A 57,671-nucleotide genomic window follows, 5' to 3' on the forward strand; every position below is an offset into this window, starting at 1 on the left:
CAAAGGGATCAGACTGTAAATCTGACGGCTCTGCCTTCGAAGGTTCGAATCCTTCTCCCTCCACCATCATTCAGAAAACCCGGCCTAGTGCCGGGTTTTCGCATTTTTGGCCCATCGCAATTCATTCTCCCTCTGCACTGCCAACCTTTATCACGGCTTGCCCGCGGCCGATCGAGCAATACAAAACGGGAGGCCTGCGCCTCCCGTTTAGATTCATATCAGCCCTGTTACGGGATGAAGCGTTACAGAGTAAAGCGATAGAAGATATCGACCGCCTGAGCCACCCCGCTCATCGCCTGCAGATAGAGCCGTGGCAATACCTCGTAGCGCAGCTTGAACTCGGCGATGGGGCTGAAGACCCCGACCCCGTACTGGAACTGCAGGCCCGGCAGCAGATATGCAGACAGAGTCACCTGGGTGTTGTCACCACTGCCCGCCGTATCGAGGGAGACATCGCTCATCCCCAGCGACTCGCCGATGCTCGACACCACACCGTTGGCCTGACTCACCGCACCGGCCACCAGCAGACCGTTGAAACCGCCATCCTCACCGCCGGTCTGCAACCCTTTGCCGCGCAGCAGATAGGAGAGCTGTTCCGACTGCGCCATCTGCGGTTCGGAGTAGACAGTGATCTCAGGCTTGCTGGCAGGGCCGGTCACCCGCACCCCGACCGTCACCTGACCCTCGATGGTATCGGGATCCCGGTTAGCCTCGATGTTGAGGAACGGTCGATCCAGCGGACCGGAGAAGAGGATCCGCCCCTCCTTGATGATGAGGTTCTGACCGTAAGCCTTGAAGCGGCCATTGGTCAGCACCAGCTGGCCGTTGCCTGCCAGCGGCTTCTCGGGATCCTGACGGATATTGAGACCGCCGGAGACATCGGTCTTCAGCCCCATGGCATCAAGCTTCACATCGTTGCCAAGGCGGATCGCCACCTTCATCGCCAGCGGCAGGCTGGCCTGCTTGGGAGCCGGGGGCAGATCGTCATATACCACAGTCACATCGTCGGAGACCGCCACCGCCGAATCCGGCAGGCTCTTGACCAGAATGCGCGCCCAGGGAATATCCACCTGACCGGTAATGCGGGTCTCCTCACCAAGCGACACCGCGATATCGGGCGAGACTCTGACCCGGCCCATGCCCGGATATTGCGCCTCCAGACCCTTGCCCTGAATGGTGAGGCTGCCGCTGACCGGCATCTTGGCCCAGCTGAGCCAGCCGCCCAACGCCAGCGGCCCCTTGCCCACCAGCATGGAGCCATCGAGCTCGGCGCGATTGCCCTCGATCTTGAGGCGGGTCACCAGCTTGGTCAGGGTCACCATATCGGAGTGAGTCTGCACCTCACCGTCACGCAGGTTTAGCTGACCAAACAGCAGGGGCGCTGCCAGGGTGCCGTCGAAACGGGCATCGGCGGAGATGATCCCTTGCAGGGAGCGCACCTCAGGGATGAGCGGCGCAAAGGTATTGAGCTTGAGATCGTCAAACTTGAGCTGACCACCGAGCAGACCGCGACCGGCGGGCTCCCTGATCAGCAGATCGGTATCGATATTGCCGATCTGCTTGGAGGCAAAATCGAGGCGAATGGCCGCCTGCTGCCGCTCGAAATCCAGGGCCAAAGCCAGCTGCTGATAATCAGTCTTGAGACCATCAGCCACAAAAGTGCCCGGCGTGGTGCGCACCACCGCATGCAGGGTCGGCTGATTGCCACGCCAGCTGGCACGGCCATCGGCCGAGAGCATCGCCTGCCAGCGGAAGTTGTCCGGCAACCAGGGGCGTAGCCGCTTGAGATCAAACTCGCTCAGGGCAAACTCCAGAGTGCCCTGTGCAGCGGAGACCTGACTCCCCTTGACACAGAGGCTGGCCCCCTGGGAGCCGAGGCAGATATCCCCCATCGCCAGCCGCTGACGCGGCAGATCGAGATCCAGTGCCCACGGGGAACTCAAGTCCCAACGGCGCAGCGGGGTTTTCAACTGCAACTCGGAGAGCGCCCCGCGCCAGTGATCCCCGCGCACGCCGCCACCCAGTTTGAGGTTGGCCGCAACAGGGTCACCCTTCATGGTCAGGGTCAACAGATGCTGACTGATATCGCCGCTGAGGTTCAGGGCCAGCTGGCTGAGCTTGGTTTCGCCCTGTTTCAGCTGCGCCACCAACAACGCGAGCTCACCGGCCGGTTTGGCACCGATCACCGCATTACCCTTGAGGCTAATGCCCTTCAGGTCGGTGCCGGCATAGTAGAGCCGGTCGGAGACGAGATCCGCATCGATTTTTGGCGTCTGCTGATTGCCACTGACCTTCACCTGTCCCTTGATATCCCCTTTCAGGCCGGGATAGATCCCCCCCAGCTGGGGAGCCTGCAGGTTGGCATCGAGCTTCCATTGGGCAGTGCTGATGCTGCCCTTGGCCTGCAACTGGTTGGGGCCACTTTGCAGCGAGAGCACCGGGATCAGCCACTCCATCTTGTCGTTGCCGCTAAGCTCCCCCTTGAGGGCCAGCGGGTACTGGTTGAGCTTGCCATCCACCTTGAGCTTGGGCAGTTTCAGCTCCCAGTGGCCCGCTTCGTTCATCACGAAGCGGCTCTCCAGCTCACCGGCCAGCGTCCCTTTCAGCTCGGGCAGCAGCTCGGCCGGATTGATCCCCTTGAACAGGGTGGTCCCCTGCCACTCGATCCCCTTGTTCCAGGCGAGCTTGCCATCGAGCTTCAGCTCCCCCTTGAGGGCGTTGAGCTGTAAGGCGATCTTGCTGAGCCGCTCAAGATCCCCCTTCCCGTCCAGCGCGAGCTTGAAGGGGGGGACATCGGTTCCCTTGCCGGAGGTATTGAGGGCAAACTGATAGCCGGAGAGCTTGCCCTTGGCAATCAGGCTCCCTTTGTCCAGCCGATAGCTCGGCTCATCTTTGGCAGGCTTGTGCAACGGCCAGCCGAGGCTCTTCCAGTCGAGGGCCAAATCAAAAGGGAGATCCGGGTCGAGCGAGGCCAGAGAGCCCTTGAGATTGGCGGCGATCGGCCCCTTGGCCGACAACGCCAGCCCCAGCTTGCCGACCGAACCGCTCAGCGCCAGCGTGGCCTGCTCACCCTGCAGCTCGCCATCCAGCAGCCCCTTGCGGGCCTTGGCATCCAGCGTCACCGCCAGCGGGTAGTCGTCACTGAGCTGGATGTGTCCCTTGAGCGCCAGATCGGCCATGGCGTGGCGCAGCGAGAGCTCGCGCACCTCGATGCGATCGTCGGCAGCAGTGGCCGACAGCAGCAGCTTGTCGAGCCCTTCAATCAGCTCGCCCTGCTTATATTGCACCCGGGTCGCGCTGACCCCTTCCAGCTGGATGGGGAAAGGAAGATGAATGGCGGGCAGGAGAATGGGGGCTGCCTTTGCCGTGTTCGCAGCTGGCGTCCCTTTGCCCTGTTTGACGGTCTTGGCGTTGGCCTTGTCGTTGCGCGCCACCGCAGCACCGGCTTGCTTCTCGTTAGCGGCCGGCTGCTTGGCGGATTTGGCTGCGCTGGCGGGTGCCGCGTCATCCAGCGTCACCTTCAGGTTATCGAGCACCGGGCCGCGTACGATCAGCCCCTTGCGGTTGAGGGTGGCGCCGATATCGAGGGATCCCAGCGTCACGGCAACACCGGGCACCGCCAGATCGAGATCGGCCACCTTGAGGCTATCGACCTGGATCTTGAGTGGCAGCGGGTGCCAGACAAAGGGTTCGGAAGGCTCTTCCGGCGCAGGCTCGGAGTCGGCTACCTTGACCACCGGATGGGTCACCACCAGGGATTTTATCCAGAGCTTGCCCTGCAGCAACTTGCCGAGATCCCAGTCGAGCACGGCGCGATCCACCGTGACATCCACCAGCTCATCCTGCCAGCCCACCCCTTCCAGAGTCCAGCCATAGCCAAGCTGGCCCGCCACCAGCTCCCCCTTGAGGGAGGGCAGCGCCGCCCTAGCCTGTTGCCACAGCCACTTGTTGCCCTGATGGGTAAAGCCCAGCAGGCTGACACCGATGAGCAGCAGGAACACCAGCCCCATCAGCCAGAGAAAAATACGTTTTAGCCAGATCACAATGCAGACCCCCGCGCAAGATACAGCCGCAGCGGCCAAAGAAAAAAGCGTTTAGACAACATCATAATTCAGGCCCCAATGCGAAATGCAGCCGCAAGGGCTTGTCCTCCTCCGATACCCCGACCGCCAGATCCAGCCTGACCTGACCGATGGGGGTGACCCAACGCACACCGACGCCGGTACCTATTTTCCAGGGCTCGCTGTAATCGGTGGTGGAGGTGCCGCCATCCACAAACATGGCCCCCAGCCACTTCTCGCTGAAGCGGTAGTTGTATTCCAGACTGGCCACGCTGGTGTAGCGGCCACCAGTCAGCTTGCCATCCGGCCCGGTGGGGGAGATGCTCTCGTAACCAAAACCGCGCACCGTCTGATCGCCACCGGTAAAGAAACGCAAGGACGGCGGCACCAGCGAGAAGCTGTCACCTATGATGGCCCCCTGCTCGGCCCGCATCAGGAATCTGTGGTTATCGCCAAGAGTTCGCAACCACTTGCTGCGCCCCCACACCCGCATAAAGCTGATGTCGGAACCCCATCTGGGGTCGGAGAACTCCAGCGTCAGCTGCTGGCGATCCCCCCAATCGGGCACCAAGGTGCCGCGCACCCGCAGTCGGGACCAGGAGACCCCGGGGATCAGCAGCAAGCTGTTCCCCTCGTCGGCACCCTGGGTATAGATCTCGTTCTCCAGCCGGATAAAGACGTCCCGATCCCAGCTCTCCGGCCGTCGCGTCCAGCGGTGCACACCGATGGTAGTGAGATCGGAGCGGGTATCGTTGTTGTCCTTGTACTGGTAGCCGGTCTGGATGGAGTAGTAGTCCCGCAGCGGGTTGCCCACCGGGATCTGGTAGTCGAAGCTGAGCTCGGCCTCCGGCGCCGACACCTTGGCGGTGGCAAACAGGCGGTGGCCGTAGCGGTTGACCCAGGGCTTCTCCCAGGTGGCACTCATCCGCGGCCCCACGTCGGTGGCGTAACCGATACCGGTCTCGATTTCGTGATCGACCCGGTTATCCAGCGTCACCGCGATGGGCACCCGATAGTTGCTCGCCTCGCTTAATACCGGCTTGATATCGACCTGACGGAACAGCTTGGTGGAGGAGACATCCTGCGACATCTCGGCCAGACGGATGGCGAGATAGGGGTCGCCGCTCTTGATGTTGATAAGCGGGCGGATCAGGTGAAGCGCTTCGGGGGTGGCATCGTAGCGGATCTCGCCAAAACGGTAGCGATGGCCCGATTCGAACAGAATAAAGATCTCCGCCGTCCCCTTGTCCGGGAACACCTTGACCTGACTCTTGCTCAGCTTGGCATCAAAGTAACCGCGGGCCAGCCCGAGGCTGCCCAGATCGGCCTTGATGGATTCATATTTGGCGTGGTTGAGGGGCTCGCCCTCTTTGAGGGGCAACTTGTCCAGCAGGGCGCTGTAAAGCTCGTCGCTGCCCGCATCCCCCTCCAGCAGAATATCGAGGCGGGAGACGATGACCGGCTCCCCCTTGTCCACCTCAATCACCACTTTGGACGGGGTTTTCTTGTCGCGACTCAGGGTGATTTTCGGCTGGTAGTAGCCATAAACCTGCAGCGCCTTTTGCACGCTCTCGGTAATTTTTGCGCGGGCCGGGCGGTATTGCCGCTCCTGATAGACCGGCAGGGAATTGAGGTAGGCTTCAACGTTATCCTTGTTCTCCCCTTTCAACCCCTTGACCTGATAGGTGAGCTTGGCGGCAAACGCGGGCGAAGCCAGCAGCGACAGCAACAGGCCCACCCCTAGTACCCGCAGGCCGCGGCGAAACGCAGGGCCGGACAGTAAACGCCCTGCCAGCAGGGATGAAATGCATCCTGTCAAAGGTCAATATTCCTGAATCTGTGGTGAAGGAAACCAGCGCCCTTTCGGGCCAACCCCGAATGCGGCGCAGCACACCATGCAGTGCATGGCCGTGACACAAAAATGCGCGCCAGAAAAATGGCGAACCTTATCCTAACATAGGCATCGGCCAGCGACAGCGCGGTGCCATTGGCAAATTCGCCATATCTTTTAAGAGGTTGACCACAAATCACACATTTTGGTGACAATTACGACGCCAGCTTTCCCGATGGATGCGAATTGACCTGCCCTGAATAAGGCTCACCCCACCATCAGGCACCATTTGTCACCTCTCCTCCTCTCTTTGCAACCAGAAACCCACCACGACAGAGTTTGTCGGCATCGCCCCACCCTCACCGTTTAACAGGCCCGGCACACCCTAAAGCCCGCCGTAGCGGGTGATTAAGAATTGCTCGTTCAGCGCAATCGAATTATCCCGCTGCCTTTACAGACGTCCCTCCCTCACACTTGAACCATCAACTGAAGGAGACACATCATGCATGCACGTAGCGAACAGATGGCTGACTATATTGCCGATCGTCTCGAGTTCATCACCTTTCTCGCCTGTTGCAGCGCCCTGCTGGCCCTGCTGACCGGCATGAGTGGCCAGCAGGCGCTGGCCTTTACCGCCCTGAACCTGCCGTTTGGCCTCGGCATTTTGCTGGCGATGGCGCTGCTGGCCCCCCTGCCCGTCCACTGGCGGCTGCCGGGCATCACCTTGCTGCTGGCAGGTTGCGCCCTGATGACCCTGCAACTGGGGGGCGAATGGCTCAATCCGCTGGCCATCTGGAGCCTCTACGCCCTGCTCGGGCTGGAGATCATCTGGCAAGCGCGTCCCCGCGCCATGCTGGCCACCCGCGCTCGCCAGTAACAGGGCTGACGATCGCCGGTAAATGGCGGGCTGTGATGGCTGACGCCGGTGGCAAATTGGGGTACTCTTGCGCCCCGATTTGCTACCACCCTTGGCGTTAACAACCTTCGCCATCACTCCCAGGAGCGCCCCGATGAAAAAAGCCTGTGCCCAGCACATTCTGGTCAAGACCGAAAAACAGTGTCTGGAGATCAAGGAGAAGATCGAGAAGGGAGCCGACTTCGGCCAGATGGCCAAGCGCTTCTCCACCTGCGCTTCTGCAAAACGCAGCGGCGATCTGGGGGAGTTCAATAAAGGGGATATGGTCAAGCCCTTCGACGATGCCGTCTTCAAGGGTGAACTGCTCAAGGTGCTGGGGCCGGTGCGCACCAAGTTCGGCTTCCATCTGATCAAAGTGCTCTATCGCAACTAAGTCATCGCAACTGACTATTTTCTCGGTGAAGCTCCCCTCAGGCGGGCTTCACCGACCTCTGCATCCCCCTCGCAAAACAAACCAAAACCACGCCAAAATCTCATCAATTTACTAACGTTATCAGGCAATTAAGTTTATCCTTCTCGGCATTGTCCACATTCGACGATGGATCCCGTGCTATGCCCCGCTCTTGCTTGTGGCCCCTGCTGGCCTGGTTACTCCCGCTCGCTGGCGCCCTCGGCAGCCGCTTTCATCTCTGGCCTTGGTGGATCGGTTTTGCGATCTGTCTCATCGGAGCCCTTGTCTCCCTGATCTTGCTGGTACGCCTGCCCTGGAGCCGTAACCGCTATGCCAGCGGCCTTGGCGCCTTGCCGCTACTGCTGCCCCTGACATTTGTGGCGCAGGCGCTGCGGATGCCGCTGATCAACGATGTGAGCACAGATCCCTACAATCCCCCCCAGCTACGCTGGGCGGCAGAGCTCAGAACGGCGCAGGATCTGCCAATAAATAGCGCACCGCTGAAAGCAGTTGAGGCAAAACCCGGTCCTCTCTTTACCAGGGCCTCTCCTGCCGAAGTGCTGATTGAAGCCAACGAACTGATGCAGGAGCTGGGCTGGCAGGTACGACCCAGCCCGGACGGTCTGGATGCGGTGGTTACCACCGGCTGGTTCGGCTTTCAGGATGATGTGGCGCTGCGGGTCTTTGCCGGCCCCAAAGAGACCCGCATCGATATGCGATCAGCCTCCCGTCAGGGACAAAGCGATCTGGGCACCAACCGGGCGCGGATCGAGGATTTCCTGACCCGCCTGAACGAGCGGTTGGGCCAAGCCTACAAACCCAATTTGAAACCGTAAGTGTGAAACAACAAGAAGGTAACTGATGCGCGTTGAGGTCAAACCCGACCGGGAATATGCCTGGTTTATCCGCCCCTTTTTCTGGCTGCAAAAGCGCAACTATGGTCAGGTGCTTATTCCGGGCAAGTGCTGGGGCCGCTCGCCGCGCCTGTTTGCCGCCGTCGCCACCCTCTACGGGGTCATCAACCGCAAGCGCTCCCCCATCGATTCCGTGCTGCGCTCACTGGTGACGGTGCGGGTCTCCCAGCTCAACTGGTGTCGTTTTTGCGTCGACATCAACGCCATGACCCTGGTAAAGAGAGCTGGCTCCAGCGAGAAGGTGGAGGCGCTGGCCAACTGGCGCGAAAGCCCCTTGTTTGACGAGCGGGAAAAAGCGGTGCTCGACTATACCGAAGCGATGACTGGCCTAGATGGGGTGAGCGATGAGCAGGCGGCCCGCCTCAAACCCTGGTTCGATGACGACGCCATGGTGGAACTGACCGGTCTTATCGCCTTTCAGAACATGTCGGCCAAGTTCAACGCCGCCCTCGATATCGCGCCGCAGGGCTTCTGCCAGCTGCCGGTGCAACCGGAACGCCCCGCCCAGCCAGACAGCAAGGACGCCTGATGAACCGGACCCGCCTGCTGCTTGCACTGGTGATGGGGAGCCTTATCGGCGCCTTTTTTGCCCTCGATCTTGGCCGTTACCTCACTCTGGACGCCTTGCAGACCCAGCAGGCGGCAGTGGCGCAATGGGTCGACAGCCATTTTGTCTCGGCCAGCCTGCTGTTCGTGCTTATCTATGTGCTGAGCACCGCCCTCTCCCTGCCCGGCGCCAGCCTGCTCACCCTGGGTGGCAGCGCGGTGTTTGGTGTCGCCTGGGGGCTGCTGCTGGTCTCCTTTGCCAGCACCATTGGCGCGACCCTGGCTTTTCTCAGCGCCCGCTTTCTGCTGCGCGACTGGGTCGAGCGGCGCTTTGGCGACAAGCTGGCCACCTTTCAGTCCGGCATGGCGAAGGAGGGGGCCTTCTATCTGCTCAGCCTTCGCCTCATCCCCATCTTCCCCTTCTTTCTGGTCAATCTGCTGATGGGGCTCACCCCCATCAGAGTCAGCACCTACTACTGGGTCAGCCAGCTTGGCATGCTGCCCGGCACCTTCGTCTATGTGCTGGCGGGCAGCGAGCTTGGCCAGTTAACCAGCACCGGCAATATCCTCTCCCCCGGCCTGATGATCGCGTTGACCCTGCTGGGGCTGATGCCCTGGCTGGTCAAGAAATTGACCGACAAGCTCGCGCTGCGCCGCTTGCTTTCCCCCTACCGCAAACCCGCTCGCTATGACTACAACCTGCTGGTGATCGGTGCCGGTGCCGGTGGGCTGGTCACCAGCTATATCGCGGCAGCGGTGAAGGCCAAGGTGGCGCTCATCGAGAAGCACAAGATGGGGGGCGATTGCCTCAACAGCGGCTGCGTCCCCTCCAAGGCATTGATCCGAAGCGCCCGCTTTGCCGCAGAGCAGCGTAAAGCCGACGAGCTGGGCTTTAGCCCAAGCCACTCCCGCGCCGATTTTGCCGCCGTGATGGAGCGGGTGGCTGAAGTTATCAAGGAGGTCGAGCCCCACGACTCCATCGAGCGCTATCAGGGGCTTGGGGTGGAGTGCATCGAAGGAGAGGCGCGGCTGGTCTCCCCCTGGGAGGTAGAAGTGAACGGCCAGCGCCTTGCCAGCCGCCATATCGTCATCGCCACCGGCGCTCGGCCGCTGGTGCCCAAGCTGCCGGGGCTGGATCAGGTGCCTTACCTCACCTCGGATAGCCTCTGGCAGCTGCGCACCCCACCGCGCCGCCTGCTGGTGCTGGGCGGCGGCCCTATCGGCTGCGAGCTGGCCCAAAGCTTCGCCCTGCTCGGCATTCCCGTGACCTTGGTGGAACTCTCGGAGCAACTGCTGCCCCGCGAAGAGAGAGAGGTCGCCGATGCTCTGGCCGGGCAGATGAGCCGCGATGGTGTGCAGCTACTCACCGGCTGGCGCGCCGAACGAGCCGACTATCTGCCCGCAGCCGATGGGGATCTCCCCATCCGGCTGCAACTGCGCCGTGGCGATGAGACACAGGTGGTGGAAGGGGATCAACTGCTGCTGGCACTGGGTCGGGTCGCCAATGTGAGCGGCTTCGGGCTCGAGGAGTTGGGGGTCGAGCTTGCCCCCCGCGGCACCATAGCGGTCGATGGCTTCCTCGCCACCAACTTCCCCAGCATACTGGCGGTGGGAGACGTAGCTGGCCCTTACCAGTTCACCCACTTCGCCGCCCATCAGGCCTGGTATGCGGCGGTCAATGCCCTGTTTGGCCAGTTCAAGCGCTTTCAGGCCGACTATCGGGTCATTCCGGCGGCCACCTACACCACGCCGGAGATTGCCCGGGTCGGCCTAAATCGCAAGGAGGCCGAGGCGCAAGGCATTCCCTTCGAGGCGACCCGCTTCGAGCTGGCCGAGCTGGATCGCGCCATCGCCGATGGGGAGCGCCACGGTTTTGTCGAGGTGCTGACCGTGCCGGGCAAAGATACTATCCTTGGCGCCACCATAGTGGGCACTCACGCCGGTGAGCGGATTGCCGAGTTCGTGCTCGCCATGCGTCACCGCCTCGGCCTTGGCAAGATCCTCGGCACCATTCACGCCTACCCCACCCTGATGGAGGGGAACAAATACGTGGCGGGTGAATGGAAACGGGCCCACCAGCCCACCCGGGTGCTGGCGTTGCTGGCCCGTTATCACCGCTGGCGCCGTGGCGCCTGACAATCAGGGAAACGTTTATGCTCAAGCCATTCTCACAACTCAACTCACAGCTCAAACAGCGGCTAAACGCCCTGCTGTGCGCCCTGCCACTGCTGGCCAGCGGCCCGCTGTTAGCCACTCCTGATGACAACTGGCAACGGACCCTTGAGGAGGCGAAGGGGCAAACCGTCTACTTCAACGCCTGGGGCGGCAGCCCGGAGATCAACGCCTATCTGTTGTGGGCCGGGCAGGAGCTGGCGCGCGACTATCAGGTCAAGCTGGTACAGGTAAAGGTGGATGACATCGCCCAGAGCGTCAGCCAGCTGCTGGCCAACAAGCAGGCGGGCAAGCAAACTGGCGGCCCCATCGACCTGCTCTGGGTCAACGGCGAGAACTTCAAGGCGCTCAAGGAGCAGGGGCTGCTCGGCGCCCCCTTTACCGCCGAGCTGCCCAACATGGCGCTGGTAGACAGCACCCTGCCGGTGAGTGAGGACTTCACCCTGCCGGTGGAAGGGCTTGAAGCCCCCTGGGGCATCGGCCAGCTCAATCTGATGGTCGACACCGAAGAGGTCACTAGAGCACCCACCTCGGCAACAGCCCTGCTGGCATGGGCCAAGGCCCATCCCGGTCGCTTCACCTATCCCAAGCCGCCCCAGTTCCATGGCTCCAGTTTTCTCAAGCAGATCCTGCTGGAATTGACGCCAGACCCCGCCCCCCTCTATCGGGAGGCGACCGAGCGCGATTTTGCCCAACTCACCGCCCCGCTCTGGGCCTGGCTCGATGAGCTGCATCCGGCACTCTGGCGCAAGGGCAAGCTGTTCCCCACCAGCGCCGCCGAAACCCGCCAGTTACTCGATGATGGCGAACTGGCCATGGCCATCAGCTTCAATCCGCAGGAGGCGCAGAGCGCCGCCCAGATTGGCGCCCTGCCCCCCAGCGTGGAAGCTATAGCCATGGAGAAAGGGGCGCTCACCAACAGCCATTTTCTCGCCATCCCCTTTAACGCCAGTGCCCGTGCGGGTGCCAAGGTGGTGGCCAACTTCCTGCTGAGCCCGGCGGCGCAGGCGCGCAAGGCCAATCCGGCCTTCTGGGGGGATCCCAGCGTGCTGCGGGCCGATGTGCTGCCTGACTCCGCCAAAGGGCAACCGGCGCTGCGCTTCAAAGCGGTGGCCGAACCTCACCCCAGCTGGCAGCTCAAACTGGAAGCGGCCTGGGCCGAGCGTTACGGTCACTGATGAGTGCCGCTGGTCACCCGCTTTCCCGCTCCCGACCGTGGCGCCGGTTGACACGCCACCCCAGTATGAGTGCGGGGATGGCGGTCATTTATCTGGCGATCTTCGTCATCCCCCTGCTGGCGGGGCTGTGGCAACTGCTGGCGGAGGGGATGGCCGCCTCTCATCTCGCCTTGCTGCTGGCCCAACCCGGTCTTTGGCACTCCGCTGCGCTGAGTCTGTGGATTGGCGCCGCCTCAACCCTCGGTAGTCTGCTGTTGACCGCCCTGCTGCTGGCCCACAGCGACAGCCGGGCTTTCGGGCTGCTCCGTCGTCTGCTCTCGCCCATGCTGGCCATGCCTCACGTCGCCTTTGCCATCGGTTTTGCCTTTCTGCTCGCCCCCTCCGGCTGGCTGCTGCGGCTCGTCTCGCCAGCGCTGGCCGGGTTTGAACTGCCTCCCGATTGGCAGACCATTCGCGACCCTTGGGGGCTCGGGCTGATTGCACTGCTCGTTTTCAAGGAGACCCCCTTTCTGCTGCTGATGGCGATGGCTGCGCAACAACCCATCCAGCTAGCACGCCAGCAGTGGCTGGGGGCGAGCCTCGGCTTCAGCCCCCCCCAGATCTGGTGGCGCCTGCTGCTTCCGGCGCTCTGGCCCGCCATGCGCCTGCCCATCTATGCGGTGGCGGCCTACGGAGTGGCGGTGGTGGATCTCGCCCAGTTGCTCGGGCCCGACGCCCCCGCCCCGCTAGCGGTACGGTTGTGGCTCTGGTATCAGGATCCGGACCTGCTCTGGCGCGGAGCCACCGCCAGCGGCGCCCTGCTTTTGCTCGCCATCACGGCGTTGCTCATCGCTCTGCTCAGATTACTGGAGTGGCTTCATAAAGAGATGGGCAAAGGTTGCTGGCTCGATGGCAAACGAGCGGCGCCCCACTTCTTTGACAACCGGCTCGCAGCAGGCTCTGCATTCACTCTGATCACCCTCAATCTGGCGGTGCTGGCGGCGCTGCTGCTCTGGTCGCTGGCGCGCCGCTGGCCCTTTCCCGCCCTCTGGCCCAGTCAGTGGAGTGGTCACTACTGGCTGGATCTGCTGCCAACCCTGCTGCCGCTGCTGGCAACCAGCGCACTGCTGGCATTGGCGAGCGGCTTGCTGGCACTGGGAATGGCGGTGTGCAGTCTGGAGGCGCAAGCCGGGCGCCGCCCCTGGCCGCTCTGGCTTATCTGCCTGCCGCTGTTGCTGCCACAAGCGAGCCTGCTGTTTGGTATCCGGCTCGGGGTGGACTGGCTTGCACATGGTTCGATAAGCAGCGGCATTGGCTGGGGCTGGGTGCTCTGGAGCCAGCTGTTGTTTGTCTTTCCCTATGTCTATTTGTGTCTGCACGGCCCCTATCGCCAGTTCGATCCACGGATCACCCAGAGCGCCCTGCTGCTGGGGGCAACGCCATGGCGAGCCTGGTGGCAAGTGAAAGCGCCGCTGCTGGCGCGCCCGCTGCTGTTTGCCTTCGGCGTCGGGGCGGCGGTGAGTCTGGCCCAGTATCTGCCAACCCTGTTGTTTGGGGCTGGCAGAGTGGTCACCATCACCACCGAAGCGGTGGCCATCGGCAGCGGCCTCAACAGACGGCTGGCGGGACTCTACGGCCTGCTGCAACTGCTGCTGCCGCTCATTATCTATCTGCTGGCGCTCTGGTTACCGGCGCGGATCAATCCGGCGCTCAAGGGGGGCGGCTCACGATGAACTCTGATGATGGAAACAGCCATATGCTGAGCACCACGCCTCTTCGGCTTTACCTTGATGAAAAACTGCTGCTTTCGCTGCCCCCCCTGCAGGTGGCCCCCGGCGAGGTATTGACCCTGATGGGGCCAAGCGGCTGCGGTAAAAGCTCCCTGCTGGCAGGGCTGGCAGGAGTACTGCCCGGCGCGCAGACAGGAAATGGCCCGATCCGGCTGGAGGGAGAGATAAGGCTCGGCGAGCGGCTACTCAACGCCCTACCGCCGCAGGCGCGGCGCATCGGCATGCTATTTCAGGATGACCTGCTGTTCGACCATCTGACGGTGGCGGAGAACCTGATGTTCGGCATGCCAGCGAGCATCAAGGGAAAACGCGCGCGGCGGGAAAAGGCACTGACAGCGTTAACGCAGGTCGCGCTGGCGGATCAGGCTGACAAGCTGCCGCAGTTGCTATCAGGGGGTCAGCGGGCGCGGGTCAGTCTGCTGCGGGCGCTGTTGGCGGAACCCGACGCCCTGCTGCTGGACGAGCCCTTCTCCCGCCTCGACAAGCCGCTGCGGGCCGCCTTTCGCGAGCTGGTGTTCGCGCAGATCAAGGCGCTGGCCATCCCTGCCATCCTGGTGACCCACGATGCGGAAGACGCGCCGGGCACCATACTCAACCTCACCGAATCCTGTTTTTAACCGAGGAGTTCACCTTGTTTGACCGCCACCTGATCCCCGTGATCCGCAGCCCTCTCACCCAGCTTGCCAAACCGCTCTGCCGTGCCGGGGTCAGTGCCAATCAGGTAAGCCTCACCGGTTTTGCCATCGGCATGCTGGCGCTGCCGCTGCTGGCCTTTGGCTGCTATCCGTGGGCGCTGGCGGCCATCCTGCTCAACCGGCTGCTGGACGGGCTCGATGGCGCCGTGGCGCGGGAAACCGGCATCACCGACTGCGGCGGCTTTCTCGACATCACGCTGGATTTTATCTTCTACGCCGCCGTGGTGCTGGGCTTTGCCCTCGCCGCCCCCGCCAATCCACTACCCGCCGCCACCCTGCTGTTTGCCTTTATGGGCACAGGGTCGAGCTTTCTGGCGTTTGCCATCATGGCGGGCAAGCGGGGGATCGACAATCCGGTCTACCACCACAAATCCCTCTACTATCTGGGCGGCCTCACCGAGGGGAGCGAAACCATCGCCCTCTTTGTGCTGATGTGCCTGTGGCCAGCCGCCTTCGCCCCGCTCGCCTACGGCTTTGCCCTGCTCTGCGCCATCACCACCCTGACCCGGCTCTGGAGCGGTTACCACACCCTGCGTCCCCCCCAGCCCTAAACTGCACAACCCTCACAGAAGGGCTAATCCATCGCACGATGAATTGGCGGCAAACAAGGCGCACGGAACACTTGCACGGGGATGGCAATGTTTTACCATGACGACACTTTTATCAGTCTCTTTGAGAACCCTATGCGTCGCCTTGCCTCTCTTCTCACTCTGTCATTATTCCCCCTGCTCGGTGGCTGCAGCAGCGCCCCAGCACCAAAACCCGTGGTCGTCCCCCAGCCCAAGAGCGCCTTTATCAATCAGGCGCCATCGAGCAAACCCGTTTATACACAAGGGGTTAGCAAGGGGGACTTCGCCAATCGCCCCAACGTGGACCGGTTCGTCCAGAAAATGGTCGAGAAGCACGGTTTTGACAACGCCCAGCTGCATCAGGTGCTGGCACAGGCAGAGCGTTACGACTGGATCATCCGCCTGATGGATGCCCAGGCGCCGACTACCGCCAAGCCCACCGGCCCGACCGGCGCCTGGAACCGCTATCGTGCCAAGTTCATCACCCCAGACAACGTACAGAACGGCGTCAACTTCTGGCGTGAATACGCAAGCGAGCTGAACCGGGCGGAGCAGATCTACGGGGTGCCGCCGGAGATCATCGTCGGCATTATCGGGGTGGAGACCCGCTGGGGCCGGGTGATGGGTAAGACCCGCATTCTGGATGCGCTGGCCACCCTGGCATTTGATTATCCGCGCCGCGCCGAATTCTTCACGAGCGAATTGGAAGCCTTCCTGGTGATGACCCGCGACGAGGGGATGGATCCCACCGAACCAAAGGGCTCCTATGCAGGCGCCATGGGCTATGGCCAGTTTATGCCCTCCAGCTTCCAGCGCTATGCGGTGGACTTTGACGGCAACGGCCACACCAACCTGTGGGATCCGGTGGATGCCATCGGCAGCGTCGCCAACTACTTCAAGGCCCATGGCTGGGAGAAAGGGCAACCGGTGGCGGTGCGTGGTCAGGGCCAACTGCCCGGCTATGAGCATGGCTTCCAGACCCGCTACCCGGTCGCCACCCTGCGCCGCGCAGGGCTGACCCCCACCAGCAGCCTGGGCAACCACAGCGAGTCGAGCCTGCTGCGCCTCGATGTCGGCACCGGCTACCAATACTGGTACGGTCTGCCCAACTTCTACACCATCACCCGCTATAACCACAGCACCCACTACGCCATGGCAGTGTGGCAGCTGGGGCTGGCGGTGAAAGAGGCCAAAGGCGGTTACTGAGTCAGGTACTGATTTGCCAACAAAAACGGGCCTGCTGGCCCGTTTTTGTTACTCGTTTTCCAGCAACCAGCGTTTGAGCAGTGCCGCTAACTGAGCCTGCTCCGCCTCAGTCAGTGGCGCCAACAGGCGACGCTCGTTGGCCACGTGCAGCTCAACCGCTCGGTCGATAAGCGCTTTGCCCGATTCGGTGAGGCAGACCAGCAGGCTGCGCCGATCGCTGGGCGCCGCTTGCCGCTCTATCAGTCCCCGCTCGGCCAGCTTGTCGAGCCGGGCCGTCATGGCACCCGAACTCAACATGGCCGATTGGTAGAGCACTGTCGGCGTCAGTGGCTCACCCGACCGACGCAGGGTCGCCAAAATGTCGAAGTCCGTGCCAAGCAGGCCGCACTCCTTGAGCTCTTCACTCACCTCACGACCGGCAATTGCCGCCATTCGGGCTACCCGACCCAGCACCCCCATAGGAGAACAGTCGAGATCCGGTCGCTGCCGGGCCCACTGAGCCAGCAGCAGGTCTACATGATCTGATTCCATCGCCAACTACTTATCTTTATATCGAGATACTTGATGATAAATCAATTTGGCGCTAATTTATCTTCACTTAAAGATACTTTGCGAAGAGATAAATAATGCCAATGCTGATCGCCTTGCTGGCTCCACTGCTGTGGGGCAGCACCTATGCTGTCGTCAGCCTCTACCTGACTGACTACTCACCCTACTGGGTTGCCGTATGGCGAGCACTGCCTGCCGGGCTGCTCTTGTTACTGTTACATCCGCGCATGCCGCCTCTGTCCTGGGGCAAGCAGTTCCTGTTGGCGTTTTGCAACATTGCCGCCTTCTTCGCTTTGCTGTTTGTGGCGGCCTTCCGGCTGCCGGGGGCAGTAGCAGGTACACTTGGTGCCACCCTGCCGCTGGTGCTGATGCTACTGGCCTGGTTGCAAGATGGCACACGACCAAGCCTGAAATGGCTACTGCTGGGATTGATGGGGCTGGCTGGGGTATTACTGTTGCTCAACCCCTCTGCCAATCTGGATCCTGTCGGAGTTGCATGCGCCATGCTGGCCACAGTGCTGATCGGCCAATCCAGCCGCTGGATGCGCCACTGGCCAGTAAACGATCTGCTGGCGCTGACCGCCTGGCAATTGCTGCTTGGGGGCTTGATGCTGATCCCGCTCGCCTGGTGGCTAGCTGGCCCAATGCCGTTACCGGATCCGGCCAGTGTGCCGGGATTGCTCTGGTTGATCCTGCTCAACACCGCGCTGGGCTACTGGGCCTGGTTGTGGGGATTAAAGCACCACGGCCCAGAGGTGATGGGCATGCTGGCCCTCACCAATCCCATGATGGCTGTGTCGCTTGGGGTATTGATGGTGGGTGAAACCCTGGATGTCAGCCAGTGGATCGGCATCGGGGTGATCCTGCTCTCACTGTTCCTGATGAAGCTGCCAGCACGCCCCTTCTTCAAACGTTGGCAAGCCCGCCGAGCGAGTACAGGGATCTGTAACGAGGCGTAAACACCAGACCACCTCAATCCGCGCATAAACAAGAGGAGCCATTGCGGCTCCTCTTTTTAGTCAGCGGTCAGCGACTGGAGGGTGGCTTATACACCTGCCTTGGCCAGCGCAGCAGAGACGATCTGCTGGGCCTCTTGCTGGATGAGGTCGAGGTGCGCGTCGCCCTTGAAGCTCTCCATATAGATCTTGTAGATGGACTCGGTGCCGGAGGGGCGCGCCGCGAACCAGCCGTTCTCGGTCACCACCTTGAGGCCGCCGATGGCGGCATCGTTGCCCGGTGCCTTGGTCAGCTTGGCGATGATGGGCTCACCCGCCAGAGTTGAGGCTTCCACCAGAGCAGGATCCAGCTTGGAGAGCACCGCTTTCTGGGCGCTGTTGGCCGGGGCGTCGATGCGACGATAGCTGGAGCGGCCGAACTTGGCTTCCAGTGCGTCGTAGTGGGCTTGCGGATCCTTGCCGGTCACCGCCAGAATTTCCGCCGCCAGCAGCGCCAGAATGAAACCATCCTTGTCGGTGGTCCAGACGGTGCCATCTTTGCGCAGGAAGGAGGCGCCAGCGCTCTCCTCGCCGCCAAAGCCGAACTCGCCGCTGTAGAGGCCATCCACGAACCACTTGAAGCCGACCGGCACCTCTTTCAGGGTGCGGCCAATCTCGCCGGCAACCCGGTCGATCATCGAGGAGGAGACCAGCGTCTTGCCGACGGCCGCATCCGCAGACCAGCCGGTACGATGGGTAAACAGATACTGGATCGCCACCGCCAGATAGTGGTTCGGGTTCATCAGGCCTGACTTGGTGACGATGCCGTGACGGTCGTAGTCAGGGTCATTGCCAAGGGCGATGTCGAACTTGTCCTTGAGCGCGATCAGGCTCGCCATGGCGAACGGGCTGGAGCAGTCCATCCGGATCTTGCCGTCTTTATCCAGGGTCATGAAGGAGAAGGTCGGGTCGACCTTGTAGTTCACCACCTCGATATTCAGGCCGTAGGTCTTGGCGATGACGTCCCAGTAGGCGACACCGGAGCCGCCCAGCGGATCGACACCGATCTTGATGCCCGCGTTCTTGATGGCATCCATGTCCAGCACGTTCTTCAGATCATCCACATAGGGGGTGACATAGTCGTGCTCGACCACGAACGGGCTCTTGAGCGCTTCGGCGAACGGCATCCGTTTCACGCCAGCCAGACCCGCTTCCAGAATCGCGTTGGCACGGTCCTCCACCCACTTGGTGATCTCCCCTTCGGCGGGGCCACCGTGAGGCGGGTTGTACTTGAAGCCACCATCTTCCGGCGGGTTGTGGGACGGAGTGATCACCACGCCGTCAGCACGGGCAGCCGGTTTGCCTGCATTGTGGCGCAAGATGGCGTGAGAGATGACCGGGGTCGGGGTAAAGCCGAGGCCAGCCTGAATGCGGGTTTCAACGCCGTTGGCGGCCAGCACTTCGACGGCGCTGGCAAAGGCGGATTCAGACAGGGCGTGGGTATCCATGCCGACAAACAGCGGGCCAGTGATGCCGGCCTGCTGGCGATACTCCACCAGGGCCTGGGTCACCGCCAGAATATGGGATTCGGTAAAGGCGCTGTGCAGGGCGCTGCCACGGTGGCCGGAGGTACCAAAGGCCACCCGCTGCTCGGGGCGGCTCATGTCCGGCTTGTTGAGGTAGTAGGCGCTGACCAGACGGGGAATGTTGGTCAGGTCGCTTAAACGGGCCGGCTGACCGGCGTGGGAATGCTGAGCCATGGCGTTTTCCTTGCGTAATGGCGGCCTTGCCGGGCAAGGCCTGAGTCTTGAAAAACCGTTAGATTGCGCCGCACACCTGCGCGATCACCTCGTCGCCGTAACCCATGCTGCTCATCAGCTGGGCCACCATGTTCTGCTTGCGACTGGTGTTGGTGTTGGTGATTACCCAGAACGGGGTTTCCGGTACCGGCTTGGGCTTGGTGGTGCTGCCACTGGCACGCAGAGCCTCGGGATCCTGCGAGAAGTAGACGCGCTTGCGCCCCTTGATTTCGGTGGCTTGGGTAAAGCCTTCCGGGTTATCCCGGTAGAGGGTACTCAGCACCAGCATAAAGCGGTTGATGGACTTCTCTTCTTTTTGCAGCTCACCGGAATCGAGCAGGGCTTGCAGCCCTTGTCGGGTGGCTACCGCACTGGGCTGCGCGACGGCAACGGGCTCGGCAACCGGCACACCTTGGTGAGCAGGCTGTTCCAGCAGACGGCGCAGGATATCGGAGGCACTCTCACCGATGTGCCGGGTCTGGCTGGCGATATAGAAGTAGAGATCGTCATCAAGCTCGATGGTTTTCATAGGGATGCGCTGGACTCGTCGAAATTCGGATGCGGCGATTATACATAGGCAAACCCGACAGCCCAAGCAAGGGGCTGGCAGATGTACATGAATCTCATCGAGAATACGGCATAATAGCAGGCCAAGTGTGTGATCAGACGCACTGATAGCCGATCCGGACGGGATTTTTTAGAAAAAAAACCACATGAAATCCCAATCTATTGGACGAAATCCTTTTCTTTCCAGTGCGTTAAATAAAACAGTGATACGCACCCACGACCGACAAGGTGTCATTTTGCAACAAAACAGCATATTGAACTTCAAGGAGCAGGGTCAGGGCCCGGCGGTCATTCTGATCCACGGCCTGTTTGGCAGCCTCGACAACCTCGGCCTGCTGGCCCGTGCTCTCTGTGAACAGTACCGGGTCATCAGCGTCGATCTGCGCAACCACGGTGCCTCCTTTCATAGCAGCGAGATGAGCTATCCGGCCCAAGCAGCCGATATCCTGACCCTGATGGATCGGCTGAATATTGCCGAAGCGACCCTGATTGGCCACTCGATGGGCGGCAAGGTGGCGATGCAGGTCGCCAAGCTGGCGCCTGAGCGGGTGACCAAGCTGGTAGTGGCCGACATGGCGCCAGTCGCCTATCCCCATTCCCGCCACCAGAATGTGTTCGCCGGACTCAACGCCACACTGCGCACGCCGCCGCAAAGCCGCAGTGAAGCGGAAGCCATGCTGGCGCAGCACATCGAGATCGCCGGGGTACGCCAGTTCCTGCTCAAATCCTTCGCCAGAGGCGAGCATGGCTGGGGGTGGCGCTTCAATGTGCCCGCCCTTGAGCAAAACTACGCCAACATCATGGGCTGGCCAGAGGATGACCGCCGCTTCGAGGGGCCGGTGCTCTTTATCAAGGGGGGGGATTCTGACTATATGCAGCCCCAATACAGCGAGACGGCACTGGCCCAATTCCCGGCGGCAAAGGTGCGTGTCATCGCGGGTACCGGCCACTGGCTGCATGCGGAAAAACCGGCTCTGTTCAACAAATTGGTTGTGGATTTCCTGTCGACAGGCGGTTAACAGTTTCAAATCCTTTGTGATATAGTGCGCCGGTCATAAGGAGTGTGCGCAATCCATGCTAAGTGAACATATCGACCTGATCGAAAGTTTGGGCCTCAAGTTATTCTTTGTGGCCATTTTCATATTGATTGGCCTGGCCATTCAGGACGTGCTCAAGCGCGGCAACGTGCCCCGTTTCGGTCGTTTTATCGTCTGGTTGGTACTGTTTCTGGGTTGTGCGGGTTTTGTCGCCAAGGGGCTGATCGAACTGGGCTGGGAAGGCTCAGGACTCGGCTAACTTATTTTCATCTGTGATGTATGGCCAAACAGCAAACTGATCGAACAACACTGGATCTGTTCGCAAATGAGAAGCGCCCCGGCAGGCCAAAGACCAATCCACTCCCCCGCGAGACCCAGCTCAAGATCAACAAGCGTAACCAGCTTAAGCGCGATCGGGAAAATGGGCTGAAGCGGGTAGAGTTAAAGGTGGAGGCCGAGTTGCTGGAGCGCCTGAACCAACTTGCGTTACAACAGAACATCAGCCGAGCCGAGCTGATCCAATCTATCCTGAAACAACAGATTGAGTCCGCCTTTGCGGTGGACATTGCAGTCTGAGCGTTGAGCATTAACACCAAATACGGGTAACTAAACACTATGGCAAGTGTAGGTCTGTTTTTTGGCAGCGATACCGGTAACACCGAAGCTGTCGCCAAGATGATCCAGAAAGAGCTGGGCAAAAACCTGATTGAAGTCCGTGACATCGCCAAGAGCAGCAAGGCCGACATCGAGAGCTTTGATCTGCTGATGTTCGGCATCCCGACTTGGTACTACGGCGAAGCCCAGGCCGACTGGGACGACTTCTTCCCCGATCTGGGCGAAATCGACTTCACCAACAAGCTGGTCGCCATCTTCGGTTGCGGTGATCAGGAAGACTATTCCGAATACTTCCTCGACGCCATGGGCACCCTGCGTGACATCGTCGAAGCCAAAGGCGCCATCATCATCGGTCACTGGCCGACTGCAGGCTACGAGTTCGAAGCCTCCAAGGCACTGGTCGATGACAAGCACTTTGTCGGTCTGGGTATCGATGAAGATCGCCAGCCGGAGCTGACCGCCGAGCGCGTCAAGGGCTGGTGCAAGCAGTTGCACGAAGAGATGTGCCTGGGCGAACTGGAGTAATCCGCTTCCCCTCATACCTCTGACAACAAGGGCCCTGACGGGCCCTTGTTGTATCTGCAAGTGGCGATGCCTGCCTTCATTCTCCCCTGTTATTCACCTCTGTGCTCCGGTTTGGCTCGCACATAGAGGGTGCGCTTGACCTGCGCCACCAGCTCGCCGCTCTTGTCCTGTACCGTAACCTCGAATTCGGGGAAGTGTTTGTTGCCACCTTCGGTCGCCGCCATGATTTCGGTCAACTTGCCCTCGGTCAGGTTGAACTCGGCCACCAGCTTGCCCTTGCCGGGCTTGATGTAGTTGATGCTGCCCGCCTTATCCCAGACGTAGTAGCGATTCTTGAAGTAGCCCATCAGCATCAGTGGATAGATGGGGTCCGTCATGGCAAACATGCTGCCGCCAAACTGGGTGCGGTTGGCGTTCTTGTTCCACCAGCGGGATTTGAGGGTCACCCGGCAGTAGCGAAAGTCATCGCTCAGGGTCTCTATCTTGATACCGGCACCCCAGAAAGGGGGCCAGGCGTTGAGTGCGCGGCGCACCCAGGCCGCATTGTCAAAAAGCCAATCCATGGATCTCATCCGACCAGAAATATGAAAGTTACATCTTATCAACATCTGCCATGCCAGCAAGTCGGACGACACGATTGATTATTTCAATCCAACCGGCCATTTATGGCTAAACCCCTTGAATTGCTGGGTTTATTTTTAGGGAGGCTACGACCTATAATGACAGGCCAAGCGAGTTCAAGGTTGCCATTCCTGCGGCAGTCCATCAGAATAACCCCACCTTCGAGAATGCGAATAAGTAGAATATGGCAGACAACAACCAAGCGTTAAAAAAGGCCGGGCTCAAGATCACCTTGCCCCGGGTCAAAATCCTGGAAATCCTGCAACAGCCGGATTGCCAGCACACCAGCGCCGAAGATCTCTATAAACGACTGATCGACCTGGGTGAAGAGATTGGTCTCGCTACCGTCTATCGCGTTCTCAACCAGTTTGATGATGCCGGTATCGTTACCCGTCACCACTTCGAAGGTGGCAAGTCGGTATTCGAGCTGGCCACTCAGGAGCACCACGACCACCTGGTTTGCCTTGACTGCGGCAAGGTGATCGAGTTCTCCGACGAAGTGATCGAACAGCGTCAGCGCGAGATCGCCAAGAAATTCAATATCCGTCTCACCAACCACAGCCTCTACCTCTACGGTCACTGTGCTACCGGTGAGTGCAAGCACGACGAATAAGTCGCCCGCGACTTGCAGATAACGGACAATAAAAAAGCCAGCTGATGCTGGCTTTTTTATTGTCCGGCGCAGGCCGTCTGGCATCACACAGGGCAGGGTCTCCCTGCCCCATCGGCTTAGCCTTCGACTTTGCCCCAGGAGTCGCGCAGGGCAACGGTGCGGTTGAACACCAGATGCTCCGGGCTGGAGAGCTTGTTGTCGGCGCAGAAATAACCTTCACGCTCGAACTGGTAAGCTTGCTCCGGCTTGGCGTTCTTCAGGGATGCCTCGACACGGGCCCCCTCGATGATCACCAGGGATTCCGGGTTCAGCGCGGCTTCGAAGTCATCCTCGGCGCCCGGGTTCGGCACCTTGAACAGACGATCGTAGAGACGCACTTCCGCTGGCAGAGAGTGAGTTGCGCTGACCCAGTGGATCACCCCTTTCACCTTACGGCCATCGGCCGGATCCTTGCCCAGAGTCTCGGGATCGTAGGAGCAGTAGATGCAGGTGACTTTGCCATCGGCATCTTTCTCGATGCGCTCGGCCTTGATCACATAGGCATTGCGCAGACGCACTTCCTTGCCCAGCACCAGACGCTTGAACTGCTTGTTCGCCTCTTCTTTGAAGTCCGCTTCGTCGATGAAGATCTCGCGGGTGAAGTTCAGCTCGCGGGTACCCATCTCGGCATTGCTCGGGTGGGCCGGGGCAGTCAACACTTCGTCGGCTGCCAGATTCTCGATGACCACTTTCACCGGATGCAGCACGGCCATGGCGCGCGGAGCATGCTCGTTGAGGTCTTCACGGATGCAGGCTTCCAGCATGCTCATCTCGACGATGTTGTCCTGCTTGGTGACGCCGATGCGCTTGCAGAACTCGCGGATGGAGGCCGGGGTGTAACCACGACGACGCAGACCGGAGACGGTCAGCATGCGCGGGTCGTCCCAACCATCAACATGCTTCTCGGTCACCAGCAGGTTCAGCTTGCGCTTGGACATGACGGTGTATTCGAGGTTCAGACGAGAGAACTCGTACTGACGGGGGTGGCAGTCGATGGTGATGTTGTCCAGCACCCAGTCGTACAGACGACGGTTGTCCTGGAACTCCAGGGTGCAGATGGAGTGGGTGATCCCTTCCAGCGCGTCCGAGATGCAGTGAGTGAAGTCATACATCGGGTAGATGCACCACTTGTCACCGGTCTGGTGGTGGTGGGCAAACTTGATACGGTAGATAACCGGATCACGCATCACCATGAAGGGAGATGCCATGTCGATCTTGGCGCGCAGGCAGGCGGTGCCTTCGGCGAACTCGCCGTTCTTCATCTTGGCAAACAGCGCCAGGTTTTCTTCCACGCTGCGATCGCGGAACGGGCTGTTCTTGCCAGCTTCAGTCAGGGTGCCACGGTACTCACGCATCTGCTCGGGCGTCAGCTCGTCCACATAGGCCAGACCCTTTTCAATCAGCTCGATGGCGTAGCCGTGCAGCTTGTCGAAATAGTCGGAGGAGTAGCAGATCTCGCCGTTCCACTGGAAGCCGAGCCACTGTACGTCCTGCTTGATGGACTCTACGTACTCGATATCTTCCTTCACCGGGTTGGTGTCATCGAAACGCAGGTTGCACTGGCCCTGATAGTCGCGGGCGATGCCGAAGTTCAGGCAGATGGATTTGGCGTGGCCGATATGGAGATAACCGTTCGGCTCGGGCGGAAAACGGGTATGCACGCTGCTGTGCTTACCGCTGGCCAGATCTTCATCAATGATCTGACGAATAAAGTTAGTTGGGCTGTTCGCCTGACTCATGGCTCACCTCAAAAAAGCGTCACTGGCGGAAGTTGTGCCGGCTGGCACCCTCATCCCCCCGCCGTCAAGCCGGGTATGATCCCTTATTACGGGCGCTGTCTCAACCTGAATTTGGCACTTCCGGGCCATTTCCCGACCATTGCGCCACTAAAAACGGCGTGGCTTGGCACATTGCACCCCAAATGAATAAAAAAGCCCCGCACGAGGCGGGGCTGAAAGTGATGAAAAACACAAAACAGACAATTACACACAACAAAGGCTCACACGCACAGTCAACCTTTCCCAAACCCGATGCGCCATCGCCCTTGGGAAAGGCGGGTCTTGCGACCCACCTCATGTTAACGGTTGACTGCTATCAGTTCAGTTCGGTGACGCGGCTGGTGCGCTTGCCATCGAAGCTGGTGGTACGCAGGTAGACCTTGCCATTCACGCTCGGCTTGGCCGCGGCGTCATAGGCACTCCAGTTGGTACCGTCCAGGCTGTACTGGATGGGCAGACCCGGCAGATCCACGTTCGCTTCCAGCACACCGTTCACTACCTTGGCACCCGGTACGGAGAGGCGGTATTCAACACCGGCCTGATCCAGTTTCGGCAGCACGCGCTGACCCAGTACGTTGGCAAACTGGTTCCACTCTTTGTTGAGGGTGGCCTTGTTGACGAACTTGGTCTCGCCGGAGAACTCGCGGTTCTTCACGTAATCCAGCTCGAAGCCACCTTTGTGCCAGGCACGCTCGGCCACGGAGAAGATACGCGGGTAGACCATGTACTCGTACTGAGCATCGGTACGCACGGTTTCACTCCACTGCTGACCGGAGATCCCCTTGAACTTGACCGGATCCTGGTCACCCTTGGCCACGAAGGCGTTGCCGTCGCGGTCAACCGAGGTCTCGGCGTTCTGCGGCAGGTTTTCCGGGGCGAAGGCAAACACCTTGCGAGTGTCGTTGAAACGGGTAGCCCAGTAGTAGCCACGCTCGGCCGGGTGTACTTCGTTCGGGAAGTCGAAGTAGAGGTAATCCGGGTTGGACAGCACCACTTGGTAACCCTTGTGGGCCCACTTCATCGCTTCATTGAAGCCACCCCAGTAGAGGGTTTCCCAGAAGTTGACACGGGTGTTGTCGGTGGCGAAGTCCTTGGCACCGCTGGCGTACTTCAGACCATCTTCCCACGCCTGCAGGGTAGAGAAGCCGCGGTCTTTGACCATCTGGCCCACTTCCTTGGCGAAGTAAACCGGCAGCTCGCCCACTTCCTTGATCTTGCCTTCGTCGATCATCTTCTGGCACATCGGGGACTTGCCAAACGGCTTGTCCTGCTTGCTGGAGTCGACGTTGCCTTTCCAGGCGACCAGCTCTTCTTTCTTGGTGACGGCCGGATCCTGATAGCCACCGCCCTGCATGATGTTCTTCGCCTCATCACCACCATAGTGCCATGCGGTCAGCGGCTGACCGGCGGCCTGGTGCATCTGGGCAACTTCATCCATTACCTTGGCCACGAAGGTGGCAGCACCCGGCTGGCAAGGGTTGATGAAGGACATCTTGTCGTAGAACTGGACCGAGGTGACGTTGGAGGTGTCAGCCGGATCAGTCAGACGGAACTGGTTGGCTTCCGCTTCTTTGCCTTCCGCCATCAGACGCTTGTAGCGCGCTTCCATGGAGACCACGGCAGCACGGGCGTGAGCCGGCATGTTGATCTCGGGGATCACGGTCACACCGCGGGCCTTGGCATAACGCACCAGATCCACGTAGTCAGACTTGCTGTAGAAACCGGAACCCTGGTTGTCGCTGGTCGGGCCGGAACCCAGTTGCGGCATCAGGCACTTGGTTTCGGACTCGTCGTGGCAACGCTGGCTACCGACCTGGGTCAGCTCCGGCAGACCCGGGATCTCCAGACGCCAGCCTTCATCGTTGGTCAGGCCAAGGTGCAGCACGTTGAGCTTCATGGCAGACATCTGGTCAACCAGCTTCTTCATGGTATCCAGACTGCGGAAGTGGCGGGCCACGTCGGTCTGCATGCCACGGTATTCAAAGCGCGGCGCATCCTCGACGGTCATCGGGCTCACCAGCTTGTCATCAACACCCAGCAGGGAGATCAGGGATTGTGCACCCCAGAATGCCCCGTCGATGTCGCGACCCTGGATCACTGTGCCCTTCTGACCGATGGTCATGTCATAGCCTTCAGCCTGCTTGAGCTTGCTGCCGAGCTTGATGGTCACCGGGTAGCCGGTGTCGGAGAGGGTAACACCCAGCTTGGTCAGTTGAGCCTTCAGGGCCTCGGCGCGATCGCTCGGCAAATCCAGGGCATTGAGCTTGATGGTAGAGAAGTCGATTTGCGGACCAGCCTTGACCACCTGCTTCATCGGGGTCGGCAGGATCTGGTTGTCAATCTTGCCAGCCGGCAGCAGGGTGCTGGTCTGGTTGGCCGCGAAACGGGTTTCGCTGTTCATCAGGATGTTCTTGTCATCCTTGGTGCGCTTCCAGCCATCAGCCGGCATCGGCTTCTCGTAGGTGCTGGCATCATTGATATTGCTCATGCTGGCCAGTACTTTCGGCTCGGCACCTTCGCTGGCGACATACCAGTTCGGCATGATGTCAGACTCGAACAGCACCCAGTATTCCACCACCAGCGGCACTTCGACCGTGGCATCCTTGGCAAAGCCCTGGAACTTCTCGGTTGGCGTCAAACGATAGAGATCGCCGGTCAGGTGAGTGATGGTGAACTGGTCGTTATCCACACGCTGGATACGACGGATGGAGGAGACGTAGATGCTCCAGTCTTTGGAGGTGACGTCAGCACCGGTATTGGTCAGGTGCAGCTTGGCAACGCCACAGCTCGCCCACTCGGAACCGAGCGCCTGGCAATCGAGGCCGGCACCGGCACCGTCGTTGGTGACCACTTCATACTTGACCACCAGGTTGTTGGCGAGGGAGTCGACCACAGCCTGCTTGGCGGCATCGGCTGCCTGGACCTGGCTGACAAAAACGGTAGACATGGCAATGGCTAACAGAGAATGTTTCAAGTTCATAACTGCTGCTCTCATTTGAAGTAAAGGTTGGATTTTCTTGGCTTTTTTATATGGGGCCCCTGAGCGGGGCCCTTAGTTATGTCAACAATGGACTTAGACTTGAGGTGAGCGAGTCGCTCGATTAACGCAGGGCTTTCATCTCACCGGCGATGATTTCGGCCAATGGGCCCAGAATCACCTGCAGGTTCTGCTCACCGAGTTTGACCACACCGGCTGCACCCAGAGCTTTCAGCTTGCGCTCATCGACGATGCTGCGGTCTTTCAGAGTCAGACGCAGACGGGTGATGCAGGCATCGATGGAGACCAGGTTCTCTTGACCACCCAGCACTTCCAGGTATTGCTTGGCCAGCTCGGTACGGTTGGTAGATTGAGCGGCAGCCGGAGCAGTCTCTTCGTCATCTTCACGACCCGGGGTTTTCAGGTTCAGCTTGGCAATCACTACGCGGAACACTGTGTAGTAGAGGCCGAAGAAGACCAGACCCTGAGGGATCAGCATGTACCAGTTGGTCGCCAGCGGGTTACGGCTGGAGAGCACCATATCCACCAGACCGGCACTGAAACCGAAACCGGCCATCCACTGCATGGAGGCAGCGATGAACACGGAGATACCGGTCAGTACGGCGTGGATGACATACAGTACCGGCGCCACGAACATGAAGGAGAACTCGAGCGGCTCGGTAACACCGGTGAAGAAGGAGGCAAAGGCAGCTGCGATCATGATGGAAGCAACTTTCTCTTTGTTCTCTTTCTTGGCGGAGTGGTAGATGGCCAGAGCGGCACCCGGCAGACCGAACATCATGATGGGGAAGAAGCCAGCCTGGTACATACCGACCACGCCTTTCACCTGATCCAGGCTCTTGCCAGCGGCCAGAGCGGCATCGATGGTAGCCTGACCACCCAGGAAGTTCGGGATGTCGTTGATTCCGGCCACGTTGAACCAGAACACGGAGTTCAGGGCGTGGTGCAGACCGATCGGGATCAGCAGACGGTTGAAGAAGGCGTAGATACCGGCACCGGTAGAGCCCAGGCTCACGATGGACTCACCGAAGGAGACCAGACCACCGTAGATTGCCGGCCATACGGCCATCAGGATGAATGATACGACGATCATCACCACGGAGGTTACGATCGGTACCAGACGACGACCGGAGAAGAAGGAGAGTGCCTTGTGCAGCTCGACGTTGCTGAAGCGGTTGTACAGCTCAGCGGCGATAACACCACACAGGATACCCACGAACTGGTTGCTGATCTTGGCAAACGCGGCAGGAACCTGCTCCACCGGGATGCTCTTGATCTGGGCCACGGCACCCGGGCTCAGCAGGGTGGTAACGACCAGGAAGCCGACCAGACCTGCCAGAGCAGCAGAACCGTCTTTATCCTTGGACATACCGTAGGCGACACCGACTGCGAACAGTACGGACATGTTGTCGATAATGGCTGCGCCCGCCTTGATCAGGAAGGCAGCCAGCGCACTGTCACCACCCCAACCATTCGGGTCAATCCAGTAGCCAACCCCCATCAGGATCGCGGCGGCAGGCAATACCGCTACCGGCACCATCAGGGCACGGCCGATCTTTTGCAAATAACCGAGAATGTTCACGGTTCCTCTCCTTAGTTAATGTTTTTCTAGAAATTAAGTGCTTATCACGTTTGACGCATAAGCCATCAAGGCTTGATTGGCAGTCTAGGGCTTTTATTTCGCTGCGCAAATTAATAAACCGATAATCGTGATCGTTATCACCCAAACAAGATAAAGGTGGTGGATAGATGTGGCTTAGTTCGCAATCTTTATTTACGCTATAAAACAACTTGAATCCGTCTTAGCCAATTGCCACCGCCAAACCGGTCGCAACCCGACACAGAGGTATCCCATATGCGCCTGATCCCGTTGAAATCTGCCAGCCAAGTAGGCCTGTGGTCTGCTCGTTACATCGTTGACCGCATCAACGCGTTCAAGCCGACCAGCGATCGCCCTTTCGTACTGGGCCTGCCCACCGGTGGCACCCCGCTCAACACCTACAAGCGCCTGATCGAGTTGCACAAAGCCGGTGAAGTGAGCTTCCAGAACGTGGTCACCTTCAACATGGACGAGTACGTCGGCCTGCCGGAAGATCACCCGGAGAGCTACCACAGCTTCATGCACAACAACTTCTTCAGCCACATCGACATTCGTCCCGAGAACATCAACATCCTCAACGGCAATGCAGAGGATCTGGTGGCCGAGTGCAAGCGCTACGAAGACAAGATCAAGTCCTACGGCAAGATCCACCTGTTCATGGGTGGCGTGGGTAACGACGGCCACATCGCATTCAACGAGCCGGCCTCTTCCCTCTCCTCCCGCACCCGGGTCAAGACCCTGACCGAAGATACCCGTATCGCCAACTCCCGCTTCTTCGGTGGCGACATGGAGCAGGTGCCCAAGCTGGCCCTGACCGTGGGTGTAGGCACCCTGATGGATGCGGAAGAGATCATGATCCTGGTTACCGGTCACGGCAAGGCACTGGCCCTGCAGGCCGCCGTGGAAGGCAGCGTCAACCACATGTGGACCATCTCCACCCTGCAACTGCATCCGAAGGGAATGATGGTGTGTGACGAGCCCTCCACCATGGAGCTCAAGGTCAAGACCGTTCGCTACTTCCAGCAGCTGGAAGCCGCCAACATCGGCCGTCTGTAAGGAGTCGTCATGTACGCATTGACCAACTGCACCCTCTACACCGGCAGCTGCGTGCTGACCGGCTACGGGGTGCTTATCGAGGGCGACAAGATTGTCGCCATCTCTCACCTGGCTGAACTGCCTGCGGGCATCGAGCAGATTGACCTCAAAGGCGCCAACCTGACCGCCGGTTTTATCGATGTGCAGCTCAACGGCTGTGGCGGGGTGATGTTCAACACAGACATCACGGTCGAGACCCTGGCAACCATGCAGGCGGCCAACCTCAAATCCGGTACCACCAGCTTCCTGCCGACCCTGATCACCAGTCCGGATGCGGATATGAAGCAGGCCGTTGCGGTGACCCGTGACTACATGGCTGCACACCCCAACGAGGTGCTGGGCGTCCATCTGGAAGGGCCTTACACCAACCTCAAGCGCAAGGGGATCCACCCTGCCGCGCAAATTCGCCAGCCAGCGGACGAGATGATCGACTTCTTCTGCGCCAACGCGGATGCCATCACCAAAATCACCCTGGCTCCGGAGCGCAACGAACCGACCCATATCCGCCGTCTGGTGGAAGCGGGCATTCTGGTCTCGGCCGGTCACACTGCCGCCAGTTACGATCAGGCCATGGCCGGGTTCGATAACGGTATTCGCTTTGCGACCCACCTCTACAACGCCATGACCCCGACCCTCAACGGTCGCGAACCGGGCGTCGTGGGCGCCATCTATGATCGCAAGGATGTCTACGCGGGCATCATCGTCGATGGCCACCATGTGCACTGGGCCAACGTGCGTCTTGCTCACAAGGCGCTGGGGGAGCGACTGGTGCTGGTCACCGATGCCACCGCAGCAGCCGGAGCGCCGGAAGGCTTTGAGAAATTTGATTTTTGTGGCACCACCGTCTTTTTACGCGATGGTCAGTGTGTCGACGAGAATGGTACACTCGGCGGTTCCTCCCTCACCATGATTGAGGGGGTGGAAAATCTGGTCAAGCAGGTCGGATTACCGCTCGATGAAGCACTGAGAATGGCCAGCCTCTACCCCGCTCGCGCCATTGGATGGGACTCATGTCTCGGTAGTATCCAGGTCGGTAAAGTAGCCAACCTCACTGTCTTCGATCAGGACTTCACGGTCCGTGGGACCGTGGTTAACGGACACTACACACAACAGTGACATCATGACTGGCGGACAAATAGCAAACGTAGATCTTATCAAGCAGGTCAACAGTGCAGCCGTGTATCGGCTCATCGACCTGCAAGGCCCCATCTCCCGGGTCAAGATTGCCGAGTTGAGTCAGCTGGCACCGGCCAGCGTGACCAAAATAACCCGGCAACTGATCGAGCATGGCCTGATCAAGGAGACCTCTCCGCAAGCCTCAACCGGCGGGCGGCGTGCCATCTCCCTGACCACCATCAAACATCGCTTTCAGTTTGTCTCTGCCAAGCTGGGCCGCGGCTACCTGCAACTGAGTCTCTATGACCTCGATGGCAAAGAGCTCGACCAGCACGTCATTCAGGTGACCGAGATCGACCAGCAACCCGTGGTCGACATGCTGCTGCGAGAGATTGGCGCCTTTATCGATGCCAACCGCGAACGCTGTCGCAACCTCATCAGCATCGCGCTGACCATGCCGGGTCTGGTCAACCCGGAATCCGGTATGGTCATCTACACCCCCAAGTACCAGATCCGCAATCTGGGGCTGGCGAAGCTGCTTGAGAACCACTTCAACCTTCCCTGCTACGTGGGTAACGACACCCGTTCCCTCGCGCTGGCCGAACACTTCTTCGGTGAGTCCCGCGACTGCATGGACTCCATTCTGGTGAGTGTTCACCAGGGGACGGGCTCGGGGATCATCACCAAGGGTCAGGTGTTCCTCGGTCAGAACCGCAACGTCGGCGAGATCGGCCATATCCAGGTCGAACCGCTCGGCAAGCGCTGCCACTGCGGCAACTTCGGCTGCCTCGAGACCATCGCCTCCAACGAGGCCATTGTCGACAAGGTGAAGGAGCTCATCAGCCGCGGTCACCAGAGCGTGCTGCAAGAGAAGCACATCACCATTCAGGAGGTGTGCAAGGCGGCGCTGGCGGGCGATGAACTGGCCCGCAGCGTCATCGAGAACGTGGGTGAGCATCTGGGACGGGCGGTGGCGATTACGGTCAACCTGTTCAACCCGCAGAAGGTGCTGATCGCCGGAGAAATCACCGCCGCCGAAGAGCTCCTCTTCCCGGCCATTCGTCGCTGTGTCGAGCATCAATCCCTGCCGAGCTTCCACCGTGGCCTGCCCATCGTGAAGGCCCGCTTCCAGAACCAGCCTACCTATGGCGGCTTTGCGCTGGTCAAGCGCGCCCTGCTGGAGGGAGATCTGCTGCAGATCATCATGGAGCAGAAGTAAGACACTGATCTTGCGAGATAACAAAACGGCAGCCAGTGGCTGCCGTTTTCTATTGTGTGCTTGCTAGCGGTTTAGCCCGCCCGACATGGCTTGAACAGATCCAGCTTGTTGTCGTAAACACTCGTCTGCACATCCATGATCCCCAGCATGGAGTGAAAGAGGTTGTCATGGGAGAAGCGCTGACTGCTCGCCTCCGCCGCCAGGCAACCCATATCAAGCTGGCGATCGGCCTGTAACTGGGGCGAGAACCAGGTCAGCAGCGGCACCCGGGTCTGATCATCCGGCGCAAACTTGTAGGGCGTGCCGTGCAGATAGAGCCCCATAGCCCCAAGGGATTCGCCGTGATCGGAGAGATAGACCAGTCCCACATCGTACTGGCTCTCCAGCGACTTGAGCTTGTCTATCAGCAGCCCCACCACCTTGTCTGTGTAGCGGATGGTGTTGTCATAGGTGTTGACCAGCTCTTCGTTGCTGCAGTTTTCGATGTCGCTGCGCGGGCAGTCGGGCACGAATACCCGATCAGTGGCAGGATAGCGGCGATAGTAGGTCGGGCCATGGCTACCCATCAGGTGAAAAGCCACCAGCTTGTTGCCCTTCATGCCGGCAATCTGCTGATCCAGCCCCTCCAGCAGCACCTCGTCATAGCAGGACTCCCCCTGACAGAGCGCAGGATAGGATTTGGGGAGGATCTCGATGGTCGGTACATTGCGGCACACCCCTTTGCAGCCGCCATCGTTCTCTTTCCACAGCACAGATACACCGGCATGTTGCAGCACATCGAGCAGGCCGTCACGGGAGCTGGCAAGCTGTTCATCGTAACCGCGGCGAGTGAGGTTGGAGAACATGCAGGGCACCGAGACCGCAGTGGCCGTACCGCAGGAACGCACATCTCTGAACGACACCACCCCCTGCTCTTTTGCCGTAAAGCTGTTGGTCGCCTTGCCATACCCGTTAAGGGAGTAGTTCTGGCTGCGCGCCGTCTCACCCACCACCAGGAACATCAAAGTCGGCTTGCTTCCCCGTGCCACCACCCTGGCATCTGTCCCCAAATACTGGTAAGGGATCGGCGTGGCAAACAGCACATCCCGCCCATACTTGTAGAGGCCGTGCACATAGTTGGCTGGCACAATCTCTTTGGCCAGCGACTTGTTGTTGCGCCCGACCGAGGCGTAATCCTGATAGTAAAGTGACGCGACGCCCCCGATAAACAGCAGAGAGATAGCCAGTGCACCCGTCCGCAACGCCAACCCCTGATACCAGCGAGCCGGATAGCGGATCCGCAGTGACCAGAGCACCAGAACAGGCAGCAGCCCGGTCAGCAGAAACCAGAGCGCAACCGAACCATTCAAATAGGCCCCCGCCTCACCGCTGTTAGTCTCTACTATGTTCTGGATCATGCCGGCATCAAAGATGACGCCGTATTTGAGCATGGCGTAACTGACGATGGAGCCACTCAGGATCAGCACGGTAAAAAACGGCTTGAGCACAAACCGGAACGTGAAGGGAATAAACACTGTATTTAGCGCCGCAATCAGCACCAGCGGGATCGAAATGACAAATCCGGCTTTGACGTGACTCAGCTCACTGAGCGCCGTGTAAAAGTGCAACAGGATTGGCCAGTTGAGAACCAGCGCGAAAAAGAGAACAAGCAGCAGATTGGTCTGCAGCACACCGAGGGTTACACGCATAAACAACTCCTACATACCGGCCTGCAGTGCAGGGGGCCGGTCAAGCCAACAAAAACGACGGGGCCAGCGTAGGAAGTAAAACTTAAGAGCAAATTAAGAACCCTCTGATGCTAGTGCGCTTTATCACAGCGCGGGGGGATCCCACTCCCCTTAATGGTTTTTTAGTTGTCTATCCATCGGATTTTGCTAGCTTGTTGAGTAGGCATTCCAGAAATGCAGGTTAACCGATGGCACTGATCCAAGCCTCGATAGAGCAATTGAGAGTAGGCCACTATATCCATCTCCCCACGGGATGGACCAACCACCCGTTTATGTTCAATGCCTTCAAAATCAAAGATCAGCAGCAGCTGGATATCATCCGCCACCTTGATCTGAGCCTGATGATGGTGGATCCGGACAAGAGCGATCTGCCTATCGAGCCACTGTTGCGTGGCGATATCCCCGATGCCGGGCCCGATCTCGAAGAGCTGGAGTCCCTGATTGATGCCGGCCCGCCCCCTTTTGACGAAAAAGCCTTTCGCCGCTCCATGCGCGCCGCCGACAAGGCCTTTGGCCAGTCCATGAGCGAGCTGCGCGATGCGCTCGGGGCACTCAACCTCAAACCGGATGAAGGGCTGGCCAACACCGCCCAGATCGTCCGCAATGCCGCCTTCACCCTTAGTCAGCACGAGGGCCCCCTCGGGCTCCACCTGATCCGTAGTCCCCACACCGATGTCCTGCTGCAGCACAGTCTCAACGTGGCTTTCATTGCCATGCTGATGGCCCGCGAATTGGGGATGAATCCCATCGAGCTGGAAGAGACCGGCCTTGCGGGACTTATCCACGACATAGGTGAACTGAAAATTCCCAGCCAGATCACCCAAAAGCGTGGTGAGCTAAACAAGGCCGAGCAGAACTTCCTCAAGATGCATCCCCAGTACGGATTTGACATGCTGAACCAACTCAATGCCTTTGAGCCCAAAATTCGTCAGGTAGCCCATCTGCACCACGAACGGCTCGACGGCAGCGGTTATCCGCTGGGGATCAAGGGGGGGGAGATCCCGCCGCTGGCGCGGCTGATCGGACTGGTCGACTTCTACGACGAGCTGCTTCATCCCCGCAACAGTGGCACGCCGGCGGCACCGAGTCAGGCCATCAGCCAGCTCTACAAGTTATCCCAGAAGAAGTTCGACCAGAATCTGGTCAAGTTGCTGGTCAAGGTGCTGGGGGTCTACCCACCGGGCTCCCTGGTGAAACTCTCCGACGAGAGCATTGCGCTGGTACTCTCTACCGAACCCACCATGCCCCTCAAGCCGAAGATCCTGCCCTATATCAAGGCCCAGCGGCCGGAAGCGGTCGCCATGATCGATCTGCGGGAAGATGAACGCACCATCAGTGCCTTTATCAAACAGGAGGAGCTGGATGAGGGACAGCGGCAGTTCTTCAATCTGACCCGCCGCTTCTGTTACTACTTTGCATTCTGAGTTATCCCCAGAAGCTGGGGATAACTCATTGGACAAACCGGAATAATTGCTCAAACCCCCATCAGAAGGTTGCCAACTGACCATGTATAAAAAACGCCCAGCCAAGGGGCCGGGCGGAGCATGCCACCTCCGTGTGGCGTATCCGGCGGATACATTCATGCTCCATTCATCAATAGCAATCCATCACCTCTTACACAAATATCAATTTAACATGCTGATTTAATGTAGTTTTATCCAGTTTTTCTGGCAAACTGACGGCCCGTTGCGCCCAGTTGGGCCAACAGAACAAGATCCTGATCACACTTATTCACGGGCTGGTTGTTTTTTAGGCTGGCTGATGAGGCGCGTTTTTTATGCAGTTGGTTCTCTCTTTGTTACAGCAGATGAGCGTCAGCCTGGTGATCGCCTATCTCTTCTCGAAAAGCCCGCTGCTTCGCCCGCTTGCCAACTATTCAGTGAGGCTTCCTCACAAGATACTGATATACATAATATTTTCATGTTTTTGCATCCTCGGAACCTATGTAGGCCTCGATATCGACGATGCCATCGCCAACACCCGGGCGGTCGGCGCCGTCTTGGGGGGATTATTGGGGGGGCCGCTGGTGGGCTTTCTGGTGGGGCTGACCGGTGGTCTGCACCGCTATACGCTGGGGGGATTTACCGATCTCGCCTGCGCTATCTCCACCACCTGCGAGGGGTTGCTTGGGGGCATAGTGCACTGGCGACTGATGCGCTCGGGGCGAACGGATGCCCTGTTTGAACCGCGTATCGCCTTCTTTACCACCCTCTACGCCGAGATCATGCAGATGGTCATCATCCTGCTGGTGGCGACCCCGTTCGACAAATCCCTGCTGCTGGTGCGCACCATCGCCACCCCGATGATTCTCGCCAACTCCTGCGGCGCGGCGCTCTTTATCAGCATGATCCGCGACCAGCAGCGGATGTATGAGAAGTTCTCCCGGGTCTTCTCCGCCAAGGCGCTCAATATCGCCAACCGTACAGTGGGGATCATGAGTCAGGGCTTTACCCCACAGGCGAGCAACAAGATTGCCCGCATCATTCAGGAGGAGACCGGCGTTGGGGCGGTCGCCATCACGGACACCGAGCAGATCCTCGCCTTTATCGGCACCGGCGAAGATCACCATCTGCCGGGCACCCCCATCGCGTCAGCCATCACCATGCAGGCCATCGCCCAGAACAAGGTGCTGTTTGCCGATGGCAACAGCCAGCCCTATCGCTGCAGCCTCTCCTCCGCATGCCAGCTGGGCTCGGTGCTGGTGATCCCGCTGCAGGGGGACAAGGGGGTGATCGGCACCATCAAGCTCTACGAGCCGAAGAAGCGGCTGTTTCTCAAGATCAACCACACCCTGGGGGAAGGGATTGCCAACCTGCTGTCACAGCAGTTGCTGGCCGGTCGGCTGGAGCAGCATCAGCGGCTGCTGGTGCAGTCCGAACTCAAGCTGATCCAGGCCCAGATCAACCCCCACTTTCTGTTCAACACCCTCAACACCATCAGTGCCATCACCCGGCGCGATCCGGACAAGGCGCGGGATCTGCTGCTGCATCTGTCGCTGTTCTTTCGCAAGAACCTCAAGCGCCAGAGCGGCCTTGCGACCCTGCAGGAGGAGCAGGAGCACTGCCAATCCTATCTGGAGATCGAGCTGGCCCGTTTTGGCGATCGGCTGACGGTGATAAACGAGATCCCGCCCCATCTGGCCACACTGCGACTGCCCAGCTTCACCCTGCAACCGTTGATCGAGAATGCCATCAAGCACGGCATCTCGACTCTGCTGGAGCAGGGGCGCATTCGCCTCTGGACCGATGAGCATCCCACCAGCGTCACCATCCATGTGGAAGATAATGCAGGCACCTGGCAAGCACATCCCGCTGGCGACGGTCTGGGCATGACCATCGTAGACCGGCGACTGAAAAGCGCCTTTGGCGAGCGCTATGGCGTGACTATTGCGTGCGAGCCGGAACAGTGGACCCGGGTGTCGTTCACCATCCCCAAGGAGCAACCATGATCCGCACTCTGATAGTCGATGACGAACACTACGCCCGCGAAGAGCTGAGGCAGCAGCTGGCCTGCGATCCTGCCATCGAGATCGTGGGGGAAGCGGCCAACGCCATCGAGGCGCTGCCGCTTATTCAGCGCCTCAAGCCCGACGTGGTGTTCCTCGATATCCAGATGCCCAAGCTGAGCGGCATGGAGCTGGTCGCCATGCTCGACCCCCTGCCCCGCATCGTCTTTGTCACCGCCTTTGACGAATATGCCATTCAGGCCTTTGAAGAGAACGCCTTCGACTACCTGCTCAAGCCGGTGGAGCCTGCCCGGCTCGCCAAGACGCTGGCTCGCCTCAAGCAGGATATCTCCCCGCAGCCCATCGAGCGGCTGGCCCCCACCATCGCACACATTCCGGGCTATCTGCACAATCGGGTCAGGCTGCTGCCCATCGAGCAGGTGGAGTATGCCTTCTCCGATCTTGGCGGGGTCCATGTAGCTTGTCAGGGTGAGCTGTTCCACACCCAGCTCACCCTCAAATCGCTGGAAGAAAAGAGTCCGCTGCTGCGCTGCCACCGCCAGTATCTGGTCTCCCCCAACGCCATCTTCGAGATCCGGCTGCTGGATAACCAGCTGGCAGAGATTGTCACCCCGAGCGGCGCCCGGGTTCCGGTCAGTCGTCGCTATCTCAAGGAGCTCAAAGATCAACTGGGGCTGGACTGAGCCGCGGAGTGTGCGCCTGATCACAGCCGCCGACCGCTCGGCGCGCCAAAGCGCCGCTCGGGGAGTTTCACCTGCCAGTCAGGTGCAACCGTTTTAGACTCGCGCTGCACACTAAAAAATAACAATGCAGGAGCGTAGCAATGATCTGGTTCTTCCTCTGTGTCGGCTTACTTGTGGCCGGCTACTTCATATACGGCAAATTCATCGAACGGATATTCAGCCCGAAACCCGAGCTGAAAACCCCCGCCATCACCATGGCTGACGGGGTGGACTATGTCCCGATGTCGGACAAGAAAGTCTATCTGGTTCAACTGCTCAACATCGCAGGCGTTGGTCCCATCTTCGGCCCCATCCTGGGTGCCCTCTACGGCCCGGTCGCCATGCTCTGGATCGTCTTTGGCTGCATCTTCGCCGGTGCGGTTCACGACTACTTCTCCGGCATGCTGTCGGTACGCGCCAAGGGGGCCTCGGTGCCAACCGTGGTCGGTGAGCATCTGGGCACCGCCGCCAAGCACTTCATGAACCTGTTTGCCGTGGTGCTGCTGATGCTGGTCGGCGTGGTATTCGTGCTGAGCCCGGCAGGGCTGCTCGCCAACCTCACCTCCACCGATCTGGTCTACTGGATCGTGGCAATCTTTGCCTACTACATCCTCGCGACCATAGTCCCCATCGACAAGATCATCGGCCGCTTCTACCCCATCTTCGGCGCCCTGCTGGTCTTCATGTCGGTCGGCCTCATCGTTGGCCTGATCGCCTCCGGCAAAGGCTTCTACAACACCGGGATGGACTTCTCCAACCTGCACCCGACCGAACTGCCGCTCTGGCCGCTGCTGTTCATCACCATCGCCTGTGGCGCGGTATCAGGCTTCCACGCCACCCAGTCACCGCTGATGGCGCGCTGCATGCAGAACGAAAAATCCGGCCGCTTCATCTTCTACGGCGCAATGATCGGTGAAGGGATCATCGCCCTTATCTGGTGCACCCTGGGTCTCTCCTTCTACGACAGCACCGAAGCGCTCAACGCTACCATGGCCAACGGCGGCCCGGCAGCCGTGGTACACGAAGTCTCCACCAGCCTGCTCGGCACCGTGGGCGGCATTCTGGCCATCCTCGGCGTGGTGATCCTGCCCATCACCTCCGGTGACACCGCGTTTCGCAGTGCTCGCCTGATCGTGGCGGACTTCCTGAAGATGACCCAGAAGCCGCTGGCCAAGCGTCTGCTGATCGCAATCCCCATGTTTATCCTTGGCTTCATCATCTCCAAGGCTGAATTCGGGGTGATCTGGCGCTACTTTGGCTGGGCCAACCAGACCACCGCTGTCATCATGCTGTGGGCTGCGGCTGCCTACCTCATCAAAGAGGGCAAGCTGCACTGGGTCTGCACCATTCCCGCCATGTTCATGACTGCTGTCGTGATCACCTATCTGGCCAACGCCCCCATCGGGTTCGGGCTGGAGATGGGAACCTCCACCATCATCGGCCTGACGGCAACGGCGGCCATTACCGTGGCCTTCCTGATGAAGTTCCGCCAGCCCTTGGTCAGCAGTACCAGCGAAGGGTAAAACAGCAAAAAATTGCTGCGAAAGCAGCACAAAAAAGGCGCCTGATGGCGCCTTTTTTAATGACAAAAAGACTAATAAGACAACTGTCGAACGGCTTCAGCTTTAATACAGCGAATAGCTTTAAGATTCCGGGCAAACTGACGATAAATGTGTGATTCTTAATTGCTTTAGTGCTTGTTGGAACCAATGATTAAGCTGTGCGTCATGCCAGTGGAGGTTATAAATGGCCCTTGATTATTTTGCCCTTGGTCTGCTCGTCTTTGTCGGGCTGGTCATTTTTTATGGAGTCATCGTTATCCACGATATTCCTTACGAGATTGCCAAACATCGGAATCACCCTCATCAGGATGCCATTCACGTGGCAGGTTGGGTCAGCCTGTTTACCCTGCATGTGCTGTGGCCCTTCCTCTGGATCTGGGCAACCATCTATCGCCCCGATCGCGGCTGGGGCTTTAGCCAGCGGCTGCAAAAAGATGAAGAGGAGCTGGCGGCCCTCAAGCAGGAGTTGGCGGATCTGAAGAGCCGTATCAACACTATCGAACAGAGTGAGCAACAGGGATAAACCATGGACCTGCTACTGATCCTGACCTACACGGCGCTGTGTGTCGCCATATTCAAAATCTTCCGCATCCCGCTCAACAAGTGGACCGTCCCCACCGCAGCATTGGGTGGCGTGCTGCTCATCGGCACCCTGATCATGCTGATGAACTACAACCACCCCTACTCCGAGATGGCGCGCAACTACTACGTCTCCACCCCCATAGTGCCGCTGGTCAAGGGCCGGGTGGTTGAGGTTCCGGTACAGGCCAACCAGCCGGTGAAAAAAGGGGATGTGCTGTTTCGCATCGATGACGAGCCGTTCCGCCTGAAAGTGGAGAGCCTCACCGCACGGGTCGAATCCAACCGCGAACACCTCAAGTCCATCGAGGCGAGACTGCGCTCCGCCAGGCTGGATCGGGATCGCGCCAGCGACCTGATGCGCCGTGGCGTGGGCAAGCAGCGCGACCTCGACGTCACCCAGGCCAACGTGGACGACATCGTGGCCCAGATTGACCAGCAGAAAGCCACCCTGAACGATCTGCAAGCCCAGCTGATGGAAGCCAAGTACCAGCAGTCCCAAACCGTGGTCTATGCCCCGAGCGATGGTCATGTAGTGCAGCTGGCCCTGCGCCCCGGCATGATCGCCACCCCCTTCATGTATCGTCCGGTGATGACCTTCATCCACAAGGATGACACCGCCTACGTCGGCTGGTTCTGGCAGAACAGCATGCAGAGACTGGCGGTGGGCGATGAGGCCGAAGTGGTGATCGATGGCGTACCCGGCAAGATCTTCAAAGGCAAGGTGACAGCCGTGGTTCCGGCCATTGCCGCCGGTAACGTGCAGGCCAACGCCGGTCTGCTGGATCAAACCACTGCGGTGCGCCCGGGTCGTCTGCCGGTGGTTATCTCCATCACCGACCCCGAGTGGGCCAAGTATCAGGTAATTGCAGGCTCCAGCGGGCAGGCTGCCATCTATACCCACTACTTCCACCATGTATCTGTGATGCGCAAAGTGCTGCTGCGCATGGCAAGCTGGATGAACTACATCTTCCCGTTCCATTGATCAGCACCCAAGCACCCTGCGGGCCGGCATCATGCCGGCCCGCTGTTTTTGTGACGGCAAGCACCCTATAATGGCGCCATCTTGCACCACCCCACATCGACATACCCAAGCCTGCATGTTCGTTCTCAGACCCTATCAGACCGACGCCGTCAACGCCGTGATCAGCCACTTTCGCAAACACCCGGATCCCGCCGTAGTGGTGCTGCCCACCGGGGCCGGCAAGAGTCTGGTGATCGCCGAGCTGGCCCGCAAAGCGCGCGGTCGGGTGCTGGTGCTGGCCCACGTCAAGGAGCTGGTGGAGCAGAACCACGCTAAATACGAGGCGTGGGGGCTCAAGGCCGATATTTTCGCTGCCGGCCTGGATCGCAAGGAGGCGAGCGCCCAGGTGGTGTTCGGCTCGGTGCAGTCGGTCGCCCGCAATCTGGCGGCCTTCGACGGGGCGTTTTCGCTGCTGATCATCGATGAGTGCCATCGGGTCTCGCTCGATGACGACAGCCAGTACCATCAGGTGTTAGGCCACCTCAAGGCCGCCAATCCCGCCCTCAAGATCCTCGGCCTCACCGCCACCCCCTATCGGCTCGGGCTGGGCTGGATCTACCGGCGCCACTACCACGGCATGGTCAAGAGCCACGGCGAGCGGCTGTTTGGCGACTGCGTGTTCGAGCTGCCCTTGCGTTTTATGGTGAAAAACGGCTACCTCACTCCGCCGCGCATGGTGGATGCCCCCATCGTCCACTACGACTTCAGCAAGCTGGTGGCACGGGAGAACGGCCTCTTTAGCGAGGCAGATCTCAACGGAGAGCTCAAGCGCCAGCAGCGGGTCACCCCCCATATCCTGAGTCAGGTGCTGGAGTATGCCGCCGACCGGCAGGGGGTGATGATCTTCGCCGCCACCGTCGAGCATGCCCGCGAAATTCACGGTCTGCTGGGCGCCCGAGGCCAGCAGACAGCCCTTATCACCGGCGAGACGCCGGGGCCGGAGCGCGATGCCCTTATCAGCGCCTTCAAGGCGCGGGAGCTCAAGTTTCTGGTCAACGTGGCGGTACTCACCACCGGCTTCGACGCCCCCCATGTCGATCTTATCGTGATGCTCAGGCCCACTGAGTCGGTCTCCCTCTACCAGCAGATCGTGGGGCGGGGCCTGCGCCTCTCGCCGGGCAAGAGCGATTGTCTGGTGCTCGACTATGCGGGCAACAACTTCAACCTGTTCGCCCCCGAAGTGGGGGAGCCTCGCCCCCACGCCAGTACCGAGCCGGTACAAGTACCCTGCCCCGCCTGCGGTTTTGCCAACACCTTCTGGGGCAAGACCGACGAGGATGGCAAGGTGATCGAGCACTACGGACGCCGCTGTCAGGGGCTGTTTGAAGATGACGAGGGCAACCGTGAAGAGTGCGACTACCGCTTTCGCGCCAAGATCTGCCCCGGCTGTGGCGCGGAGAACGACATCGCCGCCCGCCGCTGCCAGAGCTGCGATCAGCTGCTGGTGGACCCTGACGACAAGCTCAAAGAGGCGCTCAATCTCAAGGATTGTATGGTGATCCGCTGTGCGGGGCTAACCCTCACAGCAGGGCGCGGCAAACAGGGGGAGCGGCTGGAGGTGACCTACCACGATGAGGATGGATTGACCCTCAGTGAATACTTCGGATTTCACTCCCCGGGCGCACGGCGCTTGTTTCAACAGCACTTTGTGCGTCATCATTGGCCCGCCCCGGGGCTGGAGCCCGAATTTGCCACCCTGGCGAGCGTGCTGGCCGCGCAAAGCCAGTTCCGTCATCCGGATTTTGTCATCGCCCGCAAATCGGGTCGCTTCTGGCAGATAAAAGAGAAAATTTTTGATTATGAGGGTCGCTATCGTACCGCCAACTCGATGACATGATGGCGACCGGCATACATGGCATGAATTGCGTTATCCCGTCGATCCCGCATCGGCGGGTGAAACAAGGTTGAATTATCAGGGTCAGTGCTATCGGTCTGGCCCCTTCGTCACGTTAGAGGATGTTATGCAGCGGCTGTTGATTGGTTTTTGTGCTCTCTTTTCTTCTCTGGCGGCTCATGCCGCCCCGCTGACGCCCCCTCAGGGTGGCCAGTACGCCATCATGGTGCAGGGCAATAACGGCGTCGAGTTCGCCCGCCACGCGGATCAGATGATCGCCCCCGCCTCCACCATGAAGGTGCTCACCGCGCTGGCGGCCCGCCTCGAGCTGGGTGCCGACTTCCGCTTCGCCACTGACATTCAGGCCCAACCCGGTGCCAAACAGGGTGACACCATCAACGGCGATATCTGGATCAACTTCGTCGGCGACCCCACCCTCTCCCGCATGGATCTGCTGGCCCTGTTCAAACAGCTCGGCGTCAGCAGCATCAAGGGCAATGTCTACGTCAACACCGGCGCCTACAACGGCTACGAGCGCGGCAACGGCTGGTCGTGGGGGGATCAGACCCTCTGCTTCGCTGCGCCCGTCTCCTCGGTCATCATCGACAAGAACTGCGCCTACGGCACCATCACTGCCACCCAGATTGGCAAACCGGCGGTGGGCAATGTAGCTACCGGCGTGCCCATCGGCATCGGTGCCGACAACGTGGAAGTGATGAGCTATGGCGACATGGCGCGCCAGTTCTGCGCACTGGAAGTGGACATGGCCAAGGGCAACTTCTACGAGCTCAAGGGCTGCATCACCCCGAACAAGGAGCCGCAGGGACTGCGTTTCGCCATTCACGATGTGGAAGCCTGGGGTTGGGACAACATCCGCTGGGCGATGAACCGTGCCGGTATCAAGCATGATGGCCTGCTGCGGGTCACCCACAAAGCCCCTGAAGGGGCAGAGACCCTCGGCACCCACTACTCGGTCTCCCTGCCGGTGATGCTCGCCAAGATGCTGAAGAAATCGGACAACCTCTACGCCGATACCTTCCTCAAAACCGTGGGCCGTCACTACTACAACAAGCCGGGCAGCTATCGCAGCGGCACCATGGCGGTGCGCGCCATCCTGACCAAGAACGGCATCGATCTGGGCAACGCCACTTTGGCAGACGGCTCCGGTCTATCCGCTCACAATCTCATCAGCGCCCGTCAGATGATGTCGGTGCTGAACTTCATCCAGAAAAATGATGCCGAACTTGGCCTGATCAAGCTGCTGCCAAGCTCTCAGGTGGATGGCACCCTGGCGTGGCGCCGCAGCGTCACCGCCCCCATGATGAAGAACAAGGTCCACGCCAAGACCGGCACCATCACCGGCACCTCCAATCTGGTGGGCTTTATCGACACGGCAGGCGGCCAGCGCAAGGCGTTCGTGATGTTCCAGCGCGGCCTGTCCCAAGATCCGGCCACCCATGAGCGCTACCGTGCCAGCAAGGCGCCGTGGCCCTGGACTGTATTCGAGAAGGGGGTGCTGGAGAGCATCTATCAGCAGCAGCCGATCCAGATCGCCGATGAGAGCTGAGCCAATAGGCCCACTCGAATCACGGTATCGATAATTTCGGCTTCAAGTCGCCACGAGGCAGGGCTATGCTGTTGCCTGCCTCATATCAACGGCCATACATAAACGGCTTAAAAAACGGAGAGAAAATATGTTTGCAGTGATTTTTGGTCGCCCGGGTTGCCCCTACTGTGTCCGTGCCGTACAGATCGCCGAGCAGCTGACCGAACAGCGCGATGACTTCAAATTCCGCTACGTGGATATCCATGCCGAAGGCATCACCAAAGAAGATCTGGCCAAGAGCGCCGGCAAGCCGGTCAATACCGTGCCGCAGATCTTCCTGGACGAGCAGCACATCGGTGGCTGCACCGATTTCGAAGCCTACGCCAAAGCGAATCTGGGTCTCTACCAGTAATGCCAGCGGGTCATCCCGAGCGGGTTGACCGCCAGATCGTATAAAAAAATCCGGCGCTATCAGGCGCCGGATTTTTTTATGGGCAACACGCGCACATCATCCCCGATCAGGGGGTCACCGACTGGGCGGCAAAGCGCGCAATGATGGGGTTGTGATCCGAGCTGTCGGTGGCCGGTGAACTCACCTCGACCAGATCCAGATTGCGGTAGTAGAGATGATCCAGTGGGCGACCGAAGGCGGTACGGCGCAGGTCAGGCACCGGCACGGCCTCTTGCAGACCCAGCTCGTCCACCAATTTATTCAGCCAGAACTGGCGCTTGTCGCTCCAGGTATTGAAATCACCGGCCAGGATCACCGGCCCCTGATGGCGGCGCACCAAGGCAGTCAAATCGTTGAGCTGCTCGCGGAAGGTAGCCATCCCCAGCTCGAAATTGACCGCATGGATATTGATGACCATAACGCCGTCAGGATCGCCCTGCAGCGGATAGAGGCTCACCAGCCCGGATTTGGGGATGCGCAGCAAAGGCTCGGGGGAGCGCACGCCACAGACGAACGCCTGCGGGGTCTTGGCCACCGTCATTACCCCGAACGACACGCCGCCCTGGGTGAAGGCTTGCAGCTGTTGCCACTGGAAATCACCGGCGCGCAGCCAGTCGAGCATATCGGGACGGGTGGCCGACTCTTGCAGCAGCACCAGATCCTGCCCCTTGGCATAACTGTCCATCCCTTCGCGCCAGTTTTTGCGCTGGCCCTTGTAGAGATTCCACACCGTCACCCCGAATTCACGAGGCAGCGCCGTGGTCGCCAACGCTACCAGCGGCGGACGCTGGCAGTCGAGTCCCGGCACAATCCCTTGAGCAGTGACCAGATGGTTCTGATCCGGCACCTCAAAACAGCCTACCAACCCCAGGGTCAGCAGGGAGGTGCCAAGAATGCGATAACTATTTTTCATTGGCTAACAACCGCCCGCCTTTGCTTTTTGTTGCGACCATCACAAACGTCATCCACGCCGACTAAGCTGATAGTCCCTGTTCCACCCAACCAGAAGGACCTTGTCTCATGGCGAAAGAACTTCGGTACAACGTGACGTTTTATGATCAACAAGGAAATTGTCATCAAGTGGAGCTGTCCACCGTCTATCAGATAAGACGAGACCCTCAATGCGATCTCTGCCTGTTCGACACCCTGCAATATGTGGGCTCGGAAGAGATGCTGGAACGCATGATACGGCAAAAAACCGGGCTTGAGCAGGAAATATCCATCATCAATGCCCGGCTGATTTAATCAGGCACTCACCGGAACCGGGCGGGATTTGCCCTGTTCGTCGATGGCGACATAGGTGAAGATCCCCTCGGTCACACAGTAACGCTGGGCATCGTTCTCCCGCAGTACCGGCTTGACCCACACCTCCAGCTTGAGCTTCATGGAGCTGCGGCCGATCTTCATGCAGCGGCCGTAGCAGCAGACCACATCGCCCACCTTGACCGGACTGTGAAAGGTCATGCCTTCGACGGATACGGTACAAATACGTCCTTTTGCCAGCTCCTTGGCCATAATGCCCCCACCTATATCCATCTGGGACATGATCCAGCCACCAAAGATGTCGCCATTGGGGTTGGTATCGGCTGGCATTGCCAGGGTTCTCAGCAACAACTCCCCATCGGGGTGACGTTTTGTATCTACCATCATTACCGCCTCTCTCTCATGGATGGCGGCATGATAGGGGGCGATCACCCCCTTGGCAAACCTCAATTGCCCGAGGCGGCCAGCTCGGCAAACCAGTGGGCCGGATCGGGCCAGCGATAGTTGAATCCCATCTGCTGGCAAATCAGCTGACCGTCGATGGGCTGAAATTCACCGGCAGGCTCGATAAAGACCGGAACTGGCAGCCCCTGCTGACGCGCCGCAAAGGGGTAGAACTGCTCGCGGCGCGGATGCACCGGCGCGCTCAGGTTGAAAACATCCCCATCCTTGCCCCGCTCCAGCAGCAAGATGCAGGCCGCCACCACATCATCCAGATGAACCAGATTGACCGACTGGGCGCCGCCATCCAAGGTCTTACCTGCGAGGAAACGGCCGGGATGGCGATCCGGGCCATAAAGGCCGGAGGGGCGCACTATCATCACCGCCTCGAAACCGGCCGCCAGCACCGCCTGCTCCGCCGCCAGCATCCGCTCGCCACGGGCATGGCGGGGTTTGGGCTGTTCCCCCTCCTGCTGCCCTGCGCCCCACACCGAAGTGGCGCTGACAAACAGTACCCGCCGGGTGCCACTCGCCTTGGCCAATGCGCAGGCCTTGGCCACCGCCTGCGGGTAGTCATCGGTCTTGCTCGGCGGTACGCAGATAACCAGCGATTCGCAGGGGATGGGCCACGGCGCTTTTTGATCAGCGATGGGCATCTCGGCAGAGCCCATGTTGGCAGAGATGGTCAGCGGATAGGCGTTGATCCCCTCCCCCTGCAAACGGGCCGCCTTCTCGGGGCTGCTGACCGTCACCGCCACCTGCTTGCCTGCCGCCAGCAGGGCCCGCGCCAGCGGCAGCCCGAGCCACCCCGCTCCCAGAATGCCGATCGTCCCGGCGATATGTTGCTCTGTCATCGTCCCTTCTCCTGCTTGACGCTATGTGCCCCGCAGCTTACCTGCCGTTACATAAAAAGAAAAACACAATAGGTACGAAATACTGACGGAATATATGGCACCTCTGAGAATGAAACTGCAATGTAAAAACACATAACGTAAAATAAAATAGAACCGACAAAACATACATTTACAGGCCAATCATTCCATCAAAGCCGCTTAACAATAAAAACTGCTAAGTTATCTAAGTGCAACCGTGATATTTTTATAATGACTTAAGCTTTTTCCTAACCACCTTTAATTCATTATTTGCAATTTCCAACCAAGACGGTGAAGATATTGCCGAATTTTGATAGATATAGTTTAAGTATTTTAAAACCTGCTCCGGCCCATTTAAAGCACTAATCTTGTATAGTTTTACGGCATAACTAACCCTATCTAACTCCATATTATTTATGGACAAGCTAGATTGCATATGCATTACAATATTTCTCTCATCTACAATATCGGCAACAGCATTTCTTAAAGTGCTATGAGTTTTAAGAGGCTGGACATTGAAGATCTGTGGAGCGAGTTGGAAAATTTTCGGCCTAATAGGTATTGATGGATCAGATGCAATTTTGTCAGCTGCAATAATTCTATCCGGCTTGCCAGGTCGCTCTAGTTTCAGTTGTGAAACCTTGCCATTTTCTGTTCCGTATAAAATAAATGACTTGTTAACCCATGATTCTATAGCTCCGATTGAAAATGTGATAGCTGCCATTGCTTGCTGACACATTGCGAAAAATAATTTCATATTTTCTCCCGAAGAGTCCACTTCAGGCAATTTGTCAAAATTTGACTTTTGTACTTTAATACCTTTCTTTAATATTTCTGCTTTTACAGCCGCATCAAGAGAATTGAAAAACATAAGAGCTTCGAACTCTGGAGGTGGAACTCGCATATTGTAGCCATTAAAGCAACCTTGAGAGGATAGAACCGTAATCTTACTTCCCCCTTCAGCCAACTGCCCATTGGGTAATATCACGTCATGTGCCAATGATATATTCTTATCTTCTAATAAATGTTCCATTTTTACCTTGCGTGATAATGTTAAGCTTTCCGGTTTTAAGTTAAAGAATTAATGTAATGGTCTGTTTTTTCCGCATATATCCTGCCCAGCTTCCTCTAACATATCAACACATCATTTTTGATTTCACCAACACAACGCCTGTAGTTGCTATCAGATAGTGAGGAGTGACATCCAATAGTCTCCCGAGACAATAAGCGGGCCAGTGGCCCGCTTCGTTTTATGCAGATTTAACCCAATCCTCACACCGGCGGATGGAAATGGCTAGCCTCGCGGGTGGCCATTTCCTCGTAGGTGGCCCACTTCTGCCACGCCACTTGTTGCGCCACCTGCATCAGCCGCTCGGCCTCCTCCGGATGGCTCTGGGCCAGCACCCGATAACGGGTCTCCTCCTGCCGATATTCAGCGAGGGGGATGGAGGGGCGCAGGCTGTCGAGGCTGAAAGGGTTCTGCCCCGATCTGCGCAATACCGGGTTGTAGCGCATCAACGGCCAGTGACCGGAGGCCACGGCCCGTTTTTGCTGGGTCAGGCCAAACTCCATATCGATGCCGTGGGCGATACAGTGGCTGTAGGCGATGATAAGCGACGGCCCCGGATAGGCCTCCGCCTCACGCAAGGCTTGCAGCGCCTGCTGCGGATTGGCACCAAAGGCGATACGGGCAACATAGACGTTGCCATAGGAGATGGCTTGCAGCGCCACATCCTTCTTGGCCAGCGTCTTGCCTCCCGCCGCGAACTTGGCGACGGCGCCGAGCGGGGTCGATTTCGACATCTGGCCGCCGGTGTTGGAGTAGACCTCGGTATCCATCACCAGCACGTTCACATCGCGCCCGGAGGCGAGCACATGATCGAGCCCCGCCGAGCCGATGTCATAGGCCCAGCCATCACCGCCGATGATCCAGACCGAACGGCGCACCAGCTGATCGATGAGTGACAGCAGCTCGCGAGCCTTGCCGGATTTTACCTCCTCCAGCCGCTCGCGCACTTGCGCAACCCGGGTGCGCTGGGCGCGGATCTCCGACTCCAGCCGTTGCGGGGCGCTAATCAGGGTATCGACCAGCTCTGCGCCCAGCTCTCCCTTCATCGCCTGCAAGGCCGCCACCGCCTGCCCGTGATGCTGATCGGCGGTGAGACGAAAACCAAAGCCAAACTCGGCGTTGTCCTCAAACAGGGAGTTGGACCAGGCCGGCCCCTTCCCTTCGCCGTTCTTGGCCCACGGGGTGGTCGGCAGGTTGCCGCCATAGATGGAGGAGCAACCGGTGGCGTTGGCCACCAGCATGCGATCGCCAAACAGCTGGGTCAGCAGCTTGAGATAGGGGGTCTCGCCACAACCAGCGCAGGCGCCGGAGAACTCGAACAGGGGTTCGAGGAACTGAGCACCGCGCACGGTGGAGAAGTCCACCCGCTCTCGAGCAGGCCACGGCAGGCTCTCGAACCAGCGCAGCGCCTGTTTCTGGCCAGCCAGATGGGGCGCCTTGTCCATCATGGTGATGGCCCGCTCGCCCTCGTGTTCCTCATCGGCCCCGGCCCGTACCGGACAGGCCTGCACGCACTGACCGCAGCCGGTGCAATCCTCCGGATAGAGTTGCAAGGTGTAGCGGCTGTCGGGGAAGCCCTTGGCGGTGACGGGCACCGACTGCGCTGCCTCGGGGGCGGTCGCCAGCCAGTCCTGATGGTAGAACTTGGCCCGCAGCGCCGCGTGGGGGCAGACAAAGACGCAGTTGCCGCACTGGATGCAGATATCGGAGTGCCAGATCGGGATCTCGCGGGCGATATCCCGCTTCTCGAAGCGGCTGGTGGCGGTGGGGTAAGTGCCATCCACCGGCAGCATGGAGACAGGGATCAGGTCACCGCGCCCAGCCAGCATCTCGCCGGTGACCCGCTGGACAAACTCGCTGCCCCCCGGTGCCAGTGGCAGCGGATAGTCGCTGATCTGCTCGTCACCGGCCGGGATCGCCACCTTGCTCAAGTGAGCCAGGGTGTCATCCACCGCGGCGAAGTTGCGCGCCACCACCTCGGGCCCCTTGCGGGCATAACTCTTCTCGATGCTCTCCTTGATCAGCGCAATGGCCTCATCCCGCGGCAAGATACCAGCCAGCGCGAAGAAGCAGGTCTGCATAATGGTGTTGATGCGATTGCCCATGCCGTTTTGCTCGGCCACCCGATCGCCGTCGATGCAGTAGAGGCGAATATCGAGAGCGCGAATACGGGCACGCAGCCGCTCGGGCAGCTGGTCCCACACCTTGTCCGCCTCATGGGGGGCATTAAGCAGCAGGGTCGCCCCTTCCGCGGCATGTTCCAGCAGATCCACCGACTCGACAAAGCCCCACTGGTGGCAACCGATAAAGCTCGCCTGCTCGATAAGCCAGGGGGCGTCGATGGGCTCGGGGCCAAAGCGCAGGTGGGAGACGGTGCGCGAGCCCGACTTCTTGGAGTCGTAGACGAAGTAGCCCTGGGCGTGGAACCCCTCCAGCTCACCGATGATCTTGATGCTGTTCTTGTTGGCGCCCACGGTGCCGTCGGCACCGAGGCCGAAAAAGAGCGCCCGCACCCGACTGGCGGGCTCAAGATCACCGATGGGGTGCCAGGCCAGACTGAGGCCCGACACGTCGTCCACTATCCCCACGGTAAAGCGCGGACGCGGCGCATCGGATGCCAGCTCCTCGAACACCGCCGCGCACATGGCGGGGGTGAACTCTTTGGAAGAGAGGCCGTAGCGACCGCCACTGAGCCACGGCAGCCGCTTGATAAGGCCGCGCTGCAAGCCATCGATCAGCGCGCTCTGCACATCCAGCAGCAGCGGCTCGCCACCGGCGCCCGGCTCCTTGGTGCGATCCAGCACCGCCATGCGCCGCACGCTCTGCGGCAGCGCATCGAGCAGCGCCTGTACCGGGAAGGGGCGATAGAGGCGAATGACCAGTACCCCGGTCTTGCGATCCTGTTGGTTGAGCCAATCCACTGTGGTGCGGGCGGTAGCCGCCCCCGAGCCCATCAGCACGATCACATCGGTGGCATCAGGCGCGCCGTGGTACTCCACCAGGCGGTAGTGGCGGCCGGTCAGCTCGCCGAGATTGTCCATGCATTGCTGCACCCGTGCCGGCACCGCTTCGTAGAAGGGGTTGACGCTCTCGCGGGACTGGAAATAGGTATCCGGGTTCTGGGCGGTGCCACGCATCACCGGATGATCCGGGTTGAGGGCCCGCGCGCGGTGGGCGCGCACCCAGTCGTTGTCGATAAGGGCGCGAATTTCATCCCGATGCAGGGCGGTGATCTTGTTCACCTCGTGGGAGGTGCGAAAGCCGTCGAAGAAGTGGATGAAAGGCACCCGGCACTGCAGGGTGACGCTGTGGGCAACCAAGGCCAAGTCCTGCGCCTCCTGCACCGAGCCGGAGGCAAGCATGGCAAAGCCGGTGCTGCGCGCCGCCATCACGTCCTGATGGTCGCCAAAAATCGACAGCCCCTGCGCCGCGAGCGATCTGGCCGCCACATGGAACACCGCCGAGGTCAATTCACCGGCGATCTTGTACATGTTGGGCAGCATCAGCATCAGTCCCTGACTGGCGGTGAAGGTGGTGGCGAGCGCCCCCGCCTGCAGGGCGCCGTGTACCGTACCGGCCGCCCCCCCTTCACTCTGCATCTCCACCACAGTGGGAATGTTGCCCCACAGGTTGGTCTGCCCCTCCGCCGCCCAGGCGTCGGCCAGTTCGGCCATGGTCGAGCTCGGGGTAATGGGATAGATGGCACACACTTCACTCAGCTGGTACGCCACCCGGGCCGCGGCTTCGTTGCCGTCGACCATGATCAGTTCATGTTTCATTGGGACTCCTGTGGTTGGCGCAACTCGATGGCGTGACAAGGACACTGGTCGTGGCAGGCGCCGCAGCCGGTGCAGCGCTCGGCATCCACCTGATAGCCCTTGCCCGGCCCCAGCTTCTCGATGGCCTGCTCGGGGCAGCTGCCGTAGCAGCCGTCGCACTCGAAGCAGTTGCCGCAGGAGTAGCAACGCGCCGCCTCGTAACGGGCGGCCACCTCATCCAGCCCACCGATGATCTCGCCAAAGTCGTCCCGCGCCCACGCCGGTTTGACCGGCTGATTGCTGGCGGGCGCGTGGGTCTGGAACCAGAGCTGCAACTGCTCCGGCCCCACCAGCGGGTAGGAGAGCATCTTCTGATAGTGGCGACCACGCAGCCAGGCATCCATGTGGCGCGCCGCCTTCTTGCCATGACCGGTGGCGATGGTAACAGTGCGCTCGGAGGGCACCATATCGCCGCCGGCAAACAGCCCGGCGACATCTGTCATCAGATTGCCCGCCACCTGCACCACCCCCTCCTTGTTGACCCGCACGCCGGGGATGCTCTCCAGCACCGAGAGGTCGACCTCCTGACCGAGCGCCAGAATAAGGGAATCCGCTTCGAGGGTTTCAAACTTGCCGGTGGGTACCGGCTTGCCCTCTGCATCCAGCGCCATCACCTCCACCTCGATATTGGTGTTGTCGAGCTGGCGGATGCTGCGCAGCCAGTTGATCTTGATCCCCTCCTCCTCGGCCTCATCGGCTTCAAAGGCGTGGGCCGGCATATGGTCCCGGTCGCGGCGGTAGATGATCATCGCCTCTTCCACCCCGAGGCGACGAGCGGTACGGGCCGCATCCATGGCGGTGTTGCCGCCGCCGTAGATGGCAACCCGCCGTCCCAGTTTTGGCGGTGGCAGTCCTTTCTCTTCGGCAAGACTGGCCTGCTCGAGGAAACTCACCGCATCGAGGATTTTTCCCGCTTCCCGGGCCGGAATATCGACCCGCTTGGCCAGATGGGCGCCGATGGCCATAAAAATGGCGTCAAAGCCCCCCTCGTCGCGCTCGCGCAGCACATCCTCCACCTTGTGGTTGAGGGTCAGGGTGACACCAGCCGCCACGATGCGGGCCACCTCCCGATCCAGCACGTCGCGGGGCAAGCGGTAAGCGGGAATGCCAAAACGCAGCATGCCGCCGGCAAGCGGCCCCGCTTCGCGGATCTCCACCTGATGGCCAAGCCGGTTGAGGTGCCAGGCGCAGGAGAGGCCGGAGGGACCGGCACCGATCACCAGCACCTTCTTGCCGCTGGCTGGGGCCGGTGGCGCAGGCAGCCAACCACGGGCCAGCGCCTCGTCGCCGAGGAAGCGCTCGATGGCATGGATGGAGACGGATTCATCCACCTGCCCGCGGTTGCAGGCACTCTCGCAGGGGTGATAGCAGACCCGGCCATGAATGGCGGGCAAGGGGTTCTCTTCGATCAGGGTCTGCCAGGCCGCCTCAAAACGGCCGGCCTGCGCTAAAGAGAGCCAGGCTTGGATATTTTCTCCGGCCGGGCAGGCGTGATTGCAGGGTGGCAGGGCCGGCCGCCAAACGGGTAGCCGGGTACGCACCGGGCCTGTTCCCGTTTTCAGGGAGAGATCCGGCAATGGGGTCATGTCCAGTTGTTTGCTCATACATTGCTTTCTTCTTTTTGTGTGACAGGCCCCACCCGATGGCGCTTGATACCGTGTAGCCGAGGCGGACGGTGGCCGGATGGGGAAGAAGCGAAAGCGTTAGAAACTGGGAACTGAGTCGATAATGGCCGCTTTTTTGTACTGATTAGCGAATCAGGATCAAAAAATGTTGCACTTTATGGTTCATAGAGACCAGAACGTGACTCAAGTAACATCTTCTCCAGCTGACCGCTGGCTTTCAGTTTGGCGAGGCCCCGATTGAAGGTTTTGATCAGCTCGTCAGCGTTGGCACGCTTGCGGCTGATCAACAGGTGACCTTCAACTTTCATCACGGGTTTTGAATGGGTTGCAAAGAGATCGACCGTGCTGGCCGGGTAGAACTGACGCAGGGAGTAGTAGCCGACATCTATGTTCTCCAGGGTCAGGTCGGCGCGGCCGGAGAGCAGCAGATCAAAGCTCTGGCGCAGCCGGGTGACGAACTGCACCTGCAGCGGAACCTGTGCGATGGCTGCAAAAAAATCTGCATTGTAGGTATAGCCACTGACCGCAGCCAGCTTGCGATCCGCCAGATCCTGATAGCCACGCCATTCCAGCGGATCTGACTTGAGATAGAACCAGACGTAGGTTTCGCTCAGGATGGGATCGCTGTAGAGATGGGTTTTGCGCCGCTCGCTCGACTCATACCAGTGGACTGTGCCATCCACCACTCCCTCCTCCGACAAGCGAAAGGCCCGTTTCCAGGGAAGAAACTGGAACTTGACGCTCACCCCTTCACTCTTGAATGCCTCGCTCACCACATGAGGGATCAGCCCCTGATATTTGAGCGTCTCGGAACAGTAAGGAGGATACTCTCCCGTGGTCAGGGTCAGCTCCTGCGCCCAGAGCCCGTGGCAAAAAAGGCTCCCCGCCAGCAACCAGCTTATTTTCATCCCGATGCCCTCTTGTTCTGTTTTCCCAACTATAGACCGCCCCCTTGAAAGGATTGCCGGATCGTCGGGGAACCGTTATGTTCCCCTTTTTCCAGGCGATCGCGCCGCGTCACAAGGATATGAAGATGCCCAGGCTAGACAGCATTCACCTCTACCCCATCAAATCGACTGCAGGTATGCCGCTGGCTCGCGCCCGGGTGACCGAAGAGGGACTGGCAGGGGATCGCCGCTACATGGTGGTCAAACCGGACGGCACCTTTATCACCGCCCGTACCCATCCCCAGCTGCAACAGGTCGTGGCCACCCCCATCGAAGGAGGCTTGCAACTGCGCTATCCGGGCTTTGAACCCCTCACCCTGCAAGAGGTCGACTTCAGCCGCACCCCGCAAGCTACCGGAGTCTGGAGCGACCGCTTTACCGCCCTGCACACCGACACCAAAGCCGATGGGTGGCTGAGCCGGGTGGCAGGGGAACCAGTGCAGCTGCTCTGGCTGGGTGAAACCTCTGATCGCTTTCGCGAGAAGACCGGCACCCGGGTCAGCTTTGCCGACGGTTATCCGCTGCTGCTGATAAGCCAGGCCTCCCTTGAGGATCTCAATCTGCGCTCCGATGCGCTGCACCAGATGAGCCAGTTCCGCACCAATCTGGTGGCAAGCAATACCCAGCCCTTCGAGGAGGACAGCTGGGTGCGTATCCGCATCGGCGAGGTGGAATTCAAGGTGGTCAAGCCCTGCAGCCGCTGCATCATGACCACGGTGGAAGCGGGCACCGATCGTTTCAACGCCCTGAAAGAGCCGCTGGCCACCCTTACCCGCTACCGCCGTGGCGAGGATGGCGAGGTCTACTTCGGCCAGAACCTGATCGCCCTGAACGAGGGATGGATTGAGGCAGGCAGCGAGATAGAAGTGCTGGAGCGCACCCGTCCGGTGGTCTATCCCGCCGCCGCTCCGAAGAAGCGGGAGCTGGTCTGCGTGGCCCGCGAACCGCTGGCGCGGGATCTGGAGACCTTCTGGTTCGAAGCCGCCGATGGCGAGCCTCTGCCCGACTACCTGCCGGGCCAGCATCTGCCCATCAGCCTCGATATCAAAAATGAACGGATCCAGCGCCGCTATACCCTGAGCTCTACGCCGGATCACCCGGAGCGTTACAGCATCAGCGTCAAAAAGGTGGAGGGGGGTCGCATCTCCCACTGGCTGCACCAGCAGTTGCAGGTGGGTGATCGGCTGCTGGCCGCCAACCCCGCTGGCGAGTTTCACTTAGGGGCCGAGCGCAACCTCCTGTTGCTCTCCGCAGGCTCCGGCGTCACCCCCATGCTGGCGATAGCCCGCACCCTGGCCCTTCGCGGGGAGCTGGAAGAGGTTCACTTTATGCACCTGTGCCGCAGCGAAGCGGACATTCCCGCCGCCAGCG

47 protein-coding genes (1 of these 47 running past the window's edge) are annotated in these 57,671 nt (G+C 59.8%); 30 read left to right on the top strand and 17 right to left on the bottom strand.

The window, feature by feature from the left end; all coding sequences use genetic code 11:
• Positions 1–242 precede the first annotated feature (242 nt).
• Both G5179_RS16430 and G5179_RS16435 read right to left on the bottom strand, forming a co-directional pair.
• Entirely contained in the window at positions 243–4,043 is a 3,801-nt protein-coding gene (locus G5179_RS16430; protein WP_421258738.1) for a translocation/assembly module TamB domain-containing protein, read from the bottom strand.
• Between the two features lie 61 nt (positions 4,044–4,104).
• Complete coding sequence (locus tag G5179_RS16435; protein WP_421258739.1) at positions 4,105–5,880, bottom strand: autotransporter assembly complex protein TamA; 1,776 nt, start codon at positions 5,878–5,880, stop codon at positions 4,105–4,107.
• A gap of 514 nt (positions 5,881–6,394) precedes the next feature.
• Here G5179_RS16435 and G5179_RS16440 point away from each other — a divergent pair.
• From G5179_RS16440 to mltB, 10 genes are all read left to right on the top strand, one after another.
• Positions 6,395–6,769, top strand: coding sequence for a hypothetical protein (locus G5179_RS16440; RefSeq protein ID WP_005334267.1), 375 nt, complete (start codon positions 6,395–6,397; stop codon positions 6,767–6,769).
• Positions 6,770–6,902: 133 nt separating this feature from the next.
• The gene (locus tag G5179_RS16445; RefSeq protein ID WP_005334269.1) at positions 6,903–7,181 is read left to right on the top strand and encodes a peptidylprolyl isomerase; all 279 of its coding nucleotides are present in this window, start codon (positions 6,903–6,905) and stop codon (positions 7,179–7,181) included.
• A 179-nt stretch (positions 7,182–7,360) separates the two neighbouring features.
• Positions 7,361–8,035 carry a DUF1499 domain-containing protein gene (locus tag G5179_RS16450; RefSeq protein ID WP_201951589.1) on the top strand — a complete coding sequence of 225 codons (675 nt, stop codon included), beginning with the start codon at positions 7,361–7,363 and terminating at the stop codon, positions 8,033–8,035.
• A 25-nt stretch (positions 8,036–8,060) separates the two neighbouring features.
• A complete protein-coding gene (locus G5179_RS16455) occupies positions 8,061–8,642 on the top strand; it encodes a carboxymuconolactone decarboxylase family protein (RefSeq protein WP_421258740.1) in 582 nt (193 codons plus the stop codon).
• Complete coding sequence (locus G5179_RS16460; protein ID WP_421258741.1) at positions 8,642–10,795, top strand: FAD-dependent oxidoreductase; 2,154 nt, start codon at positions 8,642–8,644, stop codon at positions 10,793–10,795. Before G5179_RS16455 ends, G5179_RS16460 begins: the two co-directional genes overlap by 1 nt.
• Positions 10,796–10,812: 17 nt before the next feature.
• The gene (locus G5179_RS16465) at positions 10,813–12,009 is read left to right on the top strand and encodes an ABC transporter substrate-binding protein (protein ID WP_421258742.1); all 1,197 of its coding nucleotides are present in this window, start codon (positions 10,813–10,815) and stop codon (positions 12,007–12,009) included.
• A 77-nt stretch (positions 12,010–12,086) separates the two neighbouring features.
• A complete protein-coding gene (locus G5179_RS16470; protein WP_421258743.1) occupies positions 12,087–13,721 on the top strand; it encodes an ABC transporter permease in 1,635 nt (544 codons plus the stop codon).
• A 23-nt stretch (positions 13,722–13,744) separates the two neighbouring features.
• A complete protein-coding gene (locus G5179_RS16475) occupies positions 13,745–14,395 on the top strand; it encodes an ATP-binding cassette domain-containing protein (RefSeq protein ID WP_421258744.1) in 651 nt (216 codons plus the stop codon).
• 14 nt (positions 14,396–14,409) lie between these two features.
• Positions 14,410–15,024 (top strand): CDP-alcohol phosphatidyltransferase family protein, encoded by a 615-nt coding sequence (locus G5179_RS16480; RefSeq protein ID WP_421258745.1) that lies wholly within the window; start codon positions 14,410–14,412, stop codon positions 15,022–15,024.
• A 132-nt stretch (positions 15,025–15,156) separates the two neighbouring features.
• The gene (gene mltB, locus G5179_RS16485; RefSeq protein WP_100654094.1) at positions 15,157–16,248 is read left to right on the top strand and encodes a lytic murein transglycosylase B; all 1,092 of its coding nucleotides are present in this window, start codon (positions 15,157–15,159) and stop codon (positions 16,246–16,248) included.
• Between the two features lie 48 nt (positions 16,249–16,296).
• Here mltB and G5179_RS16490 read toward each other — a convergent pair whose 3' ends face one another.
• Complete coding sequence (locus tag G5179_RS16490; RefSeq protein WP_005334289.1) at positions 16,297–16,779, bottom strand: MarR family winged helix-turn-helix transcriptional regulator; 483 nt, start codon at positions 16,777–16,779, stop codon at positions 16,297–16,299.
• Positions 16,780–16,874: 95 nt separating this feature from the next.
• Between G5179_RS16490 and G5179_RS16495 the strand changes: the two genes are divergently transcribed.
• Complete coding sequence (locus tag G5179_RS16495) at positions 16,875–17,756, top strand: DMT family transporter (protein WP_107685124.1); 882 nt, start codon at positions 16,875–16,877, stop codon at positions 17,754–17,756.
• A gap of 86 nt (positions 17,757–17,842) precedes the next feature.
• Here G5179_RS16495 and pgm read toward each other — a convergent pair whose 3' ends face one another.
• Both pgm and seqA read right to left on the bottom strand, forming a co-directional pair.
• Positions 17,843–19,492: a phosphoglucomutase (alpha-D-glucose-1,6-bisphosphate-dependent) gene (pgm, locus tag G5179_RS16500; protein WP_021231101.1), complete on the bottom strand. Its 1,650-nt coding sequence runs from the start codon at positions 19,490–19,492 to the stop codon at positions 17,843–17,845.
• A 58-nt stretch (positions 19,493–19,550) separates the two neighbouring features.
• Complete coding sequence (gene seqA / locus G5179_RS16505) at positions 19,551–20,060, bottom strand: replication initiation negative regulator SeqA (protein WP_421258746.1); 510 nt, start codon at positions 20,058–20,060, stop codon at positions 19,551–19,553.
• Between the two features lie 274 nt (positions 20,061–20,334).
• On the opposite strand from seqA, the gene G5179_RS16510 reads away from it, so the two are divergent.
• From G5179_RS16510 to fldA, 4 genes are read left to right on the top strand one after another with little or no spacing between them, the layout of a single operon-like run.
• Positions 20,335–21,117, top strand: a complete 783-nt coding sequence (locus G5179_RS16510) for an alpha/beta fold hydrolase (protein WP_421258747.1) — start codon at positions 20,335–20,337, stop codon at positions 21,115–21,117.
• 55 nt (positions 21,118–21,172) lie between these two features.
• Positions 21,173–21,394, top strand: coding sequence for a DUF2788 domain-containing protein (locus G5179_RS16515; RefSeq protein WP_005334296.1), 222 nt, complete (start codon positions 21,173–21,175; stop codon positions 21,392–21,394).
• A 20-nt stretch (positions 21,395–21,414) separates the two neighbouring features.
• Positions 21,415–21,711, top strand: a complete 297-nt coding sequence (gene ybfE, locus G5179_RS16520) for a LexA regulated protein (RefSeq protein ID WP_005334297.1) — start codon at positions 21,415–21,417, stop codon at positions 21,709–21,711.
• Between the two features lie 39 nt (positions 21,712–21,750).
• Positions 21,751–22,275: a flavodoxin FldA gene (fldA, locus tag G5179_RS16525; RefSeq protein ID WP_005334298.1), complete on the top strand. Its 525-nt coding sequence runs from the start codon at positions 21,751–21,753 to the stop codon at positions 22,273–22,275.
• Between the two features lie 89 nt (positions 22,276–22,364).
• Here fldA and G5179_RS16530 read toward each other — a convergent pair whose 3' ends face one another.
• Positions 22,365–22,838 (bottom strand): DUF4442 domain-containing protein, encoded by a 474-nt coding sequence (locus tag G5179_RS16530; protein ID WP_180993667.1) that lies wholly within the window; start codon positions 22,836–22,838, stop codon positions 22,365–22,367.
• Positions 22,839–23,080: 242 nt separating this feature from the next.
• Here G5179_RS16530 and fur point away from each other — a divergent pair, with 242 nt between their 5' ends.
• The gene (fur, locus tag G5179_RS16535) at positions 23,081–23,509 is read left to right on the top strand and encodes a ferric iron uptake transcriptional regulator (RefSeq protein WP_005334301.1); all 429 of its coding nucleotides are present in this window, start codon (positions 23,081–23,083) and stop codon (positions 23,507–23,509) included.
• A 116-nt stretch (positions 23,510–23,625) separates the two neighbouring features.
• Here the strand turns inward: fur and glnS are convergent, their stop codons facing one another.
• The 3 genes from glnS to nagE form a co-directional block, all read right to left on the bottom strand.
• Entirely contained in the window at positions 23,626–25,287 is a 1,662-nt protein-coding gene (gene glnS / locus G5179_RS16540) for a glutamine--tRNA ligase (protein ID WP_005334302.1), read from the bottom strand.
• Between the two features lie 355 nt (positions 25,288–25,642).
• Positions 25,643–28,306 carry a beta-N-acetylhexosaminidase gene (locus G5179_RS16545; RefSeq protein ID WP_021231105.1) on the bottom strand — a complete coding sequence of 888 codons (2,664 nt, stop codon included), beginning with the start codon at positions 28,304–28,306 and terminating at the stop codon, positions 25,643–25,645.
• Between the two features lie 121 nt (positions 28,307–28,427).
• On the bottom strand, positions 28,428–29,906 hold the full coding sequence (gene nagE, locus G5179_RS16550) for an N-acetylglucosamine-specific PTS transporter subunit IIBC (protein ID WP_421252183.1): 1,479 nt from the start codon (positions 29,904–29,906) through the stop codon (positions 28,428–28,430).
• 273 nt (positions 29,907–30,179) lie between these two features.
• Between nagE and nagB the strand changes: the two genes are divergently transcribed.
• Genes nagB through nagC form a run of 3 tightly spaced genes read left to right on the top strand, consistent with a single transcriptional unit; the run spans position 30,180 to position 33,354 of the window.
• Positions 30,180–30,980: a glucosamine-6-phosphate deaminase gene (gene nagB, locus G5179_RS16555; protein ID WP_005334308.1), complete on the top strand. Its 801-nt coding sequence runs from the start codon at positions 30,180–30,182 to the stop codon at positions 30,978–30,980.
• A gap of 9 nt (positions 30,981–30,989) precedes the next feature.
• Positions 30,990–32,135: an N-acetylglucosamine-6-phosphate deacetylase gene (nagA, locus tag G5179_RS16560; protein WP_421258748.1), complete on the top strand. Its 1,146-nt coding sequence runs from the start codon at positions 30,990–30,992 to the stop codon at positions 32,133–32,135.
• Between the two features lie 4 nt (positions 32,136–32,139).
• The gene (gene nagC, locus G5179_RS16565; protein WP_421258749.1) at positions 32,140–33,354 is read left to right on the top strand and encodes a DNA-binding transcriptional regulator NagC; all 1,215 of its coding nucleotides are present in this window, start codon (positions 32,140–32,142) and stop codon (positions 33,352–33,354) included.
• Positions 33,355–33,425: 71 nt separating this feature from the next.
• Here nagC and G5179_RS16570 read toward each other — a convergent pair whose 3' ends face one another.
• On the bottom strand, positions 33,426–35,042 hold the full coding sequence (locus G5179_RS16570; protein WP_216954166.1) for a phosphoethanolamine transferase: 1,617 nt from the start codon (positions 35,040–35,042) through the stop codon (positions 33,426–33,428).
• Between the two features lie 227 nt (positions 35,043–35,269).
• Between G5179_RS16570 and G5179_RS16575 the strand changes: the two genes are divergently transcribed.
• The 9 genes from G5179_RS16575 (at position 35,270) to G5179_RS16615 (ending at position 46,226) form a co-directional block, all read left to right on the top strand.
• On the top strand, positions 35,270–36,505 hold the full coding sequence (locus tag G5179_RS16575) for an HD-GYP domain-containing protein (protein ID WP_216954168.1): 1,236 nt from the start codon (positions 35,270–35,272) through the stop codon (positions 36,503–36,505).
• Positions 36,506–36,858: 353 nt separating this feature from the next.
• Positions 36,859–38,529 (top strand): LytS/YhcK type 5TM receptor domain-containing protein, encoded by a 1,671-nt coding sequence (locus G5179_RS16580; protein WP_421221455.1) that lies wholly within the window; start codon positions 36,859–36,861, stop codon positions 38,527–38,529.
• Complete coding sequence (btsR, locus tag G5179_RS16585) at positions 38,526–39,230, top strand: two-component system response regulator BtsR (RefSeq protein ID WP_216954173.1); 705 nt, start codon at positions 38,526–38,528, stop codon at positions 39,228–39,230. The genes G5179_RS16580 and btsR overlap by 4 nt, the downstream gene beginning before the upstream one ends.
• 140 nt (positions 39,231–39,370) lie before the next feature.
• The gene (locus G5179_RS16590) at positions 39,371–40,792 is read left to right on the top strand and encodes a carbon starvation protein A (protein WP_216954174.1); all 1,422 of its coding nucleotides are present in this window, start codon (positions 39,371–39,373) and stop codon (positions 40,790–40,792) included.
• Positions 40,793–41,015: 223 nt separating this feature from the next.
• Positions 41,016–41,354, top strand: coding sequence for a DUF3302 domain-containing protein (locus G5179_RS16595; RefSeq protein WP_005337862.1), 339 nt, complete (start codon positions 41,016–41,018; stop codon positions 41,352–41,354).
• Positions 41,355–41,357: 3 nt separating this feature from the next.
• Positions 41,358–42,395 (top strand): HlyD family secretion protein, encoded by a 1,038-nt coding sequence (locus tag G5179_RS16600; protein WP_075115488.1) that lies wholly within the window; start codon positions 41,358–41,360, stop codon positions 42,393–42,395.
• 115 nt (positions 42,396–42,510) lie between these two features.
• Positions 42,511–44,271 carry a DEAD/DEAH box helicase gene (locus G5179_RS16605; RefSeq protein ID WP_421258750.1) on the top strand — a complete coding sequence of 587 codons (1,761 nt, stop codon included), beginning with the start codon at positions 42,511–42,513 and terminating at the stop codon, positions 44,269–44,271.
• 124 nt (positions 44,272–44,395) lie between these two features.
• Positions 44,396–45,835: a D-alanyl-D-alanine carboxypeptidase/D-alanyl-D-alanine endopeptidase gene (gene dacB / locus G5179_RS16610; protein ID WP_058056004.1), complete on the top strand. Its 1,440-nt coding sequence runs from the start codon at positions 44,396–44,398 to the stop codon at positions 45,833–45,835.
• A gap of 94 nt (positions 45,836–45,929) precedes the next feature.
• Positions 45,930–46,226, top strand: a complete 297-nt coding sequence (locus tag G5179_RS16615; RefSeq protein WP_223849348.1) for a GrxA family glutaredoxin — start codon at positions 45,930–45,932, stop codon at positions 46,224–46,226.
• A 106-nt stretch (positions 46,227–46,332) separates the two neighbouring features.
• On the opposite strand, the gene G5179_RS16620 is transcribed toward G5179_RS16615, so the two are convergent.
• Positions 46,333–47,178: an endonuclease/exonuclease/phosphatase family protein gene (locus G5179_RS16620; protein WP_005337873.1), complete on the bottom strand. Its 846-nt coding sequence runs from the start codon at positions 47,176–47,178 to the stop codon at positions 46,333–46,335.
• 107 nt (positions 47,179–47,285) lie between these two features.
• On the opposite strand from G5179_RS16620, the gene G5179_RS16625 reads away from it, so the two are divergent.
• Positions 47,286–47,510 carry a hypothetical protein gene (locus G5179_RS16625; RefSeq protein WP_005344394.1) on the top strand — a complete coding sequence of 75 codons (225 nt, stop codon included), beginning with the start codon at positions 47,286–47,288 and terminating at the stop codon, positions 47,508–47,510.
• Here G5179_RS16625 and yciA read toward each other — a convergent pair whose 3' ends face one another.
• The 6 genes from yciA to G5179_RS16655 all read right to left on the bottom strand — a co-directional run bounded on the left by yciA (position 47,511) and on the right by G5179_RS16655 (position 56,261).
• The gene (gene yciA / locus G5179_RS16630) at positions 47,511–47,915 is read right to left on the bottom strand and encodes an acyl-CoA thioester hydrolase YciA (RefSeq protein ID WP_005337875.1); all 405 of its coding nucleotides are present in this window, start codon (positions 47,913–47,915) and stop codon (positions 47,511–47,513) included.
• A gap of 59 nt (positions 47,916–47,974) precedes the next feature.
• Positions 47,975–48,823 (bottom strand): NAD-dependent epimerase/dehydratase family protein, encoded by an 849-nt coding sequence (locus tag G5179_RS16635; protein ID WP_421258751.1) that lies wholly within the window; start codon positions 48,821–48,823, stop codon positions 47,975–47,977.
• A 244-nt stretch (positions 48,824–49,067) separates the two neighbouring features.
• Positions 49,068–49,874, bottom strand: coding sequence for a hypothetical protein (locus G5179_RS16640; RefSeq protein WP_421244623.1), 807 nt, complete (start codon positions 49,872–49,874; stop codon positions 49,068–49,070).
• 239 nt (positions 49,875–50,113) lie between these two features.
• Positions 50,114–53,689: a pyruvate:ferredoxin (flavodoxin) oxidoreductase gene (gene nifJ, locus G5179_RS16645; protein WP_421258752.1), complete on the bottom strand. Its 3,576-nt coding sequence runs from the start codon at positions 53,687–53,689 to the stop codon at positions 50,114–50,116.
• Positions 53,686–55,332 (bottom strand): NAD(P)-binding protein, encoded by a 1,647-nt coding sequence (locus tag G5179_RS16650; protein ID WP_216979120.1) that lies wholly within the window; start codon positions 55,330–55,332, stop codon positions 53,686–53,688. Before G5179_RS16650 ends, nifJ begins: the two co-directional genes overlap by 4 nt.
• Positions 55,333–55,508: 176 nt before the next feature.
• The gene (locus G5179_RS16655; protein WP_005337880.1) at positions 55,509–56,261 is read right to left on the bottom strand and encodes a substrate-binding periplasmic protein; all 753 of its coding nucleotides are present in this window, start codon (positions 56,259–56,261) and stop codon (positions 55,509–55,511) included.
• Positions 56,262–56,338: 77 nt separating this feature from the next.
• Between G5179_RS16655 and G5179_RS16660 the strand changes: the two genes are divergently transcribed.
• Positions 56,339–57,671, top strand: the 5' portion of a protein-coding gene (locus G5179_RS16660; RefSeq protein WP_216979121.1) for an MOSC N-terminal beta barrel domain-containing protein. Its footprint extends 518 nt past the window's final position; 1,333 of the gene's 1,851 nt are visible here — the first part of the coding sequence; it begins with the start codon at positions 56,339–56,341; its stop codon lies beyond the right edge, outside the window.

This window comes from Aeromonas sp. 600886 (assembly GCF_049174935.1).
GTDB classification, from domain to species: Bacteria; Pseudomonadota; Gammaproteobacteria; order Enterobacterales; family Aeromonadaceae; genus Aeromonas; species Aeromonas veronii_A.

Excerpts from the sequence above, each read along its gene's own strand:
- G5179_RS16440 (WP_005334267.1), top strand. The coding sequence starts at position 6,395 with ATGCATGCACGTAGCGAACAGATGGCTGACTATATTGCCGATCGTCTC.
- G5179_RS16445 (WP_005334269.1), top strand. The coding sequence starts at position 6,903 with ATGAAAAAAGCCTGTGCCCAGCACATTCTGGTCAAGACCGAAAAACAG.
- G5179_RS16450 (WP_201951589.1), top strand. The coding sequence starts at position 7,361 with ATGCCCCGCTCTTGCTTGTGGCCCCTGCTGGCCTGGTTACTCCCGCTC.
- G5179_RS16455 (WP_421258740.1), top strand. The coding sequence starts at position 8,061 with ATGCGCGTTGAGGTCAAACCCGACCGGGAATATGCCTGGTTTATCCGC.
- G5179_RS16460 (WP_421258741.1), top strand. The coding sequence starts at position 8,642 with ATGAACCGGACCCGCCTGCTGCTTGCACTGGTGATGGGGAGCCTTATC.
- G5179_RS16465 (WP_421258742.1), top strand. The coding sequence starts at position 10,813 with ATGCTCAAGCCATTCTCACAACTCAACTCACAGCTCAAACAGCGGCTA.
- G5179_RS16470 (WP_421258743.1), top strand. The coding sequence starts at position 12,087 with ATGGCGGTCATTTATCTGGCGATCTTCGTCATCCCCCTGCTGGCGGGG.
- G5179_RS16475 (WP_421258744.1), top strand. The coding sequence starts at position 13,745 with ATGCTGAGCACCACGCCTCTTCGGCTTTACCTTGATGAAAAACTGCTG.
- mltB (WP_100654094.1), top strand. The coding sequence starts at position 15,157 with ATGCGTCGCCTTGCCTCTCTTCTCACTCTGTCATTATTCCCCCTGCTC.
- G5179_RS16490 (WP_005334289.1), bottom strand. The coding sequence starts at position 16,779 with ATGGAATCAGATCATGTAGACCTGCTGCTGGCTCAGTGGGCCCGGCAG.
- G5179_RS16495 (WP_107685124.1), top strand. The coding sequence starts at position 16,875 with ATGCCAATGCTGATCGCCTTGCTGGCTCCACTGCTGTGGGGCAGCACC.
- pgm (WP_021231101.1), bottom strand. The coding sequence starts at position 19,492 with ATGGCTCAGCATTCCCACGCCGGTCAGCCGGCCCGTTTAAGCGACCTG.
- seqA (WP_421258746.1), bottom strand. The coding sequence starts at position 20,060 with ATGAAAACCATCGAGCTTGATGACGATCTCTACTTCTATATCGCCAGC.
- G5179_RS16515 (WP_005334296.1), top strand. The coding sequence starts at position 21,173 with ATGCTAAGTGAACATATCGACCTGATCGAAAGTTTGGGCCTCAAGTTA.
- ybfE (WP_005334297.1), top strand. The coding sequence starts at position 21,415 with ATGGCCAAACAGCAAACTGATCGAACAACACTGGATCTGTTCGCAAAT.
- fldA (WP_005334298.1), top strand. The coding sequence starts at position 21,751 with ATGGCAAGTGTAGGTCTGTTTTTTGGCAGCGATACCGGTAACACCGAA.
- G5179_RS16530 (WP_180993667.1), bottom strand. The coding sequence starts at position 22,838 with ATGGATTGGCTTTTTGACAATGCGGCCTGGGTGCGCCGCGCACTCAAC.
- fur (WP_005334301.1), top strand. The coding sequence starts at position 23,081 with ATGGCAGACAACAACCAAGCGTTAAAAAAGGCCGGGCTCAAGATCACC.
- glnS (WP_005334302.1), bottom strand. The coding sequence starts at position 25,287 with ATGAGTCAGGCGAACAGCCCAACTAACTTTATTCGTCAGATCATTGAT.
- G5179_RS16545 (WP_021231105.1), bottom strand. The coding sequence starts at position 28,306 with ATGAACTTGAAACATTCTCTGTTAGCCATTGCCATGTCTACCGTTTTT.
- nagB (WP_005334308.1), top strand. The coding sequence starts at position 30,180 with ATGCGCCTGATCCCGTTGAAATCTGCCAGCCAAGTAGGCCTGTGGTCT.
- nagA (WP_421258748.1), top strand. The coding sequence starts at position 30,990 with ATGTACGCATTGACCAACTGCACCCTCTACACCGGCAGCTGCGTGCTG.
- nagC (WP_421258749.1), top strand. The coding sequence starts at position 32,140 with ATGACTGGCGGACAAATAGCAAACGTAGATCTTATCAAGCAGGTCAAC.
- G5179_RS16570 (WP_216954166.1), bottom strand. The coding sequence starts at position 35,042 with ATGCGTGTAACCCTCGGTGTGCTGCAGACCAATCTGCTGCTTGTTCTC.
- G5179_RS16575 (WP_216954168.1), top strand. The coding sequence starts at position 35,270 with ATGGCACTGATCCAAGCCTCGATAGAGCAATTGAGAGTAGGCCACTAT.
- G5179_RS16580 (WP_421221455.1), top strand. The coding sequence starts at position 36,859 with ATGCAGTTGGTTCTCTCTTTGTTACAGCAGATGAGCGTCAGCCTGGTG.
- btsR (WP_216954173.1), top strand. The coding sequence starts at position 38,526 with ATGATCCGCACTCTGATAGTCGATGACGAACACTACGCCCGCGAAGAG.
- G5179_RS16590 (WP_216954174.1), top strand. The coding sequence starts at position 39,371 with ATGATCTGGTTCTTCCTCTGTGTCGGCTTACTTGTGGCCGGCTACTTC.
- G5179_RS16595 (WP_005337862.1), top strand. The coding sequence starts at position 41,016 with ATGGCCCTTGATTATTTTGCCCTTGGTCTGCTCGTCTTTGTCGGGCTG.
- G5179_RS16600 (WP_075115488.1), top strand. The coding sequence starts at position 41,358 with ATGGACCTGCTACTGATCCTGACCTACACGGCGCTGTGTGTCGCCATA.
- G5179_RS16605 (WP_421258750.1), top strand. The coding sequence starts at position 42,511 with ATGTTCGTTCTCAGACCCTATCAGACCGACGCCGTCAACGCCGTGATC.
- dacB (WP_058056004.1), top strand. The coding sequence starts at position 44,396 with ATGCAGCGGCTGTTGATTGGTTTTTGTGCTCTCTTTTCTTCTCTGGCG.
- G5179_RS16620 (WP_005337873.1), bottom strand. The coding sequence starts at position 47,178 with ATGAAAAATAGTTATCGCATTCTTGGCACCTCCCTGCTGACCCTGGGG.
- G5179_RS16625 (WP_005344394.1), top strand. The coding sequence starts at position 47,286 with ATGGCGAAAGAACTTCGGTACAACGTGACGTTTTATGATCAACAAGGA.
- yciA (WP_005337875.1), bottom strand. The coding sequence starts at position 47,915 with ATGATGGTAGATACAAAACGTCACCCCGATGGGGAGTTGTTGCTGAGA.
- G5179_RS16635 (WP_421258751.1), bottom strand. The coding sequence starts at position 48,823 with ATGACAGAGCAACATATCGCCGGGACGATCGGCATTCTGGGAGCGGGG.
- G5179_RS16640 (WP_421244623.1), bottom strand. The coding sequence starts at position 49,874 with ATGGAACATTTATTAGAAGATAAGAATATATCATTGGCACATGACGTG.
- nifJ (WP_421258752.1), bottom strand. The coding sequence starts at position 53,689 with ATGAAACATGAACTGATCATGGTCGACGGCAACGAAGCCGCGGCCCGG.
- G5179_RS16650 (WP_216979120.1), bottom strand. The coding sequence starts at position 55,332 with ATGAGCAAACAACTGGACATGACCCCATTGCCGGATCTCTCCCTGAAA.
- G5179_RS16655 (WP_005337880.1), bottom strand. The coding sequence starts at position 56,261 with ATGAAAATAAGCTGGTTGCTGGCGGGGAGCCTTTTTTGCCACGGGCTC.